Origin of the sequence: Bradyrhizobium sp. S69 (genome assembly GCF_009766005.1) — a bacterium.
Lineage (GTDB): Bacteria > Pseudomonadota > Alphaproteobacteria > Rhizobiales > Xanthobacteraceae > Bradyrhizobium.
This window is the reverse complement of the sequence record NZ_LMUK01000033.1, coordinates 1-48,744: the sequence shown is the minus strand read 5'-3', so window position 1 is coordinate 48,744 and position 48,744 is coordinate 1. Positions and strand designations below refer to the sequence as shown.

The 48,744-nt window shown below is 61.2% G+C and carries 46 protein-coding genes, 1 tRNA gene and 3 pseudogenes; 27 read left to right on the top strand and 23 right to left on the bottom strand.

Annotated features, from left to right (window positions below; genetic code table 11):
* The coding region (locus GSQ88_RS13845) for an enoyl-CoA hydratase-related protein (protein ID WP_246735293.1) at positions 1-504 on the top strand (504 nt) is incomplete at its 5' end.
* A 197-nt stretch (positions 505-701) separates the two neighbouring features.
* Here GSQ88_RS13845 and GSQ88_RS13840 read toward each other — a convergent pair.
* Positions 702-1,811, bottom strand: a complete 1,110-nt coding sequence (locus tag GSQ88_RS13840) for an ATP-dependent DNA helicase (protein ID WP_159008314.1) — start codon at positions 1,809-1,811, stop codon at positions 702-704.
* 206 nt (positions 1,812-2,017) lie between these two features.
* Between GSQ88_RS13840 and GSQ88_RS13835 the strand changes: the two genes are divergently transcribed.
* Positions 2,018-3,226 carry an LLM class flavin-dependent oxidoreductase gene (locus tag GSQ88_RS13835; RefSeq protein ID WP_159008313.1) on the top strand — a complete coding sequence of 403 codons (1,209 nt, stop codon included), beginning with the start codon at positions 2,018-2,020 and terminating at the stop codon, positions 3,224-3,226.
* A gap of 150 nt (positions 3,227-3,376) precedes the next feature.
* On the opposite strand, the gene GSQ88_RS13830 is transcribed toward GSQ88_RS13835, so the two are convergent.
* Positions 3,377-4,288, bottom strand: coding sequence for an ABC transporter substrate-binding protein (locus GSQ88_RS13830; protein WP_159008312.1), 912 nt, complete (start codon positions 4,286-4,288; stop codon positions 3,377-3,379).
* 553 nt (positions 4,289-4,841) lie between these two features.
* Between GSQ88_RS13830 and GSQ88_RS13825 the strand changes: the two genes are divergently transcribed.
* From GSQ88_RS13825 to GSQ88_RS34965, 8 genes are all read left to right on the top strand, one after another.
* Positions 4,842-5,936 carry an ABC transporter substrate-binding protein gene (locus GSQ88_RS13825; protein WP_159008311.1) on the top strand — a complete coding sequence of 365 codons (1,095 nt, stop codon included), beginning with the start codon at positions 4,842-4,844 and terminating at the stop codon, positions 5,934-5,936.
* Positions 5,917-6,954 carry an ABC transporter permease subunit gene (locus tag GSQ88_RS13820; protein WP_159008375.1) on the top strand — a complete coding sequence of 346 codons (1,038 nt, stop codon included), beginning with the start codon at positions 5,917-5,919 and terminating at the stop codon, positions 6,952-6,954. Before GSQ88_RS13825 ends, GSQ88_RS13820 begins: the two co-directional genes overlap by 20 nt.
* Positions 6,948-7,745 (top strand): ABC transporter ATP-binding protein, encoded by a 798-nt coding sequence (locus tag GSQ88_RS13815; protein ID WP_159008310.1) that lies wholly within the window; start codon positions 6,948-6,950, stop codon positions 7,743-7,745. Before GSQ88_RS13820 ends, GSQ88_RS13815 begins: the two co-directional genes overlap by 7 nt.
* 29 nt (positions 7,746-7,774) lie before the next feature.
* Positions 7,775-8,917 (top strand): acyl-CoA dehydrogenase family protein, encoded by a 1,143-nt coding sequence (locus GSQ88_RS13810; protein ID WP_246735303.1) that lies wholly within the window; start codon positions 7,775-7,777, stop codon positions 8,915-8,917.
* Between the two features lie 31 nt (positions 8,918-8,948).
* Positions 8,949-10,049, top strand: a complete 1,101-nt coding sequence (locus GSQ88_RS13805) for an LLM class flavin-dependent oxidoreductase (RefSeq protein ID WP_159008308.1) — start codon at positions 8,949-8,951, stop codon at positions 10,047-10,049.
* Positions 10,046-10,987: an ABC transporter substrate-binding protein gene (locus GSQ88_RS13800; protein ID WP_159008307.1), complete on the top strand. Its 942-nt coding sequence runs from the start codon at positions 10,046-10,048 to the stop codon at positions 10,985-10,987. The genes GSQ88_RS13805 and GSQ88_RS13800 overlap by 4 nt, the downstream gene beginning before the upstream one ends.
* Positions 10,988-11,576: 589 nt before the next feature.
* Positions 11,577-12,998, top strand: a complete 1,422-nt coding sequence (locus tag GSQ88_RS13795; RefSeq protein WP_159008306.1) for a putative sulfate exporter family transporter — start codon at positions 11,577-11,579, stop codon at positions 12,996-12,998.
* A 22-nt stretch (positions 12,999-13,020) separates the two neighbouring features.
* Positions 13,021-13,176, top strand: a complete 156-nt coding sequence (locus GSQ88_RS34965) for a hypothetical protein (RefSeq protein ID WP_174248007.1) — start codon at positions 13,021-13,023, stop codon at positions 13,174-13,176.
* 179 nt (positions 13,177-13,355) lie between these two features.
* Here the strand turns inward: GSQ88_RS34965 and GSQ88_RS13790 are convergent, their stop codons facing one another.
* Both GSQ88_RS13790 and GSQ88_RS13785 read right to left on the bottom strand, forming a co-directional pair.
* A complete protein-coding gene (locus GSQ88_RS13790) occupies positions 13,356-14,138 on the bottom strand; it encodes an alpha/beta fold hydrolase (protein ID WP_159008305.1) in 783 nt (260 codons plus the stop codon).
* Between the two features lie 3 nt (positions 14,139-14,141).
* Positions 14,142-15,437 (bottom strand): O-acetylhomoserine aminocarboxypropyltransferase, encoded by a 1,296-nt coding sequence (locus tag GSQ88_RS13785; RefSeq protein WP_159008304.1) that lies wholly within the window; start codon positions 15,435-15,437, stop codon positions 14,142-14,144.
* Between the two features lie 516 nt (positions 15,438-15,953).
* Between GSQ88_RS13785 and GSQ88_RS13780 the strand changes: the two genes are divergently transcribed.
* From GSQ88_RS13780 to GSQ88_RS13755, 6 genes are all read left to right on the top strand, one after another.
* Positions 15,954-16,922 carry a sulfonate ABC transporter substrate-binding protein gene (locus tag GSQ88_RS13780; RefSeq protein WP_159008303.1) on the top strand — a complete coding sequence of 323 codons (969 nt, stop codon included), beginning with the start codon at positions 15,954-15,956 and terminating at the stop codon, positions 16,920-16,922.
* A gap of 33 nt (positions 16,923-16,955) precedes the next feature.
* On the top strand, positions 16,956-17,906 hold the full coding sequence (locus tag GSQ88_RS13775) for a sulfonate ABC transporter substrate-binding protein (RefSeq protein WP_159008302.1): 951 nt from the start codon (positions 16,956-16,958) through the stop codon (positions 17,904-17,906).
* A 2-nt stretch (positions 17,907-17,908) separates the two neighbouring features.
* Complete coding sequence (gene ssuD, locus GSQ88_RS13770; RefSeq protein ID WP_159008301.1) at positions 17,909-19,093, top strand: FMNH2-dependent alkanesulfonate monooxygenase; 1,185 nt, start codon at positions 17,909-17,911, stop codon at positions 19,091-19,093.
* Positions 19,090-19,893, top strand: a complete 804-nt coding sequence (locus GSQ88_RS13765; protein WP_159008300.1) for an ABC transporter permease subunit — start codon at positions 19,090-19,092, stop codon at positions 19,891-19,893. The genes ssuD and GSQ88_RS13765 overlap by 4 nt, the downstream gene beginning before the upstream one ends.
* A 24-nt stretch (positions 19,894-19,917) precedes the next feature.
* Positions 19,918-20,754, top strand: a complete 837-nt coding sequence (locus GSQ88_RS13760; RefSeq protein WP_159008299.1) for an ATP-binding cassette domain-containing protein — start codon at positions 19,918-19,920, stop codon at positions 20,752-20,754.
* A 66-nt stretch (positions 20,755-20,820) separates the two neighbouring features.
* Entirely contained in the window at positions 20,821-21,396 is a 576-nt protein-coding gene (locus GSQ88_RS13755) for a flavin reductase family protein (RefSeq protein ID WP_159008298.1), read from the top strand.
* A gap of 348 nt (positions 21,397-21,744) precedes the next feature.
* Here the strand turns inward: GSQ88_RS13755 and GSQ88_RS13750 are convergent, their stop codons facing one another.
* Positions 21,745-22,125, bottom strand: a complete 381-nt coding sequence (locus GSQ88_RS13750) for a hypothetical protein (RefSeq protein WP_159008297.1) — start codon at positions 22,123-22,125, stop codon at positions 21,745-21,747.
* 248 nt (positions 22,126-22,373) lie between these two features.
* Here GSQ88_RS13750 and GSQ88_RS34960 point away from each other — a divergent pair, with 248 nt between their 5' ends.
* From GSQ88_RS34960 to GSQ88_RS13740, 3 genes and pseudogenes are all read left to right on the top strand, one after another.
* Complete coding sequence (locus tag GSQ88_RS34960) at positions 22,374-22,529, top strand: hypothetical protein (protein WP_174248006.1); 156 nt, start codon at positions 22,374-22,376, stop codon at positions 22,527-22,529.
* 272 nt (positions 22,530-22,801) lie between these two features.
* The gene (locus GSQ88_RS13745) at positions 22,802-23,407 is read left to right on the top strand and encodes a hypothetical protein (RefSeq protein WP_159008296.1); all 606 of its coding nucleotides are present in this window, start codon (positions 22,802-22,804) and stop codon (positions 23,405-23,407) included.
* 139 nt (positions 23,408-23,546) lie between these two features.
* Positions 23,547-23,721, top strand: a pseudogene (locus GSQ88_RS13740) (transposase); the annotation flags it as partial.
* 424 nt (positions 23,722-24,145) lie between these two features.
* Here GSQ88_RS13740 and GSQ88_RS13735 read toward each other — a convergent pair.
* The 9 genes from GSQ88_RS13735 to GSQ88_RS35225 form a co-directional block, all read right to left on the bottom strand.
* Positions 24,146-24,619, bottom strand: a complete 474-nt coding sequence (locus tag GSQ88_RS13735) for a RidA family protein (protein WP_210253805.1) — start codon at positions 24,617-24,619, stop codon at positions 24,146-24,148.
* Positions 24,620-25,548: 929 nt separating this feature from the next.
* Complete coding sequence (gene flbD, locus GSQ88_RS13730) at positions 25,549-26,928, bottom strand: sigma-54-dependent transcriptional regulator FlbD (protein ID WP_159008295.1); 1,380 nt, start codon at positions 26,926-26,928, stop codon at positions 25,549-25,551.
* Positions 26,929-26,982: 54 nt separating this feature from the next.
* Positions 26,983-27,333: a flagellar motor switch protein FliN gene (fliN, locus tag GSQ88_RS13725; protein ID WP_159008294.1), complete on the bottom strand. Its 351-nt coding sequence runs from the start codon at positions 27,331-27,333 to the stop codon at positions 26,983-26,985.
* Entirely contained in the window at positions 27,330-27,977 is a 648-nt protein-coding gene (locus GSQ88_RS13720) for a FliH/SctL family protein (protein ID WP_159008293.1), read from the bottom strand. Before GSQ88_RS13720 ends, fliN begins: the two co-directional genes overlap by 4 nt.
* The gene (gene fliG / locus GSQ88_RS13715; protein WP_159008292.1) at positions 27,977-29,059 is read right to left on the bottom strand and encodes a flagellar motor switch protein FliG; all 1,083 of its coding nucleotides are present in this window, start codon (positions 29,057-29,059) and stop codon (positions 27,977-27,979) included. Before fliG ends, GSQ88_RS13720 begins: the two co-directional genes overlap by 1 nt.
* Before the next feature lie 6 nt (positions 29,060-29,065).
* Positions 29,066-30,676 carry a flagellar basal-body MS-ring/collar protein FliF gene (fliF, locus tag GSQ88_RS13710; protein ID WP_159008291.1) on the bottom strand — a complete coding sequence of 537 codons (1,611 nt, stop codon included), beginning with the start codon at positions 30,674-30,676 and terminating at the stop codon, positions 29,066-29,068.
* A 170-nt stretch (positions 30,677-30,846) separates the two neighbouring features.
* Positions 30,847-31,122, bottom strand: coding sequence for a CtrA inhibitor SciP (gene sciP, locus GSQ88_RS13705; RefSeq protein ID WP_002714638.1), 276 nt, complete (start codon positions 31,120-31,122; stop codon positions 30,847-30,849).
* A gap of 208 nt (positions 31,123-31,330) precedes the next feature.
* Positions 31,331-32,071, bottom strand: coding sequence for a flagellar hook assembly protein FlgD (locus GSQ88_RS13700; protein WP_159008290.1), 741 nt, complete (start codon positions 32,069-32,071; stop codon positions 31,331-31,333).
* Positions 32,072-32,081: 10 nt separating this feature from the next.
* Entirely contained in the window at positions 32,082-33,710 is a 1,629-nt protein-coding gene (locus GSQ88_RS35225; RefSeq protein WP_246735288.1) for a flagellar hook-length control protein FliK, read from the bottom strand.
* Positions 33,711-34,043: 333 nt separating this feature from the next.
* On the opposite strand from GSQ88_RS35225, the gene mnmA reads away from it, so the two are divergent.
* The 5 genes from mnmA (at position 34,044) to GSQ88_RS35635 (ending at position 37,068) form a co-directional block, all read left to right on the top strand.
* Positions 34,044-35,246 (top strand): tRNA 2-thiouridine(34) synthase MnmA, encoded by a 1,203-nt coding sequence (gene mnmA, locus GSQ88_RS13690; protein ID WP_159008289.1) that lies wholly within the window; start codon positions 34,044-34,046, stop codon positions 35,244-35,246.
* 19 nt (positions 35,247-35,265) lie between these two features.
* Positions 35,266-35,904 carry a class I SAM-dependent methyltransferase gene (locus GSQ88_RS13685; protein WP_159008288.1) on the top strand — a complete coding sequence of 213 codons (639 nt, stop codon included), beginning with the start codon at positions 35,266-35,268 and terminating at the stop codon, positions 35,902-35,904.
* 79 nt (positions 35,905-35,983) lie between these two features.
* Entirely contained in the window at positions 35,984-36,349 is a 366-nt protein-coding gene (locus GSQ88_RS13680; protein WP_502706732.1) for a hypothetical protein, read from the top strand.
* A gap of 116 nt (positions 36,350-36,465) precedes the next feature.
* Positions 36,466-36,542 (top strand) — tRNA-Met (locus GSQ88_RS13675).
* Positions 36,543-36,672: 130 nt separating this feature from the next.
* A complete protein-coding gene (locus tag GSQ88_RS35635; RefSeq protein WP_246735286.1) occupies positions 36,673-37,068 on the top strand; it encodes a hypothetical protein in 396 nt (131 codons plus the stop codon).
* A 48-nt stretch (positions 37,069-37,116) separates the two neighbouring features.
* Here GSQ88_RS35635 and GSQ88_RS35630 read toward each other — a convergent pair.
* The 4 genes and pseudogenes from GSQ88_RS35630 to GSQ88_RS13655 form a co-directional block, all read right to left on the bottom strand.
* A pseudogene (locus tag GSQ88_RS35630) lies at positions 37,117-38,121 on the bottom strand (recombinase family protein); the annotation flags it as partial.
* Positions 38,122-38,351: 230 nt separating this feature from the next.
* On the bottom strand, positions 38,352-38,702 hold the full coding sequence (locus GSQ88_RS13665) for a hypothetical protein (RefSeq protein WP_159008287.1): 351 nt from the start codon (positions 38,700-38,702) through the stop codon (positions 38,352-38,354).
* A gap of 418 nt (positions 38,703-39,120) precedes the next feature.
* Complete coding sequence (locus GSQ88_RS13660) at positions 39,121-40,743, bottom strand: ORC-CDC6 family AAA ATPase (protein ID WP_159008286.1); 1,623 nt, start codon at positions 40,741-40,743, stop codon at positions 39,121-39,123.
* Complete coding sequence (locus GSQ88_RS13655; RefSeq protein WP_210253804.1) at positions 40,736-41,437, bottom strand: hypothetical protein; 702 nt, start codon at positions 41,435-41,437, stop codon at positions 40,736-40,738. Before GSQ88_RS13655 ends, GSQ88_RS13660 begins: the two co-directional genes overlap by 8 nt.
* 340 nt (positions 41,438-41,777) lie before the next feature.
* Here GSQ88_RS13655 and GSQ88_RS13650 point away from each other — a divergent pair, with 340 nt between their 5' ends.
* The gene (locus tag GSQ88_RS13650; protein WP_159008284.1) at positions 41,778-41,984 is read left to right on the top strand and encodes a ribbon-helix-helix domain-containing protein; all 207 of its coding nucleotides are present in this window, start codon (positions 41,778-41,780) and stop codon (positions 41,982-41,984) included.
* A 10-nt stretch (positions 41,985-41,994) separates the two neighbouring features.
* The gene (locus tag GSQ88_RS13645) at positions 41,995-43,317 is read left to right on the top strand and encodes a DNA cytosine methyltransferase (protein WP_159008283.1); all 1,323 of its coding nucleotides are present in this window, start codon (positions 41,995-41,997) and stop codon (positions 43,315-43,317) included.
* On the opposite strand, the gene GSQ88_RS13640 is transcribed toward GSQ88_RS13645, so the two are convergent.
* The gene (locus GSQ88_RS13640; RefSeq protein ID WP_159008282.1) at positions 43,314-44,354 is read right to left on the bottom strand and encodes a hypothetical protein; all 1,041 of its coding nucleotides are present in this window, start codon (positions 44,352-44,354) and stop codon (positions 43,314-43,316) included. The two genes, GSQ88_RS13645 and GSQ88_RS13640, sit on opposite strands and share 4 nt — an antisense overlap.
* Before the next feature lie 90 nt (positions 44,355-44,444).
* Here GSQ88_RS13640 and GSQ88_RS13635 point away from each other — a divergent pair, with 90 nt between their 5' ends.
* Positions 44,445-44,861 (top strand): very short patch repair endonuclease, encoded by a 417-nt coding sequence (locus tag GSQ88_RS13635; RefSeq protein ID WP_159008281.1) that lies wholly within the window; start codon positions 44,445-44,447, stop codon positions 44,859-44,861.
* 8 nt (positions 44,862-44,869) lie between these two features.
* On the opposite strand, the gene GSQ88_RS13630 is transcribed toward GSQ88_RS13635, so the two are convergent.
* The 4 genes and pseudogenes from GSQ88_RS13630 to GSQ88_RS35220 all read right to left on the bottom strand — a co-directional run.
* Entirely contained in the window at positions 44,870-46,393 is a 1,524-nt protein-coding gene (locus GSQ88_RS13630) for a hypothetical protein (RefSeq protein WP_159008280.1), read from the bottom strand.
* Between the two features lie 420 nt (positions 46,394-46,813).
* A complete protein-coding gene (locus GSQ88_RS13625; protein ID WP_159008279.1) occupies positions 46,814-47,626 on the bottom strand; it encodes a hypothetical protein in 813 nt (270 codons plus the stop codon).
* Between the two features lie 56 nt (positions 47,627-47,682).
* A complete protein-coding gene (locus GSQ88_RS13620) occupies positions 47,683-48,489 on the bottom strand; it encodes a S1 family serine peptidase (RefSeq protein ID WP_159008278.1) in 807 nt (268 codons plus the stop codon).
* A pseudogene (locus GSQ88_RS35220) lies at positions 48,490-48,744 on the bottom strand (hypothetical protein); the annotation flags it as partial.

Here is a 48,744-nt window from a genome sequence, read left to right as displayed (position 1 = left end):
GAGCTTTCGAAACCGGTGATTGCCGCGGTTGAGGGACCGGCGGTTGCCGGCGGTATGGAGCTGGCGCTGTGGTGCGATTGCCGCGTGCTGGCCACGAGCGCGTATTTTGGCGTGTACTGCCGCCGATGGGGAATTCCGCTGCTCGATGGCGGTTCGGTCCGCCTGCCGCGGCTGGTCGGGCAGGGCCGCGCACTCGAGATCATCATGACCGGCCGCAAGGTGGCCGCCGACGAGGCGCTGCGTATCGGCATGTGTGAGCGCGTGGTTGCGCCCGGCGAGGCACGTGCGGCGGCAGAGGCGCTGGCGCAGGAGATCGCACGCTTTCCGCAGGCCGCGGTGCGCGCCGATCGCAACACCGTCCACGAAACCTATGGGCTATCGTTGCGCGAGGGGATGCGGCGGGAATGGGCCAATGGCGTCGAAGCCCATCATCGCGAGGGCGCCGCCGGCGCCGCGAGGTTTGCCTCCGGCCGCGGTCGGCACGGCGATTTCGCGTCGATCTGACGGCCTCATGGAGAGGAGCGCGCCTTTTTGCGCGCGTAGACGCCGCTCCTCAGAGCCGGTCAAGCCATCTCTGCCGTCATCCTGAGGTGCGCGCCATCTTCGGCGCGCCTCGAAGGATGGTGTTCAGCGCAGTGCGTGCGGCCATCCTTCGAGGCGCGCAAGAAAAAGCGCGCACCTCAGGATGACGCTGCAAACGATCACACCACGATGCTCAGCCGTTTCGCCGCCCGCGTGATCCCGGTGTAGAGCCATCTTGCGCGGCTGTCCTGAAAGGCAAAGCTTTCGTCGAATAGCACCACGTCGTCCCATTGCGAACCCTGTGACTTGTGCACCGTCAGCACATAGCCGTAGTCGAATTCGTCGTAGGGCTTGCGCTGCTCCCAGGGGATGGTCTCGATGGCGCCCCCAAAGCAGTCGCCGCGCACCGAGACTTTTGTCACCTTGTGCCCGAAGTCTTCGTCGGGCGTCAGCCGCATGGTGATGATCTTGGATTTCGAAGCCGCGCGCGATTTCACCCGCCACAGCCCGCCATTGAACAGGCCCTTCTTGCGGTTGTTGCGCAGGCAAACCAGTTTGTCGCCGGCCACCGGCAACGGATCCTCGATGTTCTGCTTCTGCCGCACCCGCATATTGTAGGAACGCCGCGTGTTGTTGCGCCCGACCAGCACCTGATCGGCGTTCATCACCCTGTCAGGATCGAGTTCGGCGCGCGACACCACTTCGCTCTCGCCGTAGCGCCCGATGTCGAGCTCGCGGCCCTCGCGCACGTCCATCGACATCCGCACGATCGGATCGTCCTGCGCCTGGCGATGCACTTCGGTCAGCATCTTGTCCGGTTCGCAATCGGTAAAGAAACCGCCGCCCTGGATCGGCGGCAATTGCGCGGGATCGCCGAGCACCAACAGCGGACAATCGAACGACATCAGGTCGCGGCCCAATTCCGCATCCACCATCGAGCACTCATCGATCACGATCAGTTTTGCCTTGGAAGCCGGGGCGTCGTCCCACAATTCGAAACTCGGCTGCTCGACGCCGGATTCCTTGGCGCGATAGATCAGCGAATGGATCGTCGAGGCGTTGTCGCAGCCCTTGTTGCGCATCACCAGAGCGGCCTTGCCGGTGAAGGCGGCGAATTTGACCTCACCATCGACGCCGTCGGCGATATGCCGGGCCAGCGTGGTCTTGCCGGTTCCGGCGAAGCCGAACAGCCGGAACACCGGTGGCGTGCCGTTCCTGCCGGGCTTGGCCTTGAGCCAGTCGGCGACGGCCTTCAGCGCGGAATCCTGATGCGGCGTAAAACTGGTCATCTGAGGGCTGTCATGGTGTCTCGGCGGAGGGGCGAGGCGGGCATAAAGCCTGCGACTCGGGCGACGCACAAGCTAACCATTCGGGCGCTTCATGCAAGCCGGCCTTCCGTACGGCGGAATTGCCTCGCCGCGTCAGCCACCGGACCTGACTGGACTTGCGACCGGCGGGGTCTACACTCCCTGAAAAAATAGACGGGAGAGACGTCATGAAATTCGGCATTTTTTATGAGCTGCAACTGCCGCGGCCTTGGGAGGCCGGCGGCGAGCTCAAGCTCTACCAGGATGCGCTGACGCAACTGGAGACCGCCGATCGCTGCGGCTATGATCATGCCTGGGTGGTCGAGCATCATTTCCTCGAGGAATATTCGCATTCGCCGTCGCCGGAATCTTTTTTGGCCGCGGCCAGCCAGCGCACCAAGCAGATCCGGCTCGGCCACGGCATCTTCCAGCTCACCACCAACCATCCGGCGCGGGTCGCCGAACGCGTCGCGGTGCTCGATCTCCTGAGCAACGGCCGCTGCGAATTCGGCATGGGCGAGAGCGCCTCGATCACCGAACTGGTGCCGTTCGGCCGCGACATGGAAACCAAGAAGGAAGTGTTCGAGGAAGCGGTCCGGGCGATCTTTCCGATGTTCAAGGACGGCGGCAGCGAACATCACGGCAAATATTTCGATATGCCGCTGCGCAATGTGGTGCCCAAGCCGGTCCAGAAGCCGCATCCGCCGTTGTGGATGGCGTGCTCGCAATTGCCGACCATCGAGCGCGCCGGCCAGCATGGTTTTGGCGCGCTCGGCTTCCAGTTCGTCAGCGCCGACGCCGCGCACGCCTGGGTGCACGCCTATTACAACGCGATCACCAAGCGGCTGAACAAGCTCGCCGATTACCAGATCAATCCGAACATGGCGCTGGTGTCGTTCTTCATGTGCGCCAAAACCGATGAGGAGGCGCGGGCGCGCGCCGACGGCGCCACCTTCTTCCAGTTCGCGCTGCGCTATTACGGGCAGGGCCAGAACAGGGCGCGTCCGGCGCCCGGCACCGTCAACATGTGGGACGAGTACAACAAATGGAAGCGCGAAAACCCCGAGGCGCAGGAGGCCGCGTTGCGCGGTGGCCTGATCGGATCACCGGAAACCATCGCTAAAAAATTGCGGCGGTTCAGGAGCTCGCATATCGATCAGGTGATCCTGCTCAACCAGGCCGGCAAGAACAGCCACGAGCATATCTGCGATTCGCTCGAGCTGTTCGCCAGGGAAGTGATGCCGGAATTCCGGCACGACCCCGAGCACGAAGCGTGGAAAGCCGGCGTCATGAGCGGTGCGATCCAGCTCGAGGAGATCGACACTGACGCGTTTACCGATCGCTACGGCAAACTCGCGGTCAGCGTCGCCAAGCCCGCGGTCGCAGCAGCGGGGTAGAATCGAGCTTTTTTGTTCGTCATTGCGAGGAGCGAAGCGACGAAGCAATCCAGCCTTGCTTGGTTGCTCTGGATTGCTTCGCGGAGCCTGTCATCGGGCGCGCATTCGCGCGACCCGGTGGCTCGCAATGACGAACTCAGTCACCCTGCTTCAGTTCGATCCCGCCGCGGCCGTAAAGCTGCGATCCACCGCCTTTTCGACGTCGAGTGTTTTCGCAAGGATGCCGTATCGCGTCGCGCGGTCGGAGGCTTGTTGAATCTCCTTGACCACGCCGGCATCGATCGCGATCCCGTCGGTGTGCTGCGCGGTATAGGCGCTGAGCAGCACGTCTTCGGGAAGTTTTGTCAGCTCGGCGGTGGCCTTGGCGTAGTCGGCGACATGATCGAGCGACCATAGCCGCGCCCGGTTGAGCCGCTGCACCAGATCCTGTAGCGCGGCGCGCTTGGTGGCGATCGCCTGGTCGGAGGCGACATAGAAGGTGATGGTCGGCGTCAGGCCCTCGCCATCGGCAACGACCCGCGCGTTATCCTTCAGCGTCGCGTAGGAGACATAGGGCTCCCACACCGCCCAGCCGTCGATCGAGCCGGCGAGCAGCGCGATCTTGGCGTCCACCGGGCCCAGCGGCGCGAAGGTCGCATCGTTGATTCCGCCGCCTGCCTTCTCCAGCGTGGCGTCGATCAGGAACTGGCCCCAGCCGCCGCGCGTCCCGGCCAGTCGCTTGCCCTTCAAATCGGCGATGGTTTTGATCGGCGAGTCCTGCCGCACCAAAATGGCCTGGGTCCGCGCGTCGGAGCGGGTGCCGCCAATCGCCTTGATCGGCGCGCCCGCGGCATAGACGGTCAGGAAGGCCAGATCGCCGGTGTAACCGAAATCCAGCGCGCCCGCGTTCAGCGCTTCAAGGATCGGTGCGGCCGCGGGAAACTCCGACCATTCGATCTTGTAGGGAAGATCCTTGGCCAGGCCTGCGATTTCGAGCAGCGAGCGATTGCCGCCCTTCTGATCGCCGACGCGCAATGTCACGACATCCGACGCCAGCGCCGATGCCGTGAGCGAAACGCCCATCAGGACTCCGAACAGCGCAGTGCCGGCATGGCGAAGCCATGTGTGCGTTTCAGATTCGTGTCCAATTCTGTTCATACGGGGCGTCTCTTCCGATTTTGCGATGTGAGGAGATGATGTGTTGCGATGCTCTGAACCTACGAGCGGCCGAATGGCAGTCAATGAAATGGCTCACTGAATATTCGAACTGCCAGGCAACGATCGTCTCGATAGCGAAGCCACGGAAGAACGTTGCCCTGCTTGGCAGAAAAATGCCCGCTAATCGGGCAGGCCGATGCGGACGAGATCGATTCAATTTTACCGGGGATGCAAAAATCGTTGCATCGCGTGATGAGATGATTGTGGAGATAATCTCTCCATTGGCTTTTACATTCAAAATTCCATTTCATTGACGATGGCGTTGTTGCCACGCATCATTCGTGCACCGTTTCAACAAAGTATGGGCAGCAAGCTCGCGGGGATTGAACCGGGTTCACCGAGTGTAACGGAGAGACTGCCGGGCCGCGGCGTTGTCGCGCCGGAGTGATCTCGTGTCGCCTCAAAGCTGGAGAACGAGATGTCGAAAGACACCAAACGTAACGATTTACTGAATCGCCGCACCATGCTGCAAGCCGGCGCCGCCGCCGCGTTCGCCGCACCGCTGGGTGTGTTTGGCGCCAAGGCCTTTCCCGTCGCTCCGCCCAGGATCGATTTCTCGGAATTTCCGATCTGCAAGACCTCGTCCGATGCGCCCGCGCTGACGGGAGCGCCGCGGAAGCTCAAACTATCCTGGAATGCCGGCGCGGTGTGCCTCACGCCGCTTCCGGTCGCGATCGATCACGGCTTCTTCCAGAAGCAGAATCTCGACGTCGAGCTGGTCAATTACAGCGGCTCGACCGATCAACTGCTGGAAGCCATCGCCACCGGCAAATCCGATGCCGGCCTCGGCATGGCGTTGCGCTGGCTGAAGCCGCTGGAGCAGGGCTTTGACGTCAAGATCGCCGCCGGCACCCATGGCGGTTGCATGCGTGTTTTGTCCCGCGTGAATTCGGGCGTCGACAAACTGGCCGACCTCAAGGGAAAGGTCGTCGCGGTCGGCGATCTCGCCGGTCCCGACAAGAATTTCTTTTCGATCCAGCTCGCCAAGCAAGGCATCGATCCGAACGCCGAAGTCGATTGGCGGCCTTTTCCCGGCAATCTGCTGCAGCTCGCGGTCGAGAAGGGCGAAGCTCATGCGGCCCTCGTTTCCGATCCGCTGGCTTATCTCTGGCTAAAGGACAGCGCTTACAAGGAAGTCGCGTCCAATCTCGACGGTGAATACAAGGACAAGAGCTGCTGCATCGTCGGACTGCGCGGCGGCCTGGTGCGTGAGGAGCCGCTGGTGGCGCGCGCCATCACCCAGGCATTGCTCGATGCCGCGATGTTCACCGCGCAGAATCCCGACCAGGCCGCGGCGTCGTTCCAGCCCTACGCGCCGAAGAACGCCAGCCTGGCCGATCTGCAAGCGATGGTCAGGTATCACACCCACCATCACCATCCGGTGGGCGCGGTGCTCAAGCAGGAACTGAAGGCCTATGCGGACGACCTGAAACTGGTGTCCGTTTTCAAGCCCTCTACGGACACAGCGAAGTTTGCGGAGCGAATCTATGTCGATGTCCTCAACGGCGTCTAGGACGGCCGAACTGGCGCAGTCCGCGGACGAGGGCGCAATCCTTGCAGCGCGGCCGCTGGCGTTGCCGGCGTCGTTATGGGCAAGCGGGCCCGCGATATTCGCAAGCCTGGCCTGGATAGGGTTCGGTCTTTCCTGCCTGTTGTGGGAAGACCTCGGCGACTGGTCGCGAACCCATGAGCTGGCGATCGCGGCGTTCGTGATCGCAGCCGGCATCCTGGTTGCTGCGCCAAACGCGCTGCGGCTTGGCCGCTTTGGCAAGGGCCTGCAATTGCGCGCGCCGTGGTTGCTGGCGCTCGGACTGTTCTTCACGCTGTGGGAAGTTGCGACCGCGAAATTTGCCTGGTTGCCGCTGCCGTTCTTTCCGCCACCGCAGGCCATCATCGAAGTCTACACCGATGATCTACCCAAGCTGCTGGTCAGCGTTTGGGCCTCGGTCAAGCTTCAGCTCGGTGGTTATGCGATCGGGGCTGCGGCAGGCTTCCTGACCGGCGTGTCGATCGGATGGTCGCGCAGCGTCGGCTATTGGGTTCATCCCATCCTGCGCTTCATCGGGCCGCTGCCGGCCACCGCATGGCTGCCGTTCGCCTTCTTCACGTTTCCCTCGAGCTGGAGCGCGAGCACGTTCCTGATCGCGCTGGCGACCGCGTTTCCGGTCACGGTGTTGACCTGGTCCGGCGTCGCCAGCGTCAGTAACGCCTATTACGATGTGGCGCGGACGCTCGGCGCAAAGCCTTCGTTCCTGGTGCTCAAGGTCGCGATCCCGGCGGCGCTGCCGCACGTCTTCGTCGGCCTGTTCATGGGGCTCGGCTCGTCCTTTGCCGTTCTGGTCGTGGCCGAAATGATCGGCGTCAAGGCCGGGCTCGGCTGGTACCTGCAATGGGCGCAGGGCTGGGCGGCTTACGCCAACATGTATGCCGCGCTGATCGTGATGTCGCTGTTGTGCTCGGGTGCGATCACACTGTTGTTCAAGACACGCGACCGCTTGCTGGTCTGGCAAAAAGGCGTCGTCAAATGGTAGCGCTCGCGATTGCGGAACAGGAGCTGCCGGCCGCTGCCGGGGCTTCGCTCGATGTCGAAGCCGTCAGTCATGCCTTCGATATCGACGGCGCCGTGCTGCCGGTACTGGACAACGTCAGCTTCAGCGTCAAGGCGAGCGAATTCGTCGCCTTGCTCGGCCCGTCCGGGTGCGGAAAGTCGACCTTGCTGCGCCTGGTCGCCGGACTCGAGCCGCCGCGCGCGGGCATCTTGCGCGAGGATGGTGATCCGATCGCCGGGCCGTTCCCATCGCGGGTCGTGGTGTTTCAGGATCCGACGCTGTTGCCGTGGCGGACCGTCTGGCACAACGTCGCGCTCGGCCCGGAAGCCCAGGGCATTCTGAAGCAGCAGCGTCACCGCGTCGATGCGGCGATCGACCTTGTCGGTCTCTCGACCTTTCGCAATGCCTATCCGCATCAGCTCTCCGGCGGCATGGCGCAGCGGGTCGCGCTGGCGCGCGCGCTGGTCAACGACCCTCGAATCCTGATTCTCGACGAGCCGCTCGGCAAGCTCGATTCGCTGACGCGTATTACCATGCAAGCGGAAATCGCCGCTCTTTGGCAGCGCAGCGGATTCACCACGCTGCTGGTGACCCATGATGTCGAGGAGGCGGTGTTTCTCGCCAATCGCGTCATCGTGTTCAGTGATCGCCCGGCGCGGATCAAGGCCGACATTGCCGTGGACCGTCCCTATCCCCGGCACCGCGGCGATCCAAAGCTGGTCGAACTGCGCCACGAGATCCTTGGCCTGCTTGGATTGGACGCAACATGGTGAGCGCGAATAGCGGTTCGGTACGCAAGACGCTGGATGCCACGCCGGTCCCGTTCGAATGCGCCAGGCTACTGGCCAGCGAATTCGCGGCGCGGGCGGCGAAGCATGACCGCGACGCCAGTTTTCCATTCGAGAATTTCAAGGAGCTTTCCGAGGCGGGACTGCTGGCGCTGACCGTGCCGACGGCGCTGGGCGGCCATGGCGCCAGCGCGCTCGATACGGCGCGGATCCTCGGCATCTTCGGAAAAGCCGATCCGTCGACCGCTTTGGTGCTGTCGATGCATTACATCCAGCATCTGGTGATGGCGAAAAGCACGCGCTGGCCGGCGCGGCTTGCGCGCAAGCTGGCCGGCGAAACCATCGCAGGCGTGGCGCTGATCAACGCGCTGCGGGTCGAGCCTGATCTGGGTTCGCCGTCGCGCGGCGGGTTGCCGGCCACGATCGTGCGCAAGACCGAGACCGGATGGCGGCTGACCGGCCGCAAGATCTATTCGACCGGCGCGCCAATCCTGAAATGGTACGCGGTGTGGGCGAGAACCGACGAGCCCGTGGCGCGCGTCGGCCTGTTCCTGGTTCCCGCAGGACTGCCGGGCACGCGCATCGTCGAGACCTGGGATCATCTGGGCTTACGCGCCAGCGGCAGCCATGACGTGATCTTCGACGACGTGGTGTTTCCGCTCGATCACGAAATCGACGTTCGCAAGCCGGACGACTGGCGGGTGCCGGATTTCACCCAAGCCACCGTTCACGCGATCTTCGTCGCCGCGATCTATGACGGCATCGCGCGGGCCGCGCGGGACTGGCTGGTCGATTTTCTGAAAAACCGTGTGCCGTCCAATCTCGGCGCGTCGTTGGCAACGCTGCCGCGCGCGCAGGAGATCGTCGGCGGCATTGAGGCGCGTCTCGCCGTCAACGCCCGCCTGATCGACAGCTTCGCTGGGGATTTCGACGATGGCGTGCTGTTGAGCGCATCGGAATCCAACATCATCAAGCTGACGGTGACCAACAATGCCATCGCGGTGGTCGAGGACGCTTTGTCACTGACCAGCAATCACGGGCTGACCCGCGCCAATCCGCTGGAACGGCACTATCGCGATGTGCTATGCGGCCGGGTTCATACGCCACAGGACGACGCGACGCGCGTCACGGCCGGGCGGCTCGCGCTCGGCATTTGAAATTTTCTGGAATTCAACAGGGAGTGATCCGATGTCAGTGGAATTCATCGGCTACATCAGCAACAACAATTCATCCGAAACCGTCGTGCGGCAGGGACCCATTCTCGATCGCCATCATATCGAGACGGTAGCGAAGGCCCACGAAAACGCCGGGTTCGACCGCGCGCTGCTGGCATTTCATTCCACCACGCCGGATGGCTTGCAGATCGGCCAGCATGTGCTCGGCGTCACCGACCGACTGAATGTCTTGATCGCGCAGCGTCCGGGCTTTACCGCGCCGACCTTGATCGCGCGTCAGTTGGCGACCGTCGATCAATTGTCCGGCGGCCGGGTCGCGCTGCATGTGATCACCGGCGGCAACGCCACCGAATTGAAGCAGGACGGCAACGTCATCGACGACAAGGACGAGCGCTACGCCCGCACCGATGAATTCCTGGATATCGTGCGTTCGGAATGGAGCAGCACAAAACCGTTTTCCTATAACGGCAAATATTACAAGGTTGAAAACGGCTTTTCGCAGATCAAGCCGTATCGCAGCGAAGGCATCCCGATTTTTGTCGGTGGCGCCTCGGACGCCGCGATCGAGGTCGCCGGCAAGCACGCCGATACGTTCGCGCTGTGGGGCGAATCCTACGCGCAGGTGCGCGATGTGACGTCGCGTGTCAGGGCCGCGGCCGCCAAGCACGGCCGGCCGGCGCCGCGCTTCAGCCTCTCGATCCGGCCGATCCTCGCCGACACCGAGGAAAAGGCCTGGGCCAAGGCTGAGGCTATCCTGGCGCAAGCCACCGCACTGCAAGACAAGACCGGCTACCGCAAACCCGCCGACGGCCACGCCACCGCCGGCGCGCGCCGGCTGCTGGCGCTGGCCGAACAGGGCACCCGGATCGACAAGCGGCTGTGGACCGAAATCGCCAAGCTCACCGGCGCCAACAGCAACACCACCGCTCTGGTCGGAACGCCCGAACAGATCGCCGAAGTGTTCGGCGATTATTACGATCTCGGCGTCAGCCATTTCCTGATCCGTGGCTTCGATCCCTTGATCGACGCCATCGAATATGGTCGCGAATTGATTCCGCGGACCCGCAAGCTGATCGCCGAACGTGGCGCCGCCCGAAGCGTCGCGGCGGAATGATGCGTTCCCTGCTTATTGCGGGCGTCTTGCTGAGCGCGATGGCCTCCACGAGCGCCCAGACGACGTTGCGCGTCGGCGACCAGAAGGGAAATTCCCAGGCCGTCATGCAGGCGGCGGGCGTGCTGAAGGATGTGCCGTACAAGATCGAGTGGAAGGAATTTCCGGCGGCAGCGCCGTTGCTGGAGGCGCTCGGCGCCGGCGCGATCGATACCGGATTGGTTGGCGACGCGCCCTTTACCTTTGCCGCGGCGGCTAACGTCCCGGTCAAAGCCATCGGCACCATTCGCCAGAGTCGGGACGGTCTCGCAATCCTGGTGCCGCGCGATTCCAAAATTCACAGCTTTGAGGATCTGAGGGGAAAGAAGATCGCCACCGGTCGGGGCTCGATCGGGCATCAGTTGATTCTGGCAGCGCTGGAAGCGAAAGGATGGTCTCCGAGCGATGTGCAGATCGTGTTCCTGGCGCCGTCGGATGCCAAGGTGGCGTACACGCAGGGTTCCGTCGATGCTTGGTCGACCTGGGAGCCGTATGTCAGCCAGGAAGAAGTATTGTTTCGGTCGGTGCGCGTGATCACGGCTGAAGGCATTACGCCCGGACTGGGCTTTCAGGTTGCCTCGCCCGATGCGATCCGCGACAAGCGGCCGGAACTGGAAGATTTCCTCCGCCGCCTCACGGCGGCCCGCGCCTGGTCACTGTCGAATGTCGGCGCTTACGCCGAAACCTGGGGCAAGCTGATGAACATCCCGCCGGCGGTGCCACTGAACTGGCTGAGCCGGGCGAAAATCCACGTCGCCCCGATCGACGACAGCGTGGTCGCCGGCGAGCAGCAGACCATCGACCTGTATTTCCGCGCCGGCCTGATCAAGCAGAAACTGAATGCGGCCGATATCGTCGACCGTTCGTTTTCGGAGGCCATCGGTAAGGGAACGGGGCTTTAGGGCGACCGCGGCGCCTCAGGTCGTCATTGCGAGCGAAGCGAAGCAATCCAGTTCTTGCTTGTGGTTACTGGCTCGACCGTCATCCTGAGGAGCGGCGTCTTCGCCGCGTCTCGAAGGATGGTGTTCAGCTCGGTGCTTGCAGCCATCCTTCGAGGCTCGCAAGAGCTCGCACCTCAGGATGACGTCAGAGATAGCTTCAGAGGCTCTCAGGATGAGTCTGAGGAGTTTGAGTCGACTAGGCCGATTCTCTCGTTCGTCATTGCGAGCGAAGCGAAGCAATCCAGGCCGCAAGAAAGACTGGATTGCTTCGTCGCTGCGCTCCTCGCAATGACGAATGCGAGGTCGACGCTTCAACAAAAGTCATTCCTTCTACGCCATCGTGGTTTGCGAGAACGCTGTTGCCTGCGCGCGATCAACAAAAGAATTCTGTGAGATTGCGGCTGCCGTTATTTCGCCGTCATATTCGATGTGGGGGCGTCGGCTGCTTGCCGGGCGCGCGATCTAGCAGGCTTCTGTTCGGAAGCGTCGGGGACGTCGGATGTCGGATATTGCGGTTGAACGTTCAGAGCCCATCGCTCTGAAGGCGCGGTTGAATGAGGACTGGCTCGCGCTGGTGATCGGCCTGTTGGTTTTCGCCGCATCGCTTTTCAGCATTGCCGGAACCGATCTTTTGGGCTGGGCGGTCACCACCTCGGTCTATACCGATGTGACGACGGCGCTAAGCCCGATCGCCAAGGCCTATGCCGGGCTCGGCGGCGGCGGCGCGCTGATCGCTACTTATGCCGCGCTGGTGATCGTGTTGAGCCTCGGCGTGACCACGCTGGGCGCCGACGCCAGGAAATTCGCCATCGCCTTCACGGCGGTGTTTGCCTTCGCCTATGCGAGCTGGATTCTCGGCAGCTATGCCCATATCGCCGCGGTGACGCCGGCCGAGCAGCAGAAATTCGGCATCGCGTGGTCGCTTAAATTGACCAATGAAGGCGGCTTTGTCGTCGCACTGCTGGCCGGGCTGATCATCGCCAACTTCTTTCCAAGGCTCGCCGATTGGCTGAAAGAAGCGATCCGGCCGGAGCTCTATATCAAGATCGCGATCGTGATTCTCGGCGCTACCGTCGCGGTGACCGCGGCGGCGCGGCTCAACCTTGCGTCGTCGCTGCTGCTGCGCGGCGCCGCGGCGATCGTCGAGGCCTATCTGATCTACTGGTCCATCATCTATTACATCTCGCGCAAATGGTTCGGCTTCAGCCGCGAATGGTCGGTGCCGCTGGCGTCCGGCATTTCGATCTGCGGCGTCGCAGCCGCGATCGCAACCGGCGGCGCGATCCGGGCGCGGCCCGCGGTGCCGGTGCTGGTGTCCTCGCTGGTGGTGGTGTTCGCCGTCATTGAAATCCTGATCCTGCCGTTCCTGGCCCAGACCTTTCTGTGGCAGGAGCCGCTGGTGGCAGGCGCCTGGATCGGCCTTGCGATCAAGACCGATGGCGCGGCGGTGGCCGGCGGCGGCATCACCGAGTCCTTGATTATGGCGAAGGCGGCGGCGGAAGGCATCCACTATCAGCCGGGCTGGATTCTCGCGACCACGACCACCGTCAAAATCTTCATCGATATCTTCATCGGGATCTGGGCGTTCATCCTCGGCTACATCTGGACCAATCACATCGACAAGGGGCCGGACCGGGCAAAGCCGTCGGAAATCTGGCAGCGTTTCCCGAAATTCATCCTCGGCTTCATCTTCGTGTTCGCGGTGTCGCTGTGGCTGGCGGTCGGATCGACGCCGGAGATCGCGAAGGCGTTGCCGGCCGCGGCGGGCGAAGCCAACGTGTTCCGCGTAATCTTCTTCATCCTGACGTTCTTTTCGATCGGCGTGCTCTCGGATTTCCGCAAGCTGTGGCAACAGGGCTTTGGCAAACTGGCCGCGGTGTATTTCGTCAGCCTGTTCGGATTTGTGATCTGGGTCGGGCTCCTGATCTCCTGGCTGTTCTTCAGCGGCTTCAAGCCGCCGCTCGCGAGCTGAATGTTTTTAGAAGGAATACGCGATGTCGCAACCGGACCTCAGGAATGAACTCGCCACGGCGGAGGTCGAACCTCTGCTGCCGATCGAGAAGAAGCTGATCGGCTGGAGCCTCGGCCTCGGAATCGTGCTGTTGGTGATCCTGATCGGCCTCAATCATTTCGTGCCGATCAAGATCTAGCGACGGGGTCCCGTTGGGGAGAGGTCGATTTGCGAAGCAAATCGGGTGAGGGCCCTTATACCAAACGAGAGGCTCTAACCCCTCACCCGGCGCTACGCGCCGACCTCTCCCAACGGGAGAGGTGAAGGGAAATCGCGACCGATTCAATCAATAATCATCAAGCTCTAGAACGGCGTACCTCAGCCCTGTAGCGCCGCGAGCAGTTCGTCGGGGCGTTCGACCATCATCATGTGACCGGCGCCCGGCAGCACGATGGTCTTGGCATGCGGGATCGCAGCCGCAAGCGCCTTGCCGGCTTTCGCAGGGGTCATCATGTCGCGTTCGCCGAGGATCAAGGTTGCCGGCACGGTGATCGTCGTGGCTGCCGCGAGCGCGCCCTGGTAGGCGTTGCAGGCGGCAAGATCGTTGTACAGCACGCCGGGCCGGCATTGTTCGAGCACGCGCTGGGCGCCGGAATGCATCCACAGGCCGGGCGCCAGGCTGCCGCCGAGTTCGGCCTGAAAACCCAGTCCCCAGATCGAGACCATGTCGATCGCGGCCTGATCATTGGCTTCGGCCGCGCGCAACAGATCAGGCCCGACCGTCATGGTCGCCGCCGTTCCGATCAGGCTCAGGCCCGAGACCTTTGACGGATGCCGCGCCGCAGTCTCCAGCGCAATCAGCGATCCCATGGAATGGCCGACCAGCCGCGCACTTGTCGCGCCCGCGGCCGCGATCAGCGCCGCGGTCCAGTCCGCCATGTCGGCGATGGTGGATAGTGGATCGCCCGCCGAGCGCCCATGGCCGGGCAGATCCGGCGCCAGCACCGCAAAGCCGTGATGCGCAAACCAGCGGGTGTGCAGCGCCCAGGTCGTGTGATCGAAGCCGGCGCCGTGCAGCAGCACGATCGCGGGCAAACTGGGATCGAATTCGCGGCCGCCGGTGGCGGCGAAAATCTCGGTGCCGTTCACATGGAGAAGCATGGCTCAAGCCTTCTGCGAAATACGAAGCGCCTGGCCGAGATCGTCGATGATATCGGCGGCGGTCTCGATACCGACCGACAGCCGCACCAGCTCTTCGCCGATGCCCGCGGTCTTGAGCTGGGCTGCATCCATCTGCTGGTGCGTGGTCGATGCCGGATGAATCACCAGCGTCTTGGCGTCGCCGACATTGGCGAGATGGCTAATCATCCGCAAGCTCTCGATGAACTTCTTGCCGGCGGGCCGTCCGCCCTTGATGCCGAAGCTGACGATCGAGCCGGCGCCGCGCGGCAACAGCCGTTTCGCCAGCGCATGGTCGGGATGATTTTCCAGCGAGGGGTGCAGCACCCAGTCGACCGCCTTGTTCGCGGCGAGGGCCTCCAGCACCGATTGCGTATTGGCGAGGTGGCGATCCATGCGAATGCCAAGCGTCTCAACGCCCTGCAACAGTTGAAAGGCATTGGTCGGCGACAGGCACGCGCCGAAATCGCGCAAACCTTCAGTGCGCGCCCGCATGATGAAGGCGGCGGTGCCGAATTGCTCGTCGAAGACGATGCCGTGATAGCCGGCATAGGGTTCGGTCAGCACCGGGAACTTGCCCGACGCGCGCCAGTCGAACCGCCCGCCATCGATGATCGCGCCGCCGATCGCGATGCCGTGGCCGCCGATCCATTTGGTCGCCGAATGCATCACCAGATCGGCGCCGAGCTCGATCGGCCGGCTCAGATAGGGCGTCGCAAAAGTGTTGTCGATCAGCAGCGGGATTTTGGCGGCATGCGCGATCGCCGCGACTTCCGGGATATCCAGCACTTCGAGGCCTGGATTGCCGATGGTCTCGCCGATGACGAGGCGGGTGTTGGGACGGATGCTGCCGCGGAACTCATCGAGCGCGCGCGGCTTGACGAATGTCGTAGTGATGCCGAAGCGCGGCAGCGTATGCGCCAGGAGATTGATGGTGCCGCCATAGAGCGAGGCCGAGGCGACGATGTGGTCGCCGGCGTTCAGCAAGGTTGCGATCGCCAGATGAAGTGCTGCCATGCCGCTCGCGGTGCAGATCGCGCCGACGCCGTTTTCCAGCGCGGCGAGGCGCTCTTCGAGCACGGCGGTCGTAGGATTCGAAATCCGGGTGTAGATGTGGCCGGCGCGTTCGAGGTTGAACAACGCCGCGGCGTGCTCGGAATCCTGGAACACGTAGGACGTGGTTTGATAGATCGGGACGGCGCGTGCGCCGGTCACGGGGTCGGGATGTTGCCCGGCATGCAGGCTGAGGGTCTCGAAAGCGGGCGGCTTGGGTGCGGGCATGATGAACTCGGCTGCGGGATCGGGGCTTGGTAGTTCAAGGTCCTTGCGAAATACTGTGTCTAGTCTGTCATAAACCGTCTTTGATTGTTAGCCGTCCGCAGCCGCGGATTTTCTGCCGTTGGAGCCGATTCCGGGCGTCGCGGCTGAGGCCGAAGAAGGATCGCCTGTTGCCGGCGATTCTGACGACAATAATCTTCTGCACAATGCTCGACCCTTGGAAACTATCTGTGATGGCCGACCGCGTTGCCAAAGCTTGAGGCAGAGTTCGACTTTTGTGCCATGAAATGAGCCCGACGGCTCACGCCATGATTAACCAGTTTGCGTGCCGGCAACGTCAAGAAAAATGCGCCGCTGAAGATCGCAATCCGGCAACAAACCCATCGTCAGCGGTCCACCTAGTAGCACGATTATTGCTATTTTTGCAGGGCACTCGACACATTGCGGGCGCAGCACCATCATCATTTCCTGAGTTCGAATGCATGCACGATGTCGGCGGCATTCCGTCTGGAGATCGTGATGAAGCGCCGGGAATTCCTCAAATGGTCGATTGGAACCGCGGCGGTTGCCGTGGTGTCGCGGCAGGTGAATGCGCAGGCGGCTGTTAAGGAACAGGCTTCCCTCAAGGAAATCCGCATCGGTTATCAAAAGACCGGCGTGCTGGTGATCGCGCGGCAGCAGGAAGTGCTGGAGAAGCATTTTGCCGGGCGGGGGATCGCCGTGAAGTGGGTTGAGTTCAGCTCGGGCCCTCCCATGATGGAAGCCATGAGCACCGGTAGCGTCGATCTCGGCGCGGTGGGCGACACGCCGCCGATTTTCGCGCAAGCCGCCAACGCGAACATCCTCTATGTGGCGGGTTCGCCCATTACCAACGGGCAGGGCATCCTGGTCTCGGCCGATTCCGGAATTCGCAACCTGGCCGACCTGAAGGGCAGGCGCGTCGGTGTTGCAAAAGGCACCAGCGCGCACAACGTCCTGATCGCGGCGCTGGAAAAAGCCGGCCTGACCTATCAGGACATTACACCGGTTTATTTGTCCCCGCCCGATGCGGGACCTGCTTTCGCCAATGGCAGCATTGACGCGTGGGCGATCTGGGATCCGTATTTCGCGATCGGCGAGAAGCGGCAGCAGGGCCGAATTCTGGTCAACGCTTCCGAAGTCGCCAAGACCAATTCGTTTTATCTGGCGAACCGCGACTTCGCGAACCTGCATGCGCAGGAAACCCGTGAAATCATCGATGGTCTGGCTGAGGCGGCGCGGTGGGCCGAGGCGCATCGCGACAGCGTCGCGGCATCGCTCGCCGCGGTGACCGGCGTGCCGCTCGAAATCCAGACCGTCGCGGCCAATCGCGCGTCCTTCGCGATCGGCCCGATCACCCCTGAGATCATCGCCACGCAGCAAGCCGTTGCCGACCGGTTCCAGAAGCTCGGGCTGATTCCCAAGCCAATCGCAATTCGCGACGCGGTCTGGAAGCAGGCCGCGACCTGAGCCGGTCATTTTTCATTCAATGAGGATAAGACGATGCGTTTGTTCAAAAAAATAATTGCGGTCGCGGTGTTGTCGATGACCACGGCTTTGGTCGGCGTCGGCGCCAGCTACGGGCAGGACAAGACCGTGCGCGTCGGCTTCCAGAAATACGGCAAGCTGGTGCTGCTCAAGGGCAAGGGCTCGCTCGAAGAAAAGCTCAAGCCACTCGGTTATAAGGTGGTATGGACGGAATTTCCGTCGGGTCCGCCGCTGCTGGAAGCGTTGAATGTCGGTGCCATCGACTTTGGCGTTACGGGCGAAACGCCGCCGATCTTCGCGCAGGCGGCCGGCGCACCGCTGGTCTATCTGGCCTACGATCCGCCGGCGCCGCAGGGCGAGGCGATCCTGGTACCCAAGGACAGCGCGCTTAAATCCGTCGCCGATCTCAAAGGCAAGAAGGTTGCGCTCAACAAGGGCTCCAACGTTCATTACCTGCTGGTCAAGGCGCTGGAAAAGGCGGGCCTGAAATATACCGATATCCAGCCGGTATTTCTCGCGCCATCGGACGCGCTCGCGGCGTTCAGCAGCGGATCGGTCGATGCGTGGGTGATCTGGGATCCCTATGAGGCCGCGGCGGAAGCCTCGACCGGCGCACGTGTTCTCGCCGACGGCACCGAATTGGTCGCCAACTATCAGTTCTATTTCACCTCGAAGAATTTCTTGACCCATGACGCCAAAGCGGTCGACGTGTTCCTCGATGCGCTCAACGAGGCCGACGATTGGGCCAAGAACAACATCGATGCTGTCGCCGAGCAATTGAGCCCGTCGGTCGGATTGCCCGCATCGGTGCTCGCGGTATCGCTCAGGCGGGAGGCCTACGGGATCTTGCCGATCAGCAACGACGTCATCGCCAGCCAGCAACGTATCGCCGACACTTTCCTCGGCCTCGGCCTGCTGCCGAAAGCAATCACGGTGTCCGATCTTCAACGCAAGCCGGGATCCTGATCATGACAAAACTCGTTTCCCCACAGGCCGAGTCAGCCGCCAACATCCTCTGGTTCCTGCCGACCCATGGTGACGGCCATTATCTCGGCACCACCACCGGCGGGCGCGACGTCAATTTCAATTACCTGCGCCAGATCGCGCAGGCCGCCGACCAGCTCGGCTATTACGGCGTGCTGTTGCCGACTGGACGAAGCTGCGAGGATTCCTGGGTCGTCGCGTCCGCGGTCGCACCCTGGACCGAGCGGCTGCGCTATCTGGTCGCGGTTCGCCCCGGCCTGCAATCGCCGACGGTGGCGGCGCGGATGACCGCGACGCTCGATCGCGTCACCAACGGCCGGCTTTTGATCAACGTCGTCACCGGCGGCGATCCGGTCGAGAACAAGGGCGACGGCATCTTCCTCGATCACAACGAGCGCTACGCGCTGACCCGCGAGTTCCTCAACGTCTACAGCGATCTCTTGGCCGGCAAGACCGTCAATGTCGAGGGCAAGCACATCCAGATCGAGGACGGCCGGCTGCTGTTCAATCCGGTGCAGTCGCCGCGGCCGCCGCTGTACTTCGGCGGCTCGTCGGACGCCGGCATCGATGTCGCGGTTGATACCGTCGACAAATATCTCACCTGGGGCGAGCCGCCGGCGGCGGTGGCCGAGAAGGTCAACAAGGTCAAGGCGGCAGCCTCGGCGCGTGGCCGAAAACTCTCGTTCGGAATCCGGCTGCATGTGATCGTGCGCGAGACCAATGAGGAGGCCTGGAAGGCCGCCGACGACCTGATCAAGCACGTCACCGACGACACCATCGCTTCGGCGCAGAAGATCTTCTCGCGGATGGATTCGGTCGGCCAGCAGCGCATGCTGCAACTGCACGACGGGCGTCGCGACAAGCTCGAGATCAGCCCCAATCTGTGGGCCGGCGTCGGCTTGGTGCGCGGCGGCGCGGGGACCGCGCTGGTCGGCGACCCCGAGACCGTGGCGGCGCGCATCAAGGAGTATCAGGACGTCGGCATCGATACCTTCATCTTGTCCGGCTATCCGCATCTGGAAGAAGCCTATCGCTTCGCCGAACTGGTGTTCCCGCTGCTGTCGCTGACCGAGCCAGGCAATGTGAAGCAGCTTCGAGTCAATACCGGTCCGTTTGGCGAAACCATCGCCAACGAACACCGCCCGCTGATAAAGGCCTCGCAATCATGAGTTTGATCGAAGTTCTTCCGCGCGTCCGCAGCTGGCGGTTGCCGCGCCCCGACGGCCTGATCCAGTGGATCGTGCCGCTGGCTATTCTGCTGCTCTGGCAGATCGCCTGTGTCACCGGCTTCGTGTCGTCGCGGGTGCTGCCGGCGCCGTCGGATGTCGCGGTGGCGGGATGGAAGCTGCTGCTTTCAGGCGAACTCGAACGCAACATCTGGGTCAGCTTCTGGCGCGCCAGCGTCGGCTTTGTCATCGGCGGCGGCATCGGTTTTGCCTTTGGGCTTGCCAACGGGCTGTCGCAGCTCTCCAGCAAATTAACCGACACCACGCTGCAGATGGTGCGCAACATTCCGCATCTGGCGTTGATCCCGCTGGTCATCCTCTGGTTCGGGATCGACGAGTCGGCAAAATTGTTCCTGGTCGCGCTCGGCGTGTTCTTCCCGATCTATCTCAACACGCTGCATGGCATCCGCACCGTCGACCCGCAGCTGATCGAGATGGGACGCATCTACGGCATGAGGGACGGCGAACTGTTTCGCCGGGTGATCTTTCCCGGCGCGTTGCCATCGATCTTCGTCGGCCTGCGTTTCGCGCTCGGCATCATGTGGTTGACGCTGATCGTGGCGGAGACCATCGCGGCCTCGTCCGGCCTTGGCTACATGGCGATGCAGGCGCGCGAGTTCATGCAGATCGATGTCGTGGTGCTCAGCATCCTGATCTACGCGTTGCTCGGAAAGCTGGCCGACAGCGCCTCACGCGCGCTGGAGCGGCTGACGCTGTCCTGGCACCCGGCCTTCCAGAAATAACCGCAGAAATCAAGCGAGAGACAGATGCAGCAAGCCCTTCGTTTTCTCGGTCCTGAGGCCGAAGCCGTGGATCATCCCGATTTCATCGAGCAAGCGCGGCTGGCGCGTGACGGCTCGGACGATGCGCCGCATCGCGGGCTGCCGCTGACCATTCGAGGCTTGCGCAAGTCGTTCGGCAGCAACGAGGTGCTGCGCGGCATCGACCTGCACATTCCGGCCGGCCAGTTCGTGGCGATCGTCGGCCGCAGCGGCTGCGGCAAGAGCACGCTTTTGCGCTTGATCGCGGGCCTCGAGAAGATCGACGCCGGCAGCATCAGCTTCGGCGAAGAAACCCGGCCTGAAGACGTCCGCGTCATGTTCCAGGAGCCGCGCTTGCTGCCGTGGGCGCGGGTGCTGTCGAACGTCGAGGTCGGCCTGGGCCGCGATCGCGGATCGCCGGACGCGCAATCACGTGCCGCCAAGGCGCTCGCCGAGGTCGGTCTCGATGAGAAGCGCGGCGATTGGCCGGCGGTGCTGTCGGGCGGACAGAAACAGCGCGTGGCGCTGGCGCGCGCTTTGGTCAGCCAGCCGCGCATTCTCGCTTTCGACGAACCGCTCGGCGCGCTCGATGCGCTGACCCGCATTTCGATGCAGCGGATGCTGGGGCAGGTGTGGCGCGATCAGGCGTTCACCGCGATCCTGGTCACGCATGACGTGTCGGAAGCGGTCGCGCTGGCCGATCGGGTGCTGGTGATCGAGGAAGGGCGCATCGCGCACGATATCAATGTCGACATCGCGCGTCCCCGGCGCCGCGGCTCGGCCGATCTGGCGGCGCTGGAAGGCTCGATCCTGCGCGATCTCCTGCAAACGACCGATGAATAGGCTTTGGAAACAACAGGCTTGGTTTCAACAGGCCTGAAACAAACAACTTGGAATGATGAGGCCGCCATGAACTCCGCCGTCCGCCATCTCACCCTCGCCGATATTGCCCCGGATGAGTTTCGCGGCGCCATGCGTCATCTCACCGGCGGCGTCAGCGTGATTACGGTCGGGCAGGGCAAGGACATCACCGGCATGACGGTCACGTCGGTCTCGTCGCTGTCGGTCGATCCGCCGACGCTGATCGTGAGCATCAACCGCGAATCCTCCTCCTGGCCGATCCTCCGGCGTCTGGGCTTCTTCGGGGTCAACATCCTCGCCGCCAATCAGCTTGATGTCGCCGAACGGTTTACCGGCAAGGGCGGCCTGAAGGGCGCCGATCGTTTTACGGGTGCGCAATGGACCACGCGGATCTCCGGCGTGCCGCTGCTGGCCGGCGCGTTGGCGGCGATCGACTGCCAGGTCGAGGATATCGTCGAGCGGCACTCCCATGCCATCGTGATCGGGCGCGTGCTGGACATCCAGACCTCGGGGCATACCGCGGCGCTGGCCTATTGGCAGGGCCGCTATGTCGCCGTCGATCAGGATGAGGACGCGGCCAAACTCGCCGAAGTCAGCCTGCCGCTCGCGTCCGCGCGCGGGTAGCTTGGTCGCGATTATAGCGGGTGAGATTAGATTGAGCCGGGGCTATCCGCGGGCGCTTCACTTCACCTCTCCCCGGCGGGGAGAGGTCGATTTGCCCCCGGCGATGCGAAGCATCGTCCGGCGCAAATCGGGTGAGGGCTCTTAAACCAAACGAGAGGTCTTAACCCCTCACCCGGCGCGGAGCTTGTCATCGGGCGAGCATTCGCGCGACCCGTTGGCACCGACCTCTCCCAATCGAAGTCGGATATATCCGACTTCGATCAATATGATGCCCAAGTCGGGTAGACCCGAGTTGGGCGGGAGGGGTGAAGGGAAGTCGCGGCCGATTCAATCAATCCCGCTGTAACCTCAGATGGTCGAGCTGAGCGTCGCAGGAGTGTCGAGGTGAACGGTGCTGCCGCGCACGCCGAACCACACACCGGTGACGGTTTGCGGGTTATTCGCCAGGGGAACGCCGACCACGAGTGTTGTCGGTACGCGGCCCGTGCTTTGAGGATTCTGCTCGTTGTAGGTAAAGGTCGCCTGCACGGACGAAACCTGGCCGTTGACGGCGATGCCGAAGGTCCCCCCGGGGAAATCGTTCCCAGTGGCATAGGGATTGGGCACGTTGAGGACCACCATCGCCAGCGTGTCCACGCCGATGGGAAGGGGGATGCTCAGGCCGGGAATCGGTACGAAAGAACCGGAGTTTGTCGCCAAGGGGCCGCTCGTCTGCGCATACAGTGCCATTATCGCTCTCCGGTTGTTTGGACACCAATAACATCAGAAAGTTGCGACAGGCAATTGAAATTCGGCCGGCGGCGGTGGGAAAAATCGCCTTGGGAGAAATCACCCGGCATGGCGGCGCCATCCTCTTCCAGATGCTGCGGCGCTCCACATCCCCAAAGACTGCAGGGCCTTGACAAGAACCCTCGGAAGACGGGAGACCGCGCCGTGGAGCGCGGGCATAAATCGCCGTCGCCGTATCAGGTTTTACAATGAAGCGCTTTGCGGTCTGGATGCTTTACGCCGTCGGCGCGCTGGCGATCGGCTATCTCGCGCTGTACGCCTATGTGGCGTTCACCGGGAAGCCGCTGCAGCCCGGCGATCCGATCCACATGTTCCGCAAGCCGGACGCACCGGATTATTCTTAGACGTTGGTCGTTCCGCGCATCATTTGAGTACCAGCTCGTAGGGTGGGTTAGGCGCAGCCGTAACCCACCATTTTTCCGCGCACCCAAAACGGTGGGTTACGCCTTCGACCCACGTCCGCTATCCCGCGTATTGCAGACGCAAACCGGACATCGCCTCGGGTCCGAAAGGTGCCAGAAGCTGAAATCGACGCGGGATTGTCCGGCTCTGCTCTGGCCCATATTCTCGTAAAGTGCGATTTAGGTCATTCAACACGCTGCATAAGAAAGCCAACATGACAATGCGAACGCGATTGCCGACGATTGTGATGGGCCGAAGCATGAGCGGTGATGCTCCAACGAAGGAGGACCCAAAAATCGACTTCACGCTTGAAGGTGAAACGGGCGAGATTTTTGATGTCAAATTTTCCCTTCGCGGCATCCTGAGCACAGTCGTGTTGGCTCACGGTTGGGAGGCTTTGAAGAAAGAGCTTGCTGAATTAGACCGCCCGACCATCGTGATGAGTGCAGCTTCTACTGATTTCCTCAACGTTGACATTGATCTTCGTGGCGATAGTGACGACGTGGCGGGCTTCCTAAAAATGGTCGAACCCTCAGTCGTCGTTCTCAGCCACATCGACATCGATGCATCGATAGAGTTGGCGGAAGACTATACGTCTCTCGACACAACTATGTTGGAAGTCATCAGATTGATTGAGGCACTTCCGCCGGACGCGAAGAAGGTTTGGAGCCGGTTGAAATATCGAAGGGCAAATATCGGAATACAGACGGGCGCCAAGCCTCATGCCGCAGAATTTGCTATATCAGCAAAGACGCTCGAAGCGATGGCAGCCCTCGGTTTTGAGGTCGCCTTCACCGTCTATTCACCCACAAAAGACTAAGCGAGCCGAACGTCGGCTTTGGGTTAAAGCTCGTTGGGTGGGTTAGGCGCAGCCATAATCCACCATCTTTCCATTCGCCGAAAATGGTGGGTTACGCCTACGGCTAACCCACCCTACGGTCCTCTGTGAGTGGACAGCCATCAGGCCGTTCCTTCCGAACAAGCCGCGCGGCGTGCCCAGGGTCAACGACCGACGTGTCTTCGACGGTATCTTCCCGGATATTGCGGTCCGGCGCACCATGGCACGGTCTGCCAGAGAGCTTCGGGCCGTACAAGACCTGCTACAACAGGTTCGTTCGTTGGCGAATAACAGGGAGCAGGAGAGGTTGAACTTTTCGCGAAACCCATCACCGTCAAGCCTGTGATTTGATCGGTTTCGAAGAGCTCAACCGATCCGACTGCGCGTCCGACCTTACAAACATTTCATCGGTTCATCCCGTTGCAACGTGGGCCTTGCGGGCCATTTTGAGGGCATGAATTTAGCTACCAAATATCGTGCAAACGCCAACGACTGCGCGTTTCTGGCTGGACAGGCCGGAGACGACGAAACCAGGCGCGCGTTCACACGGATGGAAGCCGCCTGGCGAGTGCTCGCGCAAGAACAGGAACGGCTTTGCAAGCGAGCGAAAGGTCGGGTCCGCGGGATGGGTTGAGCGCTTCGCGAAAGCCGTCGCCGCCGTGCATCGTGTTGCATCCAGAGCTGCTTGCCTTGTGGACCGAAGCTTTTCGAACCTGCCGGCTATTTCCTGCCTGGTGCATAGAAAGTGCCTTCGACCTCGCAAATATCGTCCTCGTTCAACCGATGGACTTCGATGATTGTGCGCGGCGGATAGGGACCGGCGCCCCACAGCTCCTGCTGGATCTTGTTCACGAGCGGACGGAAGCGATACATGTCCGTGACATAGACGACGAGGCGAACCGCATCCCGTAGCGTTGCTCCCTCGGATTCGGCTATCAGCTTCATATTGAGGAAGGCCTGACGGATGCGCGCCTCGTCACCCTGGACCTGTAGGTTCGTTTTCGGATCGATACCGCGCATTCCGGCGATGAAGACGAAGTCGCCCGCGCGCGTGCCGAGACTCCAGGTGCCTGTCGACTTGATCGCACCATCAGGTGCCAGGGTTTTCACTCCGGCAGGAGAGAGCGGAGGCTGCTCCGCGGCTGCTGGATGAACCCATAGCAACGCGCCAATCAATATCATTGCCTTCTTCAAGGTCGCCTCCTATTTGGGGAAAGCCGCAATCTCGCTTTTGCAGCATAGTCATGAATCGCGATTGATGGGCATCGCGGAGTTTATCATCGGGCCGGCCAAAGGCCGGACCCGTTGGCTCCATCCATGCTACGGGTTGGCAAGTAGCCCGCAGCAGCACTTGCGCTATGCGGGACTACCGAAATGCCTGGGATATCGCTCGCCTCCACGGCGTTTCTGATTTTCCGAAATTGTCCTTGACTCTTGACCCAAATCACCTGCTTATTCCTTGCCATCCCGTCCCGAGAGAGGGGGCGTTGGCCATCGTCACTGACGTTGGGGCGGGGAGCGGTGGACGCGGATGCGCTTTTGACGAACGGCGCTAACGCGTACGGCAAAGTCGTGTGGTCCTGACGCCCCGATGGCAGGTGTCAAATTCCTGAGAAGCTCACGCTTCTTGAGGGGTGACGGTGACAAACAAGCCAGGTCTCGCCGGGGAGAGCACGATATAAGCCGTAAAGCCATTGCGCAGGGAAGGCCGGACTGCTTCCGCTGAACCTGTATGCTCATGTGCGTTTTTTTCTACCTTTGCACATGAGACCGCGGGTGCAGCGCGCACCCGGTCTTTCCTGCGCCCTCTCTTGAGGGTCGCCTGCGCCCTCTATTTTTTGGGGGGCGATGAATTTGCAAACCTCGGGCGGATGCCGTCGCGAGAATGCGGAGTTATGTTTTTCTTACCCTCCCCTGGAGGGGGAGGGTCGGCTCATATTGAGCGTAGCGAAATGTGAGACGGGGTGGGGTGGAGTAACTCCGAGTGGAGCGTCAGCCATCGCTATCCGCAGCGTCGCCACCCCACCCCGCTTGCAAGCGCAAGCGACCCTCCCCTCCAGGGGAGGGTGAAGAGCGGACGCCTTCCGCTACAAGGCCGGGACGACGAAAACTGTCCGCTCCCCTTACCCCGCCGCGGCAAAACGCTGATGTTCGCCGGCGCCGGCGGGGGTGATCGGAAGGCCGCCGTCGGCGTATTCGTTGAGCTTGTTGCGCAAGGTGCGGATCGAGATGCCGAGGATGTTGGCGGCGTGGGTGCGATTGCCGAGGCAATGTTTGAGGGTTTCCAGGATCAAATCGCGCTCGACATCGGCGACGGTGCGCCCGACCAAAGCGCGGGTGACCTGTTCGGCGGCGAAGGTGGCGTGCGCCACCGCCGGCGCGGTCCGGGTGAGGTCGAGGCGATCGCCGTCCGGGCTCAAGATCGCGTCGGCGCCGATCTCGTCGCCTTGCGCCATCAGCACCGAGCGATGGATGGTGTTTTCCAGTTCGCGGACGTTGCCGCGCCAGCGGTTGGTGGTCAGCACCCGCTTGGCCTCGGCGGAAATCGGCCGCACCGGCACGCCGTTGGCGTCGGCGTATTTCTTCACGAAATGCTGCGCCAGTTCGATAATGTCGGCCGGACGATCGCGCAACGGCGGAATCTTCAGGTTGACGACGTTGAGGCGGAACAAGAGATCCTCGCGGAACGAGCCTTCGCGCACCGCGTCGGCGAGGTTGCGGTTCGAAGTCGCGATGATGCGGATGTCGACCGGCACCGGGCGGACGCCGCCGACCCGATCGATCACGCGCTCCTGGATCGCGCGCAGCAATTTGGATTGCAGCCGCACGTCCATTTCCGAAATTTCGTCGAGCAGCAGCGTACCGCCGGTGGCTTCCTCGAACTTGCCGATGCGGCGCGCCACCGCGCCGGTGAAGGCGCCCTTTTCGTGGCCGAACAATTCGGATTCCAGCAGATGCTCGGGGATCGCGGCGCAATTGATGCTGATGAACGGCTTCTTGGCGCGGTTGGAGCGGGTGTGGACATAGCGCGCCAGCACTTCCTTGCCGGTGCCGGATTCGCCGGTGACCATCACCGAAGCATCCGAGCCCGCGATCTGCTGCGCCAGCTTGATGACCTTCGCCATCGCTTCGTCGCGATAGACCAGATCACGGGAATCATTGGCGACGGCAGCAAGCACGGCTGCGATCAGTTCCGGATCCGGCGGCAGCGGGATGTATTCCTTGGCGCCGGCGTGGATCGCAGCCACCGCGGCGCGGGCGTCGCTGGAGATGCCGCAGGCGACGATCGGCACGTGAATGTGTTCGACTTCCAGCCGCATCACCAGATCGCGGATGTCGAGCCCGACATCGACCAGCAAGAGGTCGGCGCCCTTGCCGCCGCGCAGCACCCGCATCGCCTGTTCGGCATCCTCCGCGTGGGTGACGGAGGCGCCATTGTCCATCGCGATCTTGGTGGCGGTCGTAAGCTGGCCCTTCAATGTGCCAACGATGAGAAGCCGCATATTAGTCTCCTGTTCGTCTGTCTGCGCCGGTCGGGCGCCGTGTCGTTGAAAGCGTTAGGTACGTTCCTGCTTGATGATTTCCGTCATGGTCACGCCGAGCTTGTCTTCGACCAGCACCACCTCGCCGCGCGCCACCAGGCGGTTGTTGACGTAGATGTCGATGGATTCGCCGACCCGGCGGTCGAGCTCGAGCACCGTGCCGGGTCCAAGCTTGAGCAACTCGCCGATATCCATCTTGGAACGGCCGAGCACCGCCGAGACCTGTACCGGCACGTCGAACACCGCTTCCAGATCGGCGGCGATCCGCGAGGCGTGTTCGTCTTCGTGATAGCCCACGTCGTCGATCCCGGGCGCATCGGCGGCGTTGAGATCGGGTAGCGGGACCTGTGCGTCGGTGTCACTCATGGCTGCATCCTCATGGCCGTGCCTCCGGCCTGACCGCGGGACGCCATATAGCGTCCGACGAGCTCGTTGATCTTGGTTTCGATCGCCGCGCGTTCCAGCACGACGCCACCGTCAGCCCATTCGATCCTGCAATCGCCGGTCGCGATCTCCGGCTCGGCCAGGATCACCAGGCGGCCCTCGAAGCCAGAGCGTTTCGCCAGTTGCTCGATCTTGGCGCGCGCGGCCTCATACAGCGCTTCGTTGATCCGGACCACCAGATGCGGTGTCGAGACCAGATGCGAGAAACATTCGCGAACCAGACCGGTGATCTCGCCGAGCGGCTCGGCGGCGATCAGGTCGGCGCACAGTTTTCGCGCGACCGATACCGCGACGTCGACCGCTTCGGTCTCCATCCGGGTCTCGATGCCGGAAAACCGCGACGCGATCCCCTTGATGGCGATCCCGATCTCCTCGAGCGCCAGCGCGGCGCGGCGGTCGCTTTCGGCCTTGGCTTCGCGCTGGGCGGCGTCGTAACCGTCGCGATAGGCGCGGGCTTCGGCGGCGGCGATCTTCTGCGCGATCTCAGCCGTGGTCGCCGGCCGCTCGCGCGTCTTGTCCGGCGCGCCGAAGTCCATGTCGAACAGGAATTTTGCAGGCGCGGCCATCAGTACACCAGCTCGTCGTCGGCGCGGTTCTTCGTCAGCATGATTTCACCCTTGGCCGCGAGGTCCTTGGCGAGATTGACCAAGAGCGCCTGCGCCTCGTCGACATCGCGCAGCCGCACCGGGCCGAGCGCTGCCATATCGTCGAGCAGCATCTTGCCGGCACGCGACGACATGTTGCCGAGGAAGAAGGCGCGGACTTCCTCGTTGGCGCTCTTGAGCGCGATGCCGAGCTTGTCCTTGTCGACGTTGCGCATCAGGGTCTGCGCCGAGCCGGCGTCCAGCTTGACGAGGTCGTCGAAGGTGAACATCAGCGCCTTGATGCGCTCGGCGGATTCGCGGTTTTCCTCTTCCAGCGAGGTGATGAAGCGGGTCTCGGTCTGGCGGTCGAAATTGTTGAAGATTTCCGCCATCACCTCATGGGCGTCACGGCGGCGGGTCTGCGACAGGTTGGACATGAATTCGACGCGCAGCGTCTGCTCGACGCGCTCGATCACTTCCTTCTGCACCGCTTCCATGCGCAGCATGCGGCCGACCACGTCGAGCGCCATGTCCTCGGGCAGGATCGCGAGCACGCGCGCGGCATGCTCCGGCTTCAGTTTCGACAGCACCACGGCGATGGTTTGCGGATATTCGTTCTTGAGATAATTGGCGAGCACCTCTTCCTGCACGTTGGAGAGTTTCTCCCACATGTTGCGGCCGGCGGGGCCGCGGATCTCGTCCATGATGCCGGTGACGCGTTCGGCAGGCAGGTATTGCTGCAACAACCGCTCGGTGCCTTCGAAGGTTCCCATCAACGCGCCGGATGCCGACATCCGCGACACGAATTCGAGCAGCAGGTCTTCCACCACGTCGGCTTCCACGGTGCCGAGCGTCGACATCACGATCGACAGCTCACGTACTTCGTCGTCGTCGAGCTGCTGCCAGACTTTGGCGCCATATTGTTCGCCGAGCGCCAGCATCAGGATCGCGGCGCGCTTCGGCCCCGAGAGCGGCGGCGTTTTCGGGCGATTGCCCTGACGTCCCGCCAGCGTGGCGATCACGCTGGAGATGTCGTTGGCGTTGCTGGTCTGGGGGAGGGCCATGTCAGGTCACGCTGCCGGTTCCGAGAGCCACTGACGAACGATCGAAGCGGTCTCGGTCGGGTTTCGCTCGGCAAGCTCGCCGACGCGATGCACCGTCTGGGCATGGACCTGGCCCTGGACCTGGGCGACGTCGATCTGGTTCAAGCCGGCGGGCACCAGGCTCTGGCCGGTGGCGGCGGCGCTGCCGTCGGTCAGCGCCGGCATCGCGTCGCCGCTGGACGGCGCTTGCAATGCTTCGGCCGTGAGGATGCGCCTGACCAGCGGGCGGATCACCATGAACAGCACCACCAGGCTCAGCAGCATCATGACGCCGAGCTCGATGACGTACATCACGTCATCCTTGGTGAATTGCAGCATGCCCAACAGGCCGGTCGGCTCGGGGATCGGCGCGACCATCGGCGCCTCGGCGAATTTGAGGTTGACGACCTCGACCTGATCGCCGCGCTTCTGGTCGAAGCCGATGGCCGAGCGCACCAGGGTCGCGATGCGGTCGAGCTGCTCTTTGCCGCGCTCCTGATAGACCAGCTCGCCCTTCTCGTTCTTGGTGTAGGCGCCGTCAACCAGCACCGCGACCGAGATCCGGTTGACCCGTCCGGCCTCGGTCACCTCGGTCTTGGTGGTGTGGGAAATCTCGTAATTGTTGGTCTCTTCGGTCTTCTTGCTCTGGTCCTTGGCCGTCGATGCCCCGTCGGCACGCTGATTGCCCGGCAATTCGTTGTTGACGGTGACCTGGCCGTTATTCTCGCCGGTCTGGCTGGATTCTTCCCGGGTCTGGGTCGAGCGCAGCACCCGGCCTTCCGGATCGAACTTGTCCGAGGTCTGGGTGATGCGGTTGTAGTCGAAATCGGCCGAGAGCTGGACCCTGGCGCGGCCGGCGCCGACCACCGACGACACGATCGCCTCGACCTCGCCGCGCAGCCGCTTTTCGAAGGCATTGCGGCGCTCGTCGCCAGCGACATTCTCGTTGTCGCCGGCTTCGCCGTCGGCGAGCAACTGACCGGTTTCGTCGACGATCGAAACCCGCTGCGGCTTCAGGCCGCTGACGGCGGAGGCGACCAGATGGCGGATCGCCCTGATCTGCTGCGGTTCGAGCGCGCCACGGACCCGCACCACGATCGAGGCCGATGGTTCGGGCGTTTCGCGCGAGAACAGCGGCCGTTCCGGCAGCACCAGGTGGACGCGCGCGGCCTGGATCCGGTCGATGGCGCGGATGGTGCGGGCCAGTTCGCCCTCCAGCGCGCGCAGATGATTGATGTTCTGCACGAAGCTCGTGGTACCGAGCGCGTCGGATTTGTCGAAGATCTCGTAGCCGACGCCGCCGCCCTTGGGCAGGCCGCCCTCGGCGAGGTGCATGCGCAGCCGGGTGACCTTGTCCTTGGGCACCATGACCACAGCGCCGTCGTTCTTCAACTCGTAGGGGATCGCCTGGCGTTCCAGGTCCTTGATGATGGCGGAGGAATCTTCGGTGGAGAGGTCGGTAAACAGCGTGGTCATCTGCGGCGTGGTGACGCGGATGATGACAAACGCGAAAAAGCCGACCAGCGCGACCGTCACCGCGATCATCGCCATCAGGCGCGCGGCGCCGAGACCCCTTAGGAAGCCCACCAGACTCTGCAAACCAACTGCCCCCGGAAGATTCGGCTCCAGGAGCCGACTGGGCAATTATTGCCTATGGGATGGTTTCCATATGGTTAACGAAGGTTAAGAGGCCGCGCGAAACTTCCATATGAAAAAGACCGGCCTTGCAAAACGAGACCGATCTTCATCAAATTCGAACGATTCGGGATTTATTGGCGATATTGCTGGATGCGGGTAGTACGCAGTCCGGCCAGACCATGCTGGTCGATCGAAAACTGCCAGGAAAGGAATTCATCGACCGTCAGGGTGTAACGGCTGCAGGCCTCCTCGAGGGAGAGCAGACCGCCACGAACCGCGGCGACGACTTCGGCCTTACGGCGGATAACCCACCGTTTGGTACCGGGTGCGGGCAAATCCGCGATTGTTAACGGACTGCCGTCAGGCCCGATGACGTATTTTACCCTCGGGCGATGGGGTTCTGTCATGGCGTACTCACAAACTCTCAACCACTGAACTCACGGTCACAACCTACGCCTTGCGGCTTAAAATTTGCCTAAGCCCAAGCGTCTAATACGAATCTCCTTGAACATGCCGTGCCAACGCCGATCGACCGGGCGCCATTGCTGGCGTCCGGTCGGGTGGGTTTTCGAGATAAAATGCGAAGTCAGCGCTGCCGAGGTAGGTTCGCCGCGATTAGTTGCTGGTGCTGCTACTACTGGTGCTGGTGGCGATGATGCTCTGGATCTGGCTCATGGTGTAGGTCTGGCCGCCAATCGTCAGCAACGGCGGCGACTGGGTGAGGTTGACCGAACTGACCACGCCTCCCACCGAGGTGGTGACGGCCACGGTGTTGCCGCCGCTGTCCTTGGCGGTGGCGCTCAGGGTATAATTGCCGTCGGGATATTGGGTACCGTCGCTGCCCATGCCGTTCCATTCGAACGGCTGATTGTTGCCGGCAGCGACGTTGTAGGTGCCGCTGTAGACGGTCTGGCCGGTGCTGCTGGCGATCGAGATGTCTACGGTCGAGGCGCTGGGAACGCTCAGTGCCCAAACCGCTTCGCTGTTGGACATGGTCGCGGTGTTGCCGCTGACCGTCGCGGTCTTGCCGACATAAGACAGCGCCTCGCTCGATTGCGTGGCCTGCTGCAGCGATACCAGCGTCGCCAGCGAGTCGTTGGTGTTGAGCTGTTGCTGGACGCCGGCGAATTCAACCAACTGCTGGGTGAACTGGTTGGTATCCAGCGGATCGAGTGGGTTCTGGTTCTGCAATTGCGTCGTCAGCAGTTGCAGGAAGCTCTGAAAGTTGCCGGCGATCTGCTGGGAAGCCAGCGCATTGGCGGACGAGGCCGATGAACTCGAGGTGGATGACGCCGGCACCGTCGTCGTTCCCGAGACGATCGTGGATCCGGTATTCGTGCTCGATGTGGTTGTCATGTTGGTCTCCTCAAACGCTGATGTCGACGCCGCTGCTCGATCCGAGCATGCGGCCGTAGCTTCGTCCCGCTGGCGTGACGGGGACGCTGTCTTCGTTGCTGACGACCAGCCGCTGTGCGTTGCGATTGCCGTCGTTGCCGCTGTTCTGGCCGGAAGACGACTGGTCGCGCAGGCTGAATTGCAGGCCGCCGTCGCCGGTCTTGAAACCTGCGTTATCCAGGGCGCGCTGCAATTGCGGCGCGTCCTGTTGCAGCATCGACAGCGTTTCCGGCTTCTCGACCGTCAAATGCGACGTCATCTGGCCATTGCGATCAACGTCGATGCGAACATCGATACGGCCAAGCTCGGCTGGATCGAGCCGGATATCGAAGCTGCTCTTGCCGTTCTTGGCCGACGCCGCGATCTCGACCGCGAGCCCGCTCAACGGCACCGCCGCGTGCGTCGCCGCCGTGGCGGTCAGGGATGCCGTGGTGGTGGTGGTGATCGCCGCCGAAGGAAGCTGTTGCGGGACGGCGCCGGTTGCCTGAACGCTGCTATTGGCTGCGGCGGTTGCGGAGCTTTCGGTCGTCGTGCCCGCGGCATGGTCGTGCGCCGCGACGGTCGCCGTCGCCACCGGCGAGGTGCCGGTGGAGCCACTGGCAGTCGTCGCCGCGTCGGCGGTGCCGTCCGCGGCGTCCTGTCCGGTTGCGATGGCGGCTTGTTGCGCGGCCGTTGCGGTCGGGTCCGTCTTGCCTGAGCTGCCGGATGCGGTCGTGGTTGCGGCCGCAGGCTTTGCGGTCGTGCCTTTGGCGGTCGAACCGGCCGATGCGCCAGGCGTCTTGGTGGTCGTCACCGTCGCGATGGTCGTATCGGCTGCGGCGATCACGCCGGTCTGGGGCGCGGCCGTGGACTTGTCGGGCGTCGGTTTTCCGGTCGCTTCGGTGGACGCGTCTGTGTCTGTGGTCGCGGTAGCCGTTGCATCCGCGGCAATCGTGCCGGCCTGCTGCGCGGATGCTCCCAGCGCCGCCGTGGCGGATTGGCTGGCCGCAATGGCGGCCGCGGCGATCGCAAGCGGCGCCGTGCCGCTGCCGGATGCCGGCGTACCGGTCGCGGGCGAGCCGGTCGAAGGCGTCGCGGTCAGCGCCACCAGGACGGGAACAGCGACCGCGATCGGGCTTGGCGTAACGGGGGTGCTGGTTCCATCCGTCGTCGTCGCGGTCGAACCATTGCTGGAATCCGTCGCCGAGGTGTCGCCGGATGACGAGCTAGCGCTCGAATTTGTGGAGTCGTCGTTCGAACCGGTGGATTTGCTCCGGGAACGCGGCGGCGCGTCGGTCGTGCCGGTGCCCGCGTTGGCGTTGGCAGCCGGCCCGCTATTATTGGCGTCCTGATTGTTGGAATTGTTGTTGGCGGGCTGGTTCGCCGGTGGCTGGTTGTTCCACGGGCTGTTGGCGGACGACGTATTGTCAGGCCAGTTTTGCGGCGCGGATGGCTGCTGCGTCTGGTTCGCCGCGTTGTTGGCGTCGGCGGCGGTGTTGTTGTCGACAAGCCCCGCGAAAATGTCGTTGGCTTGCGACTGGTCGGCAGCCGACCTCGCGGGCCTCGGCGGCGCGTTCTGATAGGATACGGCGGTCGCTGTTTCGGACGAGACGCTCTGCACGGAAGCCCCTTTGGGACACAATCTGGTTGACTTCCAATCAGCAAGGAGCGGGCCACTCCGGCGGTATAAAAATATCTATATATTTCAATATCTTGCAATATTTATCGCCAGCGCCGCGATCGCGCCTTTTCTGCCCGGCGGCAAGAATTGCCGTTTGGCTTGCGCAAAACGCGCCATGGCGTGATTGCCTCGCGGGAATGCCGCCTATATTAAAGGGTAGCCTCCAAACCGTTCCGATCTTGCTTGCCGGGACGCGGATAAGGCTTTCTGACGATTTGGCTTTCTGACGCGGCGCGTTCATCGTCGTCGCGCGTGGCATTGATGACCGGAAACATGCGCAACAGTTTGGATATCGAGGGACGTCCGGAGGACACCAGGGTCGTGGTCGCCATGTCCGGCGGCGTCGATTCGTCGGCGACGGCTGCGCTGTTGAAGTCGGAAGGCTACGACGTCGTCGGCATCACGCTGCAGCTCTACGATCACGGCGCGGCCACGCATCGCAAGGGGGCCTGTTGCGCCGGGCAGGACATCCACGATGCGCGCAATGTCGCCGAGCGGATCGGCATCCCGCATTACGTGCTGGATTACGAGAGCCGTTTTCGCGAATCCGTGATCGACAATTTTGCCGCCAGCTACGCCTCCGGCGAGACCCCGGTGCCGTGCATCGAATGCAACCGCTCGGTCAAGTTCCGCGATCTGCTCAAGACCGCGCGCGAGCTCGGCGCTTCGGCACTGGCGACCGGGCATTATGTCGCGTCGCGTCGCATGGACGATGGATCGCGCGCGCTGGTATGCGCCGCCGACGCCGATCGCGACCAGAGCTATTTCCTGTTCGCGACCACGCGCGAGCAACTCGACTATCTGCGCTTTCCCTTGGGTGACATGACCAAGCCACAGACCCGCGAACTGGCGCGGCGCTTCGGCCTCGAGGTCGCGGACAAGCAGGACAGCCAGGACATCTGCTTCGTGCCGACCGGGCGCTATACCGACATCATCGGCCGGCTGCGGCCGAATGCGATCGAGCCCGGCGATATCGTCGATCTCGACGGCCACGTCATTGGCCGGCATCAGGGCATCATTCATTTCACCGTCGGTCAGCGCAAGGGGCTGGGCATCGCTTCGGGCGCGCCGCTTTACGTGGTGAAGCTCGATGCCGCGAGCCGTCGCGTCGTGGTCGGGCCGCGCGAGGCGCTGCGGATGGATCGTATCGTGCTGCGCGACGTCAACTGGATCGGCGCTGGCGCGCTGGATCGCGCGGTCGGCAGCGGTCTGGAGATCTTCGTGCGGGTGCGATCGACCCGCGCGCCGCAGCCGGCATGGCTGCGCGCTGTCGATGGCGGCTATGAAGTCGAACTGATCGCCGGCGAAGAGGGCGTTTCGCCGGGCCAGGCCTGCGTATTCTACGATGCGCCTTCGGGCCAGGCGCGCGTGCTCGGCGGCGGTTTCATCCAGCGGGCAACGGCAAAGCATGGGATCGCGAGAGGCGCCTTGCGCGAGACCATCGCGCCGCCGCTTGCCGAAGCCATCCGCGGATAAAGTTCGGGGCACGCAGGGAATGGCTGGGGATATCGACCGCGAGGGGGTCGCCAAGGCTTATGGCCGCTGGGCGCCGGTTTACGATCTCGTATTCGGCAAGGTGTTCGATCACGGCCGCCAATCGACCATTGCGGAGGCCGACAAGATCGGCGGCCGGATTCTCGACGTCGGGGTCGGCACCGGATTGTCGCTGTCGGATTATTCACGCACCACGAAACTCTGCGGCGTCGATATTTCCGAACCGATGTTGCGCAAGGCGCAGCAGCGCGTGCGCGCGCTTGGGCTTTCCAACGTCGAGACGCTGGCGGTGATGGATGCCAAGAATCTGGCGTTCGCGGATTCGTCGTTCGATGCGGTGGTGGCGCAATATGTCATCACCGCGGTGCCGGACCCGGAGGCCACGCTGGATGATTTCATCCGCGTGCTGAAGCCCGGCGGCGAGCTGATCCTGGTCAATCACATCGGCGCCGAAAGCGGCCCGCGCCGGCTCTTCGAACTGGCGTTCGCGCCGCTGGCGCGGCGGCTCGGCTGGCGGCCGGAATTTCCGTGGGCGCGGCTGGTCGACTGGGCCGCCAAACACGGCGGCGTCAGCCTGACCGAACGGCGTCCAATGCCGCCGATGGGCCATTTTTCGCTAATCCGCTACCGCAAATCCTGAAACTGCCCGCCTGAAAGTGCCCAGAGGTTAAATCGCGCTCCGGCGCGGAACCTCCGCCCGCGCCGGCCGTTTTCCCGGCATGACAATGAAACCCGCACTCTTAATCTCTTGTCTCGTGATGGCGGCATCCGGCGTGACCCACGCCCAGGCGCCGCCATCCCCCACGACGCCTGCGGCCCAGACCGCGCCGCCCTCGCCCGATCGCGCCGTCGGCTGCACGCCGACCCAATCGACCCCTCAGGGCAATGTCGCCCCGAAAGAAGGCACGACCACGGGCCAAAGCCGGGAGCCGCTGGGCGACCAACTGGCCAAATCCGACGGTGTGCTATGCCCGCCGGCCGGGGTGGATCCGCAGATGCGCGCGCCGACACCCGATACCGGCAACACGCCAGTGATCCCGCCGCCCGGCAGCCCCGGTGGCGACCCCAACGTCCGGCCCAAATAGCCACACGGCTGCAATAGCTTGGCGGGACGAGCGGGTTTGCTTGACAGGCCCTCGACCGACTTCTTATATGCCGCGCGTTCGTGCCCGCGGCCTATAAAGCCGCGGCGGTGAACCGTGGCGAGGTAGCTCAGCTGGTTAGAGCACGGGAATCATAATCCTGGGGTCGGGGGTTCGAGTCCCTCTCTCGCTACCACCAGTCCCCCCCCGGCAGAACGCCGGGAGAAAGTCGGGGCCTGCAGCAATTCATCGAGTCGGCCGCGTATCTCTATTTCCAGCTTTTCGCTGTTAGCCGGTGCGTGAATGATGATCGCCGAAATCAGCGCGTGAACCGAATCTTCCAATTCGCTCCCGATCGCCAGATCGGGGCGAGGCAGCAATGCCGCCAGCCGGTCGAGGTCGGCCCGGTAGCGATCGAGCGCGGCCGGGTGCAGCGTGATCACGTTGTCGCCTTCCTCGATCGCGGCAAGTCGGGCATCGATGTCGGCGCGTTCGGCTTCGAGTCGCTTGATGTCGCCGGCCAGGGTGGTCGGGTCGATGCCGGCCTTGATGATCGCGTCGATCGCCGCCCGCAGTTCCCGGCCGATCGCGGCCTTGCGGCGCTCCAGTTTGCCGCGCTGGTTGCCGGCGTCGCGCGCCAAACGCTTGCGTTCCTCGTTATAGACCGCGACATATTCCGCCAGATAGGCCGGCTGCGCCAGTTCGGCGCGAAGCCCCGCTAAGGTCATGCGCTCGACATCATCACGTTTGACGCGGCGGCCGTTCTGGCACGTGCCGCTTTCCCGGAATGCGGAACACTGAATCCGCGCCGTGCCATGTCGGTCGCCGCTCGACACCATCGCGCCGCCGCACGCGCCGCACCGTAACAGCCCGGCCAGCATGCGCTTGGTTTTGGGGTTGGCCGTTTTGCTAGGGCCGCGTTCGGCGTTGCCGCGTTTTCGGCGCTGTACGATTTGCCACACATCATCCGCGACGATCCGCAGTGTCGGGACCTCGGCGGTGCGGTATTGGTCCGGAGGGTTCGGCCGCGATATCCGTTTCCCGGTGGCGGGGTCTTTGACCATCCGCACCTTGTTCCAGACGATGCGGCCGACATAGATTTCGTTCAAGAGAATGCCGGCGCCGCGCTGCAGGTTGCCATTGATGGTCGATCCGTTCCAGCGATCGCCGCGTGGCGGCTTGACGTTTTCCTTATTCAGCTTCGCGGCGATGTCGCGCGGCGTCACGCCGGCGGCGTAGTCGGCGAAGATGTGCCGCACGATCGCGGCCTCGGCCTCGACGATCGCCAGTTCGCCGGCCTTTCCTGGCACGGCCTGATAGCCATAGGCTCGGCCGCCGGCGTGCCGGCCGTCACGCACCACGCCGTCGAGTCCGCGCCTGACATGCACGGCGAGATTTTCAAGAAACATTTCCGACATCAGCGCGCGCATCGCGCCGTCGATCTTTCCGACCTTGCCGGCGGCGGTGTGGATCGTGACGCCGAGGAAATCCAGATCCTTGCGGGCACTGTGGTAGTCGGCCTGATCGCGGAAAATGCGATCCATATCCTCGGCCACAATCACGTCAAAGGCCTTGGCCTCGGCGGCGCGCATCATCGCGTTGAAGCCATACCGGTTGACGGCGGATGCGCCGGACACGGCGCGATCCTCGAACGTCGACACCACGGCCATGCCGGCGCGCGCGCAAACGTCGCGGCAGAGCGATATCTGATCGTCGATCGACTTGTCGCTTTGCAGGTCGGAAGAAAAGCGGGCATAGATGGCGGCGCGGATCATGCCTCCACCACCCGTCTCATCGCTGCCTCAATCGACGGAGCGATATGATCTAGCGGGATTATCATGCAGGGCTCGTCTGGAGATTTCCCGGGCATGATCCTCTGCCGCGTGCCGTTTGGCAAGCGCCCGCACCACCGCCATAAGTTCATCTGGGGCCAATGCAGCCCGGGCCTTGCCCGCGGCAGGAGTCGGACGATCACGAGCCACCAGGCGGCGATCGTCGCTCATGGCTACGTGTCCTTCGCCAGGCGATAGCGAGGCTGCAGGACGTCGCCCTTGCCAAGCACGCGGCCGTCGCGCGCCAGCAGGGCAAGCAGGGAGCGAATGGTGTTGCGATGGTAATCGACAGAAAGTCGTTGTTGGGCTTCCCGCCGGGTCATCGCCACGCCCGGCGACAGCGCCTGAGCAACGGCATTGATGGCCTCGCGCGAGTGCATCAGCACGGCATCGATACGATAGTGCGGGCGGCCATCGGCGTATCGCCGTTTCAGAGGATGGTTCTGATCACGCCGCCTCTGCTCCAGCGCGCCGGCCGTGCGCCCAAATGCCTCGATCCGGGTCCTTTCGTCCTTGCCGCCCATGCCTCCGCCCCAAACCACCATCGGTCTGAGGCAATAAAATCGTAGGCTTCTCTAGCAAGAAAGAAATCTAGAGCGCAGGTATGGCTGCCGGGTAGCTGTGGCGTGCAAATAGGACGAATTGCCCGCCCCTTTGTCGAGAGGCTGACGAACTGTGAATCGGCATGGGGATCCGGGGCCGATCGGCATCCTAATGTTTAATGGACCTCGCATCTGTGGAGGCAATGTTCGGAGCCGAAACACAATTGATTTAATTGTCGATTCGGAAAGCGCTCGACCCGCAACCTGACCGTTATGAGCGCAGTGCCCTACCGAAATATCCCAGCAAAATCAGTCTTTCTCATCCGGAATCGTGCCGCTTTGTGCGCGTTCGTTCACGGGGGTTCTGTAGGGTTTCTGTTGGGGTAAGGCTGAACGACTCTTATCCAGAAAGATATTCAAACACTGCGGCCGACACGACGTTCATTATTTGACGGGATCTTTTCGGGCCGATGTACCACGCTTTCTTGAAATCAGTTTCGGATGAACGAAGAGCTTTCCCGAGCGTATCAATTCCAATCGAAGCGAGGGCTTCGTGCTGATGAGCAGTGAGGTCAAGTACACTTATCGGTTTGACAAGCAAAGTCTGAAGTACAGCAGAGAGGTCCGCTTCCACAATGGGACCCACACGCGCGGCAATCTCTAGGAAGGATGCAACGTTGGCTCCGTACTCAGTGAACCGCTTTACAGCAAGACCTGTTCGGAGATCGCTCACGTAGGCGATTGGCGAAGGGCTATCGACAGCGAGACATCCAATGTTCACTGAATACCGGGTTCCCAATTCACGCCGTGTAGCAATAACGCCAGAGTCAAGGCGTGCAACGATGCCCGTATACATCAATAACCGCAACGCCTCCCGGGCCGCTTCGGGCGCGTCTCTGTGAACCCAGAAAAAGCAAGTGCGCTCAGGTTTGCCTTCTGCCTTCCATGCTTCGTTCTTCTTGTTAGTTTCCGCAATCACGCTTGTTTCAATAAAATGCCGGCCCCAATCGATCAGCGCTTTATGCCCCGGATAGCGTTCCGAAAGGCCGCTGTGCTCAGACCAGATAGCTTCCCGGAAGAATTCCTTGATTACCTTTTCTACGTCGTTCGTTCGGACCGTGCCAGCTAGTGCGATAGTTTTCAGCAGCAATCGTGGATTTCCCGACACTGCATATGCTAGCGCCGCAAAGTTGTTGCCGTTGCGCGAGATTTCTTCTTGAAGTTTTGAGCCTGCTTGCTGGTAAACAATCTCTCTCATTTGTGTGACGTAATTTGGCGAAGTGATATCTCTGTTTAGAGATATAACCTGAGCATCGTGGATGGTCTCAAACGAATCTCCGTATGAGGTCACGCCGGGATAGACCGCCGCGTTACACGTCATGAATGGCGAACGAAGATCTCGGAACAATGTGAAGAACTGACGCTGCTGTTCAGGGCGAAATATGTGCGCTGCTTCGTCAAAGAGTACGTTGAAGCGTCGAATATTTCCGCTTCGGCAAATGTCTTCCACCGCCTCGCGAAACCGCTCTATCGTCGGCACCGCCGAAGTATCGATACTGTCTCCAGGGTTCTTGTACGAAGCTTCAAATTCTGCAGCCAGCTTATCAAGTTTTGTTTTTTCGCCGGGCTTATCAATATGTCCCCCGGTGAGGAGGTTCATTGCTTCTGTCGGCCGTGCTTCCAGGCCGCTTTGCGCTAGCACGCGCACGATCCGCGAACATAACGATGCGAGCATCCAGTGTTGAAATTGTTGACCGTCCTTCGTTGTTAGAAGGGAGCTACGAGCGAAACTGAGATAAATTGGGAGAACACGACCGCTTTCGAACTCCGAAAACTGTTCCTGTTCGCAGACTCTTAAAAGCAGTGATTTTCCCGTGCCCCGGCTTCCTTCGATAATTGTTGGAGCGGTGGACTTTAGTTTATCGACAAGCTCCCGGTCGCGTTGGATCGGCACAAATAGGCCGAGAATTTCTTCCGGGCGAACGTCTTCCGTTCTAATGATAAATTCTTGTTGATCAGTCATTCGACGCCGGTCCTCCGAGCGAGACGCGGACTGGCTCGATATGCCCCATTTGCTCAAGAATAGCCGGCTTGATTTCTTCGATGGCGCCGGCATCGAGCTCGCTGAAGTATCGCATCGTCAACGCAAAGGTTGCCACATATCTCACAGTTTTAGCCTTCTCGTGCCACAGCAAAAAGGTTTCCTCACGGAAAGCAAGCTCGTCTGGCAAAGGGATCTTGTTCGGCACATTTCCATGAGTACATTCGGAGAGTTCTCGATAGAGCGTGGCGGCGATCGTATTCAGTTGCGCCGCCTGCTCCGCTAGTTCGGGGTAAAAAGCGCGGCAAAAGTTTTTGCTCAAGACACCATTTTCCCTATCGATAACAGTCGCCCAAATAGTATCTCTTTGGCTCGAAAGCCATTCGCTCAGAGCAACTAGATTGGCGGATAAGTAGAGGCCTTCGAGAATGAGTTCGAGAACGAGTCGCAGCCCCTTGAATCCGTTTCTATACTGTCCGTGGAAATTGTTCAGAAGTGCGATTACGAATTCGCGAGAAGCAGTGCGATAGAGATCAGCCTCCCGTCGGCCTTTTAAGCACCCGGTCCAATGCTCCATGTCGGAAGAAAATCCATAGCTCCCTCCGTTCGTCGCATCAAATTTCTGAGCGAACGACGCGATGAGGGTTTCACCACAGACCTTGTGAAGAGCATCCATGATCTCCCTCAGGCTTGCGTTAGTTGACCCCTCGGCGTTCATGACTCCCTCAATCTCTAAGAGCGCGGACCGTCCGCTGTGTGGTTCACCACCACAACAGCCTGTGAAAATTGGCACAAGCGGGTGCTTTGGTCTGATTTAGCCCATCCGGCCCGACCGGTCCCGTCTAGCCGCGACCGGTCGCGACGGTTTCGGCCGCCGCGATACAAATACTTGACGTGGGCTTCAATGTTCTCTATTTGTTCTAAACATTTCGGTGTCTAGCTCGCTTCGCCTTCACGAATTGTTTTGATTCGGGTAGAACTATATGCATCATCACGCTGCAATGTGATGCATTTCGATGAACGAGCCAGCTCGGCCGAAGAAACCTCGAACCACTGCCACGCTGACGGCTGAGCAAGGCCGCCTGCTGCGACTTATGGCCGAGCGTCAGAAGGTCTCTGTGTCTTGGTTGATTCGCCACGCGGTCGACCGGCTTGTGGAAGAAGAGGGTAAGGGTCTTCAACTGCCCTTGGATATGCCTGCGCGCGGCATAAAGAAAGATTGAGGCCGGGACAATGTCCAAGACCCCATCCCGCAGACAATCTCAGAACGGGCTCATCTGCCTTGACCTATTTTCCGGTGCGGGAGGATTTTCGGAAGGCTTCCGTCAGGCCGGATTTCACACGATCGCTGCAACCGACATCGATGCGTCGGCCGGCGCGACGTACGAGCTGAACCACAAAAAGCACGGCACGAAATTCGTGCTTGGTGACATTTCCCATCCGCGCGTCCAAGAGCAGCTTTTCGACGCAGTCGGTAAGACGGAACTCGATACGATTATTGGTGGGCCGCCGTGCCAGGGCTTCTCCCAAGTTCGCAACCACGACCGGTTGATGAATGATCCGCGCAACAAGCTTTACCGTCACTACGTCTCGGTCATTCGGCATCTGCGGCCGCGCACGTTCGTGATGGAGAATGTTCCCGGCTTGGAAAATCTCGGCGGCGGCGCCGTCCGCGCTCAAATCTTGGAAGACCTCGCGCTCGATGGGGAATACCAAGTTGAGTGCAAGGTCTTGGATGCTGCCGCTTTTGGCGTGCCCCAGAACAGATTGCGCATCCTGTTTATCGGGGTGCGTAGCGATCTAAAGACTTTGCCGAGTTTTCCGCACAGCCCCTTCGCTGAAGCGCTTCCATCATTGGAGCGCCGTCCGAAAGGCGACCGCTGGTCGTACCGCCACCGTAAGTCGCCAGAGACAGTACGTACGCTCGCCAAGCTGTTAGACCCTGACAGCGCCGAACTCGTTACTGTGGAGCAGGCGATTGGCGATCTAACCTGGCTTCGGCCTAATGCGAAGCTTGTGCGGAAGCCATCGAACGACCCGACCGAATATGAGCACGAGCATACGTCGGCGTATCAGCGCGCCCGCCGTATGAAATCGTCCGAGCTCTTCAATGCGGACGTGCCCTCCATCCGCGAAGACACCGTCACGCGCCTACGATCTATTCCCCAAGGCGGCAATTTTCGCGATCTTCCGGAGGAGCTAGCCGTGCGCTATCTCACCGACAAGAAATGGGGACCCGAGCTTGGGCGCGAAACGCTGAGCCGCAAATACTTTTTTGCGTACCGCAAGCTGCATCCGCAAGTGTTTAGTTGGACGTTGAATACGAAAGCAGATTGCGTGTTCCACTACGGTGTGCCGCGAGCGCTTACGGTCCGAGAATTTGCACGCCTTCATTCGTTTGACGATACCTATCATTTCCTCGCCGGCGACCGACATAGCCGGTACCGGCAAGTCGGAAACGCGGTGCCGCCGCTGTTTGCGCGCGCGATTGGAAAGGCAGTCGCCGCAATACTCGCGAAAGCACACGAATCGAAGCAGCTTGCCTTGGCGCTCTAACTTTTGCTCTCTCCGTAACGGCCGCGCATCTCGGCAAGGTAGTCCGACAGAGATTTCAGCGAGCCTATCTGCACGTACGGTTCAATAACCTTGAACCCGTCGCCGTGTGTCTCGCGAAGCATAGGGAGGCAAACATGGTAGACGGTGTGAAAGATGTATCCGCCGTCGCCACCCGGCTTTGCTTTCAGCACGTTTACTAGCCGCGCCAGATCAAATTCGTTTGTAATGAGGGCGAACCTCAGCTCCGCTTCTTGCTTCTTATTTCGCGTGTAAGAAGAGTATTCCGACTGAAATTGCGTTTCTCTGTCCTGCCGGATCGACCACTTCGCCGTCGTGATAAGCGGAGTAATGTGGCCGTCGATGATTGCAATGTCGGGTCGAGGCTGCCGTTTTCTGCTCTGCTTTTCTCCTTCGGCTGGCGGGGGCTCTTTGTAAAAGCCGGGCAGCTGCGAAACAGGCTTACGGAGCGCGAAATTCTTTTCCGGTATGTGCGAGACTCGCCTCAATAGAAGCATGAGAAGATCTTCGAACCCCTCTCCCAGGGCGTTCTGGCGTTTGTTGCCGATCGTGAAGTAGTCGCGGCTTAGCACCTCTATCTGTCCGGTCAGAGTTCCAGCGCGATCACTGTCGACTCCCGCATCTTGCAAAATCGTCTTGATTGCGGCAGTGAGTTCCGACTCGATCTCCGCATCAGGACCCTTATCTTCAGTTTTTGGCTCCTCGGCCTCTCGCCGTTTCAGTTCAGCGACGCAGCCCTTAAATAGGACATCGAGCTTTTCCGGGAGATCGCTCCGTTTTATTTTCCAATTTGAGCACAGGAGATCGGTAAACTTCACTGCGCGGGCATGAAAAGTCCCGCCTTTTTGCATATGATTGGAATCATAAATATGCGCGAGCTTCGCGCCGATATCGAACCAGAGTAAGCAGCGATATACGTGCTCCCAGGCGTTCGCTTCCGTAATCTCGCCAGCATGCGCGATGTACTCTTCGAGGATGCGCAAGCGCGTCTCTTGACCAAACGGTGAATCCTTGGCCATTTACCCCCGCCGCAATGACTTTCCCGACCGAATCGTGCTGGTCATGCCCATGAATAGCGCACTCACGGGTAGAATCGAGTCCTGATCGCCATGGACAGGCTGTCCCCCGAAGCCCGCAGCAGGAATATGGGACGTATCCGCAGTCGCGACACGTCCCCGGAGCTGGCTGTGCGCAGCTATCTGCATGCAAAGGGACTGCGCTTCCGCCTTCACCGCCGGGACCTTCCGGGCAAACCCGACCTCGTTTTTGCAGGTCGCCACGCCGTCCTATTTGTCCATGGATGTTTTTGGCACGGGTGCCCCCGATGCGTGGATGGCACCCGGCGGGTGAAGTCAAATGTTCCTTACTGGTCGGCAAAGGTTGAGGGAAATCGGGCGCGCGACAAACGCAATATTGCGGCATTGCGCCAAATGGGCTGGTTGGTCTTTACAGTCTGGGAATGTGAAATCAAGCGTGAGCCGCGATTGGCTCGATTGGCGGAGCGTATAATTGCGCTTCACATTTGAACTACCATCTACGACAGAACCTCGAAATTATCTGGGTGAACGCCGTAGAACCGTTCGAACCTTGTCTTGGCTCCGTCCGCCAACTCCGCTTTCGAATAGCCCTGCGACAGCCAATCGAAGTCATAGTGGAACGGTCCGTCGCTCAATAGCCACTGGCGCGTAAGGTCATAGTTGACGACGTTTGCATAGAAATTACTCAGGGTTTTTATGATCGCCGCCGGGTCTTTCCCAGGAATGTTCCTCGGAAAAATGCCGTCATCATCCGCCCTGTCAGTAAAGAGCGACAAATGCTTGAGAAAGAGAGACTGGCTGTTATCGCTAACGCGCGGACCAACGAGCCACGCTCCCGCCCAGCAGAAGAATTCGGGATGCTTCAGCTTGTCGATGCAGAAGCTGACGAAATGCGAAAACAGAACGCGGACAACGATGTTCCCAGGATCAAACCGGAATGTTTCCATCTCCTTTAGAATTTCGACAACGCCGGGGATGTTGGTCGCCCAGGTTTCCACCGTTGAAAGCGCCAGGCCCGGGTGGTCGTACCCACATGCTTTCGTCAGCACATCGGCGACCTCCATGTACTCCTGACGCGAATACTCGGTGATGCGTCCCAGCAACTCAGGATGGTGGTCTCGCACCGACTGGGAAAGCCGCATGAAACGAATGCCCGGATCGACGTCGATGATAAAGTTCTCGAAACTTTCGATGTCCAGTGGAAAGCCTGCCGTCGGGTTAATCGCGAGATCGACGATCAGAAGGAAAAGAGCGACTACGGGGTCATCAACGGCTTCGGGCCATGGCGCATTTGACATTTTTAGAAAGCCATCGAAGGCTTCCCCGTACACGCCGTCGAAATAACCCTCATCTTTTAACACTGCCAAAGTGGGGGGATTTGCCAGTCCGAACATCAGGAACTGCAATTGGATCATGCGCGCTTGGCCCTCAAACAGCGCGCGCAATCCCAGTGGCGCCACTCGTACCTGCGTACCGCGAGCCCAGCCTTCCAACTTCGCGTCCCTATTGCGCATGAAGGACGCTTCCCATTCCGTTGCGTCTGGCAAATGCAACCAATCAGGGTCGACGGTCCCAGCCAAAAGTTCGACTGCGTGGGTGTATGCCATCCAGTAGCAATGGCCCACCGTCTCAAAATACGGATCTTCCATCGCCTCCGGGATCGATGCCGGGGTCACCGTCGCGATCTTGTAGAATTCGGCGTCAATCGCGTTATTGACCGCCATGTTTGCCGCTCGAAGCCCCGGATCTTCGACCGTCACGCCAGCTAGCGCGGCCTTCTCAGCCCAGCGCTTCAGCGACTTTTTTGAGCCGACATGCTTAAGCACCGTTTCCAGGTGCTCAACGTTTCGATGGGCCTGAGCAGGATAAGTTAGGCTCAGTACAAGGCCCGAGGTCGAACCGATGTGTTGCCACCAGTGGATGGTTTCGTGGAGGTAGGTGGAATATGCCTGAACGGTCTCGCCATCGAGCTCTCCCGACGCATAAACACCGTTCGATACAGCGTCGACTAGTTCGTGCACCCTCGGGCTTAGGCGCAAGACGAAGTGTTCGGTAGTGTAAGTACCGTGTTGGTCCAAACACGCCGCGAATTCAGTCGGCGCCCGAAGGGGCCTAGCCACGGGCTCAAGGAGTGTCGGATCGAGGTTGAGGTTGTCGAGCAAAGTTCAAACCGCATTGTCGAATTGACCGATGTTGAACGAGTTGTCGCACTCGCGCAAGCGTGAAGTCGGCCGGCGCTATTCCTGCGGGATACCGCCGAGGATGTGCTTCGACGAAGTTTCGTGCTCTACCTCGATCGCAATAAGACATCGCGGGTTTTGATTTTCATACACCCGCTCACGGTTCTGCCTCCATACCTCACGCTGAATGCGATCGACGAGTGGGTGACGAAAGTGATGGATCGCAGCGGCGTCCAGATTTCCACCGCCTCTCCCCCACAGTCAGCTAATCGTTTCTTGGTCCGGCGTTGAAATATCGCCGAGGCTTATAAGAGGGTATCTGTCGAGAGCGAGCAACGTGTTTCCGAGCACGATGACACCCCATTGCTTGCAAGCCAGAACGGTCGTTGGATGACCGTTTATCCTCGTGGGCTCCTCGGTCAGCGTGATTCTCTTTTCAGCAAGCTCTCGCTGCACGATTTGAGCACGCTCATCAGGCGTCAAATTCAGGTAAGGAACCAGCATGTAGCCGGCATGCGGCGGTGACAGAAAATCGTATCGCCTCTTGCGCGCTCCCTTCCAGAGAAAGGGAGCTGCTGGACCAATTACATGCCGATCGATTCGCTTCATAAGGCGAAGTGCGAGCGCGACTGCTCGCAATAAGACTCTGTATTCAACGTGCAGATATTTTGGGTCCGGCTTCTCTCCCGGCAACTGCTTATGGCTGACGTCCCGGTTGCGCTTGTCGCGTATCTTGGTCTTGACGATGTACGCCGTGAACGATCTTGCATCCTCGTCGAATACCCCCAGCTTTCGGACGGCAAAATGGAACGTCAATTGCCCTATCTTGTTCTCGGCCAGCTCTGAAAGCCTACCCACAAGTTCGTCGCTCAGCTTGTCCGCAAGAAGATTTGCGAACTGGGAATTCTTTTCCTTCAGATCCTCTTCGAGGTCTTCGGACTGAACACGTTTTGCACCTACAATAAAATGGCGCATCAAAAGCCACGCAGTGATGACTTCGCCAACTTCACCACGGAGATTTCCCAATAGATTGTCAGGATCAGTGCGTGCGAGTACCAGTTTATCATTTGCCATGATCTATAGACGCTTCCGGAAAACGCTCGACAGGAGAGACAACGTACGTCCACCCTTCACGGCAGCCAGCCAAGCTGACGCTTGATGGAGCCGTCGGTAGCAATAAAGTGAGTGCGCCTGAATTGATACAAATCGAATTCCCTCGGCAAACCGTCCTCGGATGCCCGTGGACCTCGCACGACGATTCCGATTGGAAACCATCGATGTAGACCGTTCCGCTCAACATGCATGAGGACCGGGCCTCCACTACATCCGCTCAGATTTGCACCAAGGTCCGGAAAGTCTGGAGCGGCTTTAACGCGAAAGTCCCTCTCAGGCTCATAGGTACTAATAATGTCGCGATCAGTAACGTCTTCAACGCGCGTCAGCGAAACGTAGGCTCGAAATTCAGTGCGGTCATATGACGATGGTTTTACGAAGAGTTCTGGAAATCCGCTGACGCTAATCGCGTCCCCGCAATCAGGCGTCGGCGGCGGCCACTGCGATCGGCAATCGATCGCTATAGCCTTACTCTCAATTAGCTGATCTTCCGTAACACTAAAGGTCGCAATATCAAGCGCCTCGTCTCGATCTATTATTGCCTCATTGAGGTTGATGGGTACGGTTCGAAGCAGACAGATAAGGTCAGCGCCTCGATGCGCGGCGTTCTCATACGCGGTCACGACGTGCGCCGCGGTAATGCCAACCAATCCCCTCTCGAACCGAAGAATGAAACAGGTGCCACCTAAAAGGCGCTTTGGCCAGTGCTCGCGAACATCGTGCCAAATTAATGGCCGCGCCGACTGCATTGCTAGAGCCGTGACTCTTTCGTTCAGCACCAGCTCTTCGGAACTGAGGGAATGACGCGTCGCTGTCATGGCCATTCACTCGCCGTCGGCAACAGATGTCTCAATCGGTTTCGGGAGATTTTGTTCGAGAAACGTTTCCCAAAAATCCACAATTTCCCGAAGCACACTGCTCGCGACTAACCATCGATCTAGTGAAGCTATGTCAGCGCCCAAATCGATAAGGAGATACGACGCGCCGAATGGCCCGATTCCGTACGGGCCCATTCCATACCCTGCGATCTTCTTTGTCGAATGGACCGGCGCACAATGCTTCGTGCCGTTCGTCAATTG

Coding starts and splice junctions, on each gene's coding strand:
- GSQ88_RS13835 (WP_159008313.1), top strand. CDS start 2,018: ATGAAATTCGGCATTTTTTATGAGCTGCAACTGCCGCGGCCTTGGGAG.
- GSQ88_RS13685 (WP_159008288.1), top strand. CDS start 35,266: ATGGCTGGGGATATCGACCGCGAGGGGGTCGCCAAGGCTTATGGCCGC.
- GSQ88_RS13700 (WP_159008290.1), bottom strand. CDS start 32,071: ATGACAACCACATCGAGCACGAATACCGGATCCACGATCGTCTCGGGA.
- GSQ88_RS13665 (WP_159008287.1), bottom strand. CDS start 38,702: ATGGGCGGCAAGGACGAAAGGACCCGGATCGAGGCATTTGGGCGCACG.
- GSQ88_RS13830 (WP_159008312.1), bottom strand. CDS start 4,288: ATGGGCGTTTCGCTCACGGCATCGGCGCTGGCGTCGGATGTCGTGACA.
- GSQ88_RS13750 (WP_159008297.1), bottom strand. CDS start 22,125: ATGGCACTGTATGCGCAGACGAGCGGCCCCTTGGCGACAAACTCCGGT.
- mnmA (WP_159008289.1), top strand. CDS start 34,044: ATGCGCAACAGTTTGGATATCGAGGGACGTCCGGAGGACACCAGGGTC.
- GSQ88_RS13780 (WP_159008303.1), top strand. CDS start 15,954: ATGAAGCGCCGGGAATTCCTCAAATGGTCGATTGGAACCGCGGCGGTT.
- GSQ88_RS13745 (WP_159008296.1), top strand. CDS start 22,802: ATGACAATGCGAACGCGATTGCCGACGATTGTGATGGGCCGAAGCATG.
- GSQ88_RS13625 (WP_159008279.1), bottom strand. CDS start 47,626: ATGGCAAATGATAAACTGGTACTCGCACGCACTGATCCTGACAATCTA.
- GSQ88_RS13785 (WP_159008304.1), bottom strand. CDS start 15,437: ATGCCCGCACCCAAGCCGCCCGCTTTCGAGACCCTCAGCCTGCATGCC.
- GSQ88_RS13825 (WP_159008311.1), top strand. CDS start 4,842: ATGTCGAAAGACACCAAACGTAACGATTTACTGAATCGCCGCACCATG.
- GSQ88_RS13775 (WP_159008302.1), top strand. CDS start 16,956: ATGCGTTTGTTCAAAAAAATAATTGCGGTCGCGGTGTTGTCGATGACC.
- GSQ88_RS13800 (WP_159008307.1), top strand. CDS start 10,046: ATGATGCGTTCCCTGCTTATTGCGGGCGTCTTGCTGAGCGCGATGGCC.
- sciP (WP_002714638.1), bottom strand. CDS start 31,122: ATGACAGAACCCCATCGCCCGAGGGTAAAATACGTCATCGGGCCTGAC.
- fliN (WP_159008294.1), bottom strand. CDS start 27,333: ATGAGTGACACCGACGCACAGGTCCCGCTACCCGATCTCAACGCCGCC.
- GSQ88_RS13720 (WP_159008293.1), bottom strand. CDS start 27,977: ATGGCCGCGCCTGCAAAATTCCTGTTCGACATGGACTTCGGCGCGCCG.
- ssuD (WP_159008301.1), top strand. CDS start 17,909: ATGACAAAACTCGTTTCCCCACAGGCCGAGTCAGCCGCCAACATCCTC.
- GSQ88_RS13760 (WP_159008299.1), top strand. CDS start 19,918: ATGCAGCAAGCCCTTCGTTTTCTCGGTCCTGAGGCCGAAGCCGTGGAT.
- GSQ88_RS13645 (WP_159008283.1), top strand. CDS start 41,995: ATGTCCAAGACCCCATCCCGCAGACAATCTCAGAACGGGCTCATCTGC.
- GSQ88_RS13790 (WP_159008305.1), bottom strand. CDS start 14,138: ATGCTTCTCCATGTGAACGGCACCGAGATTTTCGCCGCCACCGGCGGC.
- GSQ88_RS13640 (WP_159008282.1), bottom strand. CDS start 44,354: ATGGCCAAGGATTCACCGTTTGGTCAAGAGACGCGCTTGCGCATCCTC.
- GSQ88_RS34965 (WP_174248007.1), top strand. CDS start 13,021: ATGTCGCAACCGGACCTCAGGAATGAACTCGCCACGGCGGAGGTCGAA.
- GSQ88_RS13650 (WP_159008284.1), top strand. CDS start 41,778: ATGAACGAGCCAGCTCGGCCGAAGAAACCTCGAACCACTGCCACGCTG.
- GSQ88_RS34960 (WP_174248006.1), top strand. CDS start 22,374: ATGAAGCGCTTTGCGGTCTGGATGCTTTACGCCGTCGGCGCGCTGGCG.
- fliG (WP_159008292.1), bottom strand. CDS start 29,059: ATGGCCCTCCCCCAGACCAGCAACGCCAACGACATCTCCAGCGTGATC.
- GSQ88_RS13840 (WP_159008314.1), bottom strand. CDS start 1,811: ATGACCAGTTTTACGCCGCATCAGGATTCCGCGCTGAAGGCCGTCGCC.
- GSQ88_RS13620 (WP_159008278.1), bottom strand. CDS start 48,489: ATGGCCATGACAGCGACGCGTCATTCCCTCAGTTCCGAAGAGCTGGTG.
- GSQ88_RS13660 (WP_159008286.1), bottom strand. CDS start 40,743: ATGACTGATCAACAAGAATTTATCATTAGAACGGAAGACGTTCGCCCG.
- GSQ88_RS13765 (WP_159008300.1), top strand. CDS start 19,090: ATGAGTTTGATCGAAGTTCTTCCGCGCGTCCGCAGCTGGCGGTTGCCG.
- GSQ88_RS13680 (WP_502706732.1), top strand. CDS start 35,984: ATGACAATGAAACCCGCACTCTTAATCTCTTGTCTCGTGATGGCGGCA.
- GSQ88_RS13815 (WP_159008310.1), top strand. CDS start 6,948: ATGGTAGCGCTCGCGATTGCGGAACAGGAGCTGCCGGCCGCTGCCGGG.
- GSQ88_RS13755 (WP_159008298.1), top strand. CDS start 20,821: ATGAACTCCGCCGTCCGCCATCTCACCCTCGCCGATATTGCCCCGGAT.
- GSQ88_RS13655 (WP_210253804.1), bottom strand. CDS start 41,437: ATGGATGCTCTTCACAAGGTCTGTGGTGAAACCCTCATCGCGTCGTTC.
- GSQ88_RS13820 (WP_159008375.1), top strand. CDS start 5,917: ATGTCCTCAACGGCGTCTAGGACGGCCGAACTGGCGCAGTCCGCGGAC.
- flbD (WP_159008295.1), bottom strand. CDS start 26,928: ATGCGGCTTCTCATCGTTGGCACATTGAAGGGCCAGCTTACGACCGCC.
- GSQ88_RS13805 (WP_159008308.1), top strand. CDS start 8,949: ATGTCAGTGGAATTCATCGGCTACATCAGCAACAACAATTCATCCGAA.
- GSQ88_RS13635 (WP_159008281.1), top strand. CDS start 44,445: ATGGACAGGCTGTCCCCCGAAGCCCGCAGCAGGAATATGGGACGTATC.